This window comes from Prevotella sp. oral taxon 306 str. F0472, from assembly GCF_000257925.1.
GTDB lineage: Bacteria > Bacteroidota > Bacteroidia > Bacteroidales > Bacteroidaceae > Prevotella > Prevotella vespertina.
This window is the reverse complement of record NZ_AJIN01000035.1, coordinates 1-57,671: the sequence shown is the minus strand read 5'-3', so window position 1 is coordinate 57,671 and position 57,671 is coordinate 1. Positions and strand designations below refer to the sequence as shown.

The 57,671-nt window shown below is 39.7% G+C and carries 45 protein-coding genes and 1 pseudogene (1 of these 46 running past the window's edge); 10 read left to right on the top strand and 36 right to left on the bottom strand.

Translation table 11 applies throughout. From position 1 onward, the window contains the following. Positions 1–1,220, top strand: the 3' portion of a protein-coding gene (gene purL / locus HMPREF9969_RS05090; protein ID WP_036895103.1) for a phosphoribosylformylglycinamidine synthase. Its footprint begins 2,527 nt before the window's first position; the window shows 1,220 of its 3,747 coding nt (coding positions 2,528–3,747); the start codon falls outside the window, past its left edge; it ends in the stop codon at positions 1,218–1,220. A 527-nt stretch (positions 1,221–1,747) separates the two neighbouring features. Here purL and rseP read toward each other — a convergent pair. The 6 genes from rseP to tsaB all read right to left on the bottom strand — a co-directional run bounded on the left by rseP (position 1,748) and on the right by tsaB (position 7,775). Further along, positions 1,748–3,148, bottom strand: a complete 1,401-nt coding sequence (gene rseP, locus HMPREF9969_RS05085) for an RIP metalloprotease RseP (RefSeq protein WP_004382777.1) — start codon at positions 3,146–3,148, stop codon at positions 1,748–1,750. A gap of 13 nt (positions 3,149–3,161) precedes the next feature. Next, positions 3,162–4,319, bottom strand: a complete 1,158-nt coding sequence (locus HMPREF9969_RS05080) for a 1-deoxy-D-xylulose-5-phosphate reductoisomerase (RefSeq protein ID WP_009434777.1) — start codon at positions 4,317–4,319, stop codon at positions 3,162–3,164. Positions 4,320–4,342: 23 nt separating this feature from the next. Continuing rightward, the gene (gene rimM, locus HMPREF9969_RS05075; protein ID WP_009434771.1) at positions 4,343–4,864 is read right to left on the bottom strand and encodes a ribosome maturation factor RimM; all 522 of its coding nucleotides are present in this window, start codon (positions 4,862–4,864) and stop codon (positions 4,343–4,345) included. A 227-nt stretch (positions 4,865–5,091) separates the two neighbouring features. Then, a complete protein-coding gene (gene murA / locus HMPREF9969_RS05070; RefSeq protein WP_009434746.1) occupies positions 5,092–6,405 on the bottom strand; it encodes a UDP-N-acetylglucosamine 1-carboxyvinyltransferase in 1,314 nt (437 codons plus the stop codon). A gap of 3 nt (positions 6,406–6,408) precedes the next feature. Then, a complete protein-coding gene (locus HMPREF9969_RS05065) occupies positions 6,409–7,008 on the bottom strand; it encodes a DUF4290 domain-containing protein (protein ID WP_036895130.1) in 600 nt (199 codons plus the stop codon). A 74-nt stretch (positions 7,009–7,082) separates the two neighbouring features. Next, positions 7,083–7,775 carry a tRNA (adenosine(37)-N6)-threonylcarbamoyltransferase complex dimerization subunit type 1 TsaB gene (gene tsaB, locus HMPREF9969_RS05060; RefSeq protein WP_009434776.1) on the bottom strand — a complete coding sequence of 231 codons (693 nt, stop codon included), beginning with the start codon at positions 7,773–7,775 and terminating at the stop codon, positions 7,083–7,085. Positions 7,776–7,862: 87 nt separating this feature from the next. Here tsaB and HMPREF9969_RS05055 point away from each other — a divergent pair, with 87 nt between their 5' ends. From HMPREF9969_RS05055 to nadD, 3 genes are all read left to right on the top strand, one after another. Beyond that, positions 7,863–8,741 (top strand): YicC/YloC family endoribonuclease, encoded by an 879-nt coding sequence (locus HMPREF9969_RS05055; RefSeq protein WP_009434781.1) that lies wholly within the window; start codon positions 7,863–7,865, stop codon positions 8,739–8,741. A 70-nt stretch (positions 8,742–8,811) separates the two neighbouring features. Then, positions 8,812–9,429 (top strand): guanylate kinase, encoded by a 618-nt coding sequence (gene gmk / locus HMPREF9969_RS05050; protein WP_009434750.1) that lies wholly within the window; start codon positions 8,812–8,814, stop codon positions 9,427–9,429. Beyond that, positions 9,430–10,086, top strand: coding sequence for a nicotinate (nicotinamide) nucleotide adenylyltransferase (gene nadD / locus HMPREF9969_RS05045; RefSeq protein WP_009434755.1), 657 nt, complete (start codon positions 9,430–9,432; stop codon positions 10,084–10,086). Here nadD and HMPREF9969_RS05040 read toward each other — a convergent pair. Then, on the bottom strand, positions 10,077–11,072 hold the full coding sequence (locus tag HMPREF9969_RS05040; RefSeq protein ID WP_050899968.1) for a helix-turn-helix domain-containing protein: 996 nt from the start codon (positions 11,070–11,072) through the stop codon (positions 10,077–10,079). The genes nadD and HMPREF9969_RS05040 overlap by 10 nt on opposite strands. Before the next feature lie 365 nt (positions 11,073–11,437). Between HMPREF9969_RS05040 and HMPREF9969_RS05035 the strand changes: the two genes are divergently transcribed. Further along, on the top strand, positions 11,438–12,880 hold the full coding sequence (locus HMPREF9969_RS05035; RefSeq protein WP_009434772.1) for a lipopolysaccharide biosynthesis protein: 1,443 nt from the start codon (positions 11,438–11,440) through the stop codon (positions 12,878–12,880). Positions 12,881–12,891: 11 nt separating this feature from the next. Here the strand turns inward: HMPREF9969_RS05035 and HMPREF9969_RS05030 are convergent, their stop codons facing one another. The 9 genes from HMPREF9969_RS05030 to HMPREF9969_RS04990 form a co-directional block, all read right to left on the bottom strand. Further along, positions 12,892–13,854: a glycosyltransferase gene (locus HMPREF9969_RS05030; RefSeq protein WP_009434728.1), complete on the bottom strand. Its 963-nt coding sequence runs from the start codon at positions 13,852–13,854 to the stop codon at positions 12,892–12,894. A 7-nt stretch (positions 13,855–13,861) separates the two neighbouring features. Further along, on the bottom strand, positions 13,862–15,286 hold the full coding sequence (locus HMPREF9969_RS05025; protein WP_009434726.1) for a DUF6080 domain-containing protein: 1,425 nt from the start codon (positions 15,284–15,286) through the stop codon (positions 13,862–13,864). Position 15,287: 1 nt separating this feature from the next. Beyond that, a complete protein-coding gene (locus HMPREF9969_RS05020; RefSeq protein WP_009434724.1) occupies positions 15,288–16,637 on the bottom strand; it encodes a DUF6080 domain-containing protein in 1,350 nt (449 codons plus the stop codon). A 72-nt stretch (positions 16,638–16,709) separates the two neighbouring features. Next, positions 16,710–17,096, bottom strand: coding sequence for a GtrA family protein (locus tag HMPREF9969_RS05015; protein ID WP_009434752.1), 387 nt, complete (start codon positions 17,094–17,096; stop codon positions 16,710–16,712). 1 nt (position 17,097) lies between these two features. Further along, entirely contained in the window at positions 17,098–17,709 is a 612-nt protein-coding gene (locus HMPREF9969_RS05010; protein WP_009434760.1) for an HAD family hydrolase, read from the bottom strand. A gap of 12 nt (positions 17,710–17,721) precedes the next feature. After that, positions 17,722–18,600, bottom strand: a complete 879-nt coding sequence (locus tag HMPREF9969_RS05005) for a decaprenyl-phosphate phosphoribosyltransferase (protein ID WP_009434766.1) — start codon at positions 18,598–18,600, stop codon at positions 17,722–17,724. Further along, a complete protein-coding gene (locus tag HMPREF9969_RS05000; RefSeq protein ID WP_009434734.1) occupies positions 18,600–19,625 on the bottom strand; it encodes an acyltransferase family protein in 1,026 nt (341 codons plus the stop codon). Before HMPREF9969_RS05000 ends, HMPREF9969_RS05005 begins: the two co-directional genes overlap by 1 nt. A gap of 33 nt (positions 19,626–19,658) precedes the next feature. Continuing rightward, positions 19,659–20,774: an acyltransferase family protein gene (locus tag HMPREF9969_RS04995; RefSeq protein WP_036895100.1), complete on the bottom strand. Its 1,116-nt coding sequence runs from the start codon at positions 20,772–20,774 to the stop codon at positions 19,659–19,661. Next, positions 20,771–22,606: a phosphoethanolamine transferase gene (locus HMPREF9969_RS04990; protein WP_009434742.1), complete on the bottom strand. Its 1,836-nt coding sequence runs from the start codon at positions 22,604–22,606 to the stop codon at positions 20,771–20,773. Before HMPREF9969_RS04990 ends, HMPREF9969_RS04995 begins: the two co-directional genes overlap by 4 nt. A 501-nt stretch (positions 22,607–23,107) precedes the next feature. On the opposite strand from HMPREF9969_RS04990, the gene HMPREF9969_RS04985 reads away from it, so the two are divergent. Together HMPREF9969_RS04985 and HMPREF9969_RS04980 are read left to right on the top strand one after the other, a co-directional pair. Beyond that, positions 23,108–26,479 (top strand): leucine-rich repeat domain-containing protein, encoded by a 3,372-nt coding sequence (locus tag HMPREF9969_RS04985; protein ID WP_036895099.1) that lies wholly within the window; start codon positions 23,108–23,110, stop codon positions 26,477–26,479. A gap of 81 nt (positions 26,480–26,560) precedes the next feature. Next, the gene (locus HMPREF9969_RS04980; protein WP_009434764.1) at positions 26,561–26,761 is read left to right on the top strand and encodes a hypothetical protein; all 201 of its coding nucleotides are present in this window, start codon (positions 26,561–26,563) and stop codon (positions 26,759–26,761) included. Between the two features lie 1,066 nt (positions 26,762–27,827). Here HMPREF9969_RS04980 and ftsZ read toward each other — a convergent pair. The 13 genes from ftsZ to mraZ all read right to left on the bottom strand — a co-directional run bounded on the left by ftsZ (position 27,828) and on the right by mraZ (position 44,361). Next, the gene (gene ftsZ, locus HMPREF9969_RS04975) at positions 27,828–29,153 is read right to left on the bottom strand and encodes a cell division protein FtsZ (RefSeq protein WP_009434739.1); all 1,326 of its coding nucleotides are present in this window, start codon (positions 29,151–29,153) and stop codon (positions 27,828–27,830) included. 54 nt (positions 29,154–29,207) lie between these two features. After that, a complete protein-coding gene (ftsA, locus tag HMPREF9969_RS04970; protein WP_009434779.1) occupies positions 29,208–30,656 on the bottom strand; it encodes a cell division protein FtsA in 1,449 nt (482 codons plus the stop codon). An 83-nt stretch (positions 30,657–30,739) separates the two neighbouring features. Next, complete coding sequence (locus HMPREF9969_RS04965; RefSeq protein WP_009434765.1) at positions 30,740–31,678, bottom strand: cell division protein FtsQ/DivIB; 939 nt, start codon at positions 31,676–31,678, stop codon at positions 30,740–30,742. 49 nt (positions 31,679–31,727) lie between these two features. Next, positions 31,728–33,119, bottom strand: coding sequence for a UDP-N-acetylmuramate--L-alanine ligase (murC, locus tag HMPREF9969_RS04960; RefSeq protein ID WP_009434751.1), 1,392 nt, complete (start codon positions 33,117–33,119; stop codon positions 31,728–31,730). Between the two features lie 87 nt (positions 33,120–33,206). After that, positions 33,207–34,313 carry an undecaprenyldiphospho-muramoylpentapeptide beta-N-acetylglucosaminyltransferase gene (gene murG, locus HMPREF9969_RS04955; protein WP_009434732.1) on the bottom strand — a complete coding sequence of 369 codons (1,107 nt, stop codon included), beginning with the start codon at positions 34,311–34,313 and terminating at the stop codon, positions 33,207–33,209. A 67-nt stretch (positions 34,314–34,380) separates the two neighbouring features. Further along, positions 34,381–35,685, bottom strand: a complete 1,305-nt coding sequence (locus HMPREF9969_RS04950) for an FtsW/RodA/SpoVE family cell cycle protein (protein ID WP_009434745.1) — start codon at positions 35,683–35,685, stop codon at positions 34,381–34,383. 32 nt (positions 35,686–35,717) lie between these two features. Continuing rightward, positions 35,718–37,049 (bottom strand): UDP-N-acetylmuramoyl-L-alanine--D-glutamate ligase, encoded by a 1,332-nt coding sequence (murD, locus tag HMPREF9969_RS04945; RefSeq protein WP_009434747.1) that lies wholly within the window; start codon positions 37,047–37,049, stop codon positions 35,718–35,720. A gap of 190 nt (positions 37,050–37,239) precedes the next feature. Then, positions 37,240–38,511 carry a phospho-N-acetylmuramoyl-pentapeptide-transferase gene (locus tag HMPREF9969_RS04940; protein WP_009434729.1) on the bottom strand — a complete coding sequence of 424 codons (1,272 nt, stop codon included), beginning with the start codon at positions 38,509–38,511 and terminating at the stop codon, positions 37,240–37,242. A gap of 20 nt (positions 38,512–38,531) precedes the next feature. After that, a complete protein-coding gene (locus tag HMPREF9969_RS04935) occupies positions 38,532–39,989 on the bottom strand; it encodes a UDP-N-acetylmuramoyl-L-alanyl-D-glutamate--2,6-diaminopimelate ligase (protein WP_009434754.1) in 1,458 nt (485 codons plus the stop codon). Positions 39,990–40,031: 42 nt separating this feature from the next. Beyond that, complete coding sequence (locus HMPREF9969_RS04930; RefSeq protein ID WP_009434743.1) at positions 40,032–42,191, bottom strand: penicillin-binding protein; 2,160 nt, start codon at positions 42,189–42,191, stop codon at positions 40,032–40,034. Between the two features lie 5 nt (positions 42,192–42,196). Continuing rightward, on the bottom strand, positions 42,197–42,919 hold the full coding sequence (locus HMPREF9969_RS04925; RefSeq protein ID WP_009434782.1) for an FtsL-like putative cell division protein: 723 nt from the start codon (positions 42,917–42,919) through the stop codon (positions 42,197–42,199). After that, entirely contained in the window at positions 42,912–43,856 is a 945-nt protein-coding gene (gene rsmH, locus HMPREF9969_RS04920; protein ID WP_009434736.1) for a 16S rRNA (cytosine(1402)-N(4))-methyltransferase RsmH, read from the bottom strand. Before rsmH ends, HMPREF9969_RS04925 begins: the two co-directional genes overlap by 8 nt. A 22-nt stretch (positions 43,857–43,878) precedes the next feature. After that, on the bottom strand, positions 43,879–44,361 hold the full coding sequence (gene mraZ, locus HMPREF9969_RS04915; protein ID WP_009434759.1) for a division/cell wall cluster transcriptional repressor MraZ: 483 nt from the start codon (positions 44,359–44,361) through the stop codon (positions 43,879–43,881). Between the two features lie 255 nt (positions 44,362–44,616). Between mraZ and HMPREF9969_RS04910 the strand changes: the two genes are divergently transcribed. Together HMPREF9969_RS04910 and HMPREF9969_RS04905 are read left to right on the top strand one after the other, a co-directional pair. Next, positions 44,617–45,444 carry a glycerol acyltransferase gene (locus tag HMPREF9969_RS04910; protein ID WP_009434725.1) on the top strand — a complete coding sequence of 276 codons (828 nt, stop codon included), beginning with the start codon at positions 44,617–44,619 and terminating at the stop codon, positions 45,442–45,444. 81 nt (positions 45,445–45,525) lie between these two features. After that, positions 45,526–46,515, top strand: coding sequence for a GNAT family N-acetyltransferase (locus HMPREF9969_RS04905; protein WP_036895096.1), 990 nt, complete (start codon positions 45,526–45,528; stop codon positions 46,513–46,515). Positions 46,516–46,985: 470 nt separating this feature from the next. Here HMPREF9969_RS04905 and HMPREF9969_RS04900 read toward each other — a convergent pair whose 3' ends face one another. The 7 genes from HMPREF9969_RS04900 to dapF all read right to left on the bottom strand — a co-directional run bounded on the left by HMPREF9969_RS04900 (position 46,986) and on the right by dapF (position 57,129). After that, positions 46,986–49,175: a glutamine synthetase III gene (locus HMPREF9969_RS04900; RefSeq protein WP_009434770.1), complete on the bottom strand. Its 2,190-nt coding sequence runs from the start codon at positions 49,173–49,175 to the stop codon at positions 46,986–46,988. Between the two features lie 568 nt (positions 49,176–49,743). Continuing rightward, complete coding sequence (locus tag HMPREF9969_RS04895) at positions 49,744–50,733, bottom strand: helix-turn-helix domain-containing protein (RefSeq protein ID WP_232212650.1); 990 nt, start codon at positions 50,731–50,733, stop codon at positions 49,744–49,746. A gap of 193 nt (positions 50,734–50,926) precedes the next feature. Continuing rightward, entirely contained in the window at positions 50,927–53,080 is a 2,154-nt protein-coding gene (locus HMPREF9969_RS04890; protein ID WP_009434727.1) for a helix-turn-helix domain-containing protein, read from the bottom strand. 430 nt (positions 53,081–53,510) lie between these two features. Continuing rightward, positions 53,511–54,287, bottom strand: coding sequence for a TIGR02757 family protein (locus HMPREF9969_RS04885; protein ID WP_009434768.1), 777 nt, complete (start codon positions 54,285–54,287; stop codon positions 53,511–53,513). Between the two features lie 41 nt (positions 54,288–54,328). Continuing rightward, positions 54,329–54,787, bottom strand: coding sequence for a thioredoxin-dependent thiol peroxidase (gene bcp / locus HMPREF9969_RS04880; protein ID WP_009434778.1), 459 nt, complete (start codon positions 54,785–54,787; stop codon positions 54,329–54,331). Positions 54,788–54,994: 207 nt separating this feature from the next. Next, complete coding sequence (locus tag HMPREF9969_RS04875) at positions 54,995–56,227, bottom strand: LL-diaminopimelate aminotransferase (RefSeq protein WP_009434730.1); 1,233 nt, start codon at positions 56,225–56,227, stop codon at positions 54,995–54,997. A gap of 14 nt (positions 56,228–56,241) precedes the next feature. Further along, positions 56,242–57,129: a diaminopimelate epimerase gene (gene dapF / locus HMPREF9969_RS04870; protein WP_009434761.1), complete on the bottom strand. Its 888-nt coding sequence runs from the start codon at positions 57,127–57,129 to the stop codon at positions 56,242–56,244. A 219-nt stretch (positions 57,130–57,348) separates the two neighbouring features. Between dapF and HMPREF9969_RS12520 the strand changes: the two are divergent. After that, positions 57,349–57,671: pseudogene (locus HMPREF9969_RS12520) on the top strand (IS1380 family transposase); the annotation flags it as partial.

The window sequence follows — 57,671 nt, the reverse complement described above, 5'->3', positions numbered from 1 at the left end:
TTACAACCCTACTTGAGATGACCTTTGCCAATACAGAAGGTGGATTGCATATTGACCTTCAGAACATCCAAGGCAATGATGTTATCAAGAAGTTGTTCGCTGAGAATCCAGGTGTAGTAATACAGGTTGCGGATGAGCATAAGGACGATGTACAAGCATTCTTACAGGAGAATTGCATTGGATTCGCATGTATCGGTGCTCCACGAATCAATCAACGTGTACTTAACATAGCTGATGGCGAATGGAAGGTAGAACTCGATATTGATGCTCTACGTGACACATGGTATAAGACCTCTTACTTGCTCGATCGTAAGCAGAGCATGAATGGTATGGCGAAGAAGCGTTACACGAACTATAAGAAGCAGCCTATAGAAATGAAATTCAACGCTGACTTCACTGGTACGCTCAAGCAATATGGATTGGATGCTGACCGATGGAAGTCATCAGAACCTGCCACGAACCATGCAACGCCAAAGGCTGCTATTATCCGTGAAAAGGGTACTAATGGTGAAAGAGAAATGGCTTATGCACTTTACTTAGCTGGTTTCGAGGTGAAAGATGTCACTATGACCGACCTTATCAGCGGTCGTGAGACGTTGGAAGAGGTGAATATGATAGTCTTCTGCGGCGGTTTCTCCAACTCTGACGTGCTCGGTTCTGCTAAGGGATGGGCTGGTGCATTCCTCTATAACCCAAAGGCTAAGCAAGCACTCGACCGCTTCTATGCACGTGAGGATACCCTTTCACTCGGTATCTGCAATGGTTGTCAGTTGATGGTGGAACTGAATCTCATCAATCCAGAGCACAAGCACCGTGCACATCTATGCCATAATACAAGTAAGAAGTTCGAGAGCACCTTCCTCAATGTAGCCATCCCACAGAACAATAGTGTAATGTTTGGTTCATTAAGTGGTGATAAACTCGGTATATGGGTAGCACACGGAGAGGGACGCTTCTATCTCCCAGAGGCAGAAGACAAGTACAACATTGTTGCGAAATACAACTATGCAGAGTATCCAGGCAACCCTAACGGCTCTGATTATAACGTCGCAGGAATCTGCTCACAGGACGGTCGTCACCTCGCAATGATGCCTCACTTGGAGCGATCTATATTCCCTTGGCAACAGGCTTACTATCCTCGTGAGCGTCGCAAAGACGAGATAACTCCATGGATTGAGGCCTTCGTCAATGCACGTAAGTGGGTTGAGAGTAAGTTATAAGGTGCCTCACCCCCACCCTCTCTACAAATGGCGAGGGGAACAAATATAACTATTTGCGGACGAAAGGAGGCTCTCCTTAACACGAAGAGAGGCTCTCATTAATACAAGGAAACGCCCTTCTCATATCGAGAAGGGCGTTTCCTTGTTTGTATATATGCGCTTCACAATAACACGACATAGCACTTCTAAACACGAACACCTATTATATAACATCGCTCACACACGTATATCAAGTTAGTTTCACCATGGTGAAACATAAACGTCACCATGGTGACACAATATTATCACCATGGTGAGAAATTCGTTTCACCATGGTGAAACGAATACAAGATACGGATTTAAAAGACACAAGACGCATGATACAATCGAATAAGACATAGGAGTGACGATTCTAACACTAGGATAATACACATAAAAAGAGATGTATCAAGAGTTAAGCAACACCTAAGCTCTTGATACATCTCGCAGTCCTAACTAGCTTCCGTTAGGCATATACCCTCCGTTCAGAGGGACTTGTGGGGGCATTATTACATCACATGCAGCCAGCGAAGGATGTCATTAAGGTTGGCAAACACCATTAATATAATGAGAATCGTTATACCAGCATACTCTGCCCAAACCATAAACTTCTCTGATGGCTTGCGACGTGTAATCATCTCATAAAGCAAGAATACCACGTGACCACCATCTAACGCAGGGATAGGAAGGATGTTCATAAAGGCTAGAATAATGCTCAAGAAGGCTGTCATCGACCAGAACATATACCAGTCCCAATAAGGAGGGAAGAGGCTACCTATCGAGCCGAAGCCACCAATACTCTTTGCTCCATCTGCTGAAGCAAGGTAACGGAAGTTGCCGACATAGCCTCGTAGAACGTTCCAACCATGCTTTGCACCAGCGGGGAAGCTCTCAAGGAAACTATATTGAACCTGCACTGGCTTATAGAAAGAGGCTAAGCTCGACTGGTAAACGCCCAGTTTCAAGTCGGGAGTCATAACCATTCGCATGGTATCGAGCTTTGTTGCGCCCTTATGCTGCACCGTTAAGACAACGGAGCGAGCTGCAAGTGAATCCTTATGGGTGTTCTTCACCGCCATAACATCATCTAAGACGCCTGTCTGATAATTCATGTCTGACCACGTCTCAACAGCTTTTCCATTGATAGACTTGATAACATCGCCTGCCTTCATACCTGCTTTAGCGGCTGGGGAACCGCTCATAACACTATCAACTTGTGCTGGAATAAATGGCTCAACGAAGTAAGGACGGGTCTTAATCATGGATAACATATCCATATCTCCTGGTAACTTAATGCTCTGTTTCTTACCATTACGCAGCACATCAACACGCTTTGCCTGTGCAATCTGGCGGAAGAAATCGCCATTGACATTAGCGAACTCCCGGAAAGAACCTTGGTCAGTACCCAACATAACGTCATGGTCTTTGAATCCCAAAGCCTTTGCATCAGCATTGAAACGCATTCCCATGGTCATATCAGATACCTTGAAGTAGCTGTCTCCCCATGTGAACATAATCATCGAATAGATGAATAATGCGAGGACGAAGTTGACTAACACGCCACCAATCATTATTAAGAGTCGTTGCCATGCTGGTTTAGTACGGAACTCCCATGGCTGTGGTTCCTTCTTCATCTGTTCCCTATCGAGGCTCTCATCTATCATTCCCGATATCTTACAGTATCCTCCCAGGGGCAACCAGCCCATGCCATATTCGGTATCGTCCTTCTTCGGCTTCCAACTGAAGAGTTTACCTGACCACTTACCGATGTTCACATCGAAGAATACAAAGAACTTCTCCACACGAACTCCAAAGAGTTTCGCAAAGAACATATGTCCGCCTTCATGTAGCAAGACAAGTAAAGAGATTGCCAGAACGAACTGAAGCAATCTGATTAGAAATGTTTCCATTGTTATATAACCATTATTTATTGTTCATAATTGATTGTGCCACACGACGCGCCTCAGCGTCTGTTTGCACATAGATATCGTAATCAGGATTCTTATCAAAGGCTACACGCTGCATCGTCTGTTCGATGATGTCGCCCATAGCAAGGAATGAGCACGCACCTTGACGGAACCCAGCATTGACAATCTCATTGGCGGCATTAACGATACACGGCATATTGCCACCTTTATTAATAGCCTCATACGCCATCGCTAAACACTTAAACTTCTCCACATCGGGTTCGAAGAACTCTAAGGAATGAGAGAAGAGATTCAAACGGTCGCCATTGAGCGGCAATCGCTTAGGGAATGAGAAGGCATATTGTATAGGAAGGCGCATGTCGGGCACTCCTAATTGTGCCTTCACACCGCCATCCACGAATTGTACAGCACTATGGACTATCGATTGCGGATGTATCAATACCTGGATTTTATCTGCAGGAACGCCAAAGAGCCACTTAGCTTCTATCACTTCAAAACCCTTATTCATCAACGAGGCGGAGTCTATGGTAATCTTTGCTCCCATCTCCCACGTGGGATGTTTAAGTGCGTCAGCGGCTGTGACAGACTTCAACTGTTCGTGCGTGAAGGTGCGGAAAGGACCTCCTGAACAGGTGAGAAGTATCTTCTCTACCTCGTTATTATCTTCTCCTACCAGACTTTGGAAGATAGCACTATGTTCGCTGTCCACTGGTAAGATGGGTGTGTGATATTGCTGTGCGAGCTGCAAGATAAGCTCTCCCGCCACAACTAAGGTCTCCTTATTAGCCAGGCAAATCTTCTTCTTTGCCTTGATAGCATGTATAGTTGGAGCTAGTCCCGAGTAGCCTACCATCGCTGTAAGTACCATATCAATAGATGGCGACTCGACGATTTCTTCCAATGCTTTCGCACCAGCATATACCTTTATATCGGGTATATCGGATAGCGCAGAAGACAGTGATTCGTAATAGTTCTCATCGGCTATGACCACAGCAGATGGATGGAACCTGCGGGCTTGGTCAGCCAGTTCTTTCCAACGCTTGTTAGCTGTTAGCGCATAAGCCTCATAGAGGTCGGGATGCTGACTAATGACATCAAGTGCCTGTGTACCTATGCTACCAGTGGAACCTAATATACAGATTTGTTGTTTCATTTGTATTTCCTTTATACGATGAGTTATAGGTCGAGCAGTCCAGCAGGAATGCGCATGGTTATCGTCTGACCTATGGTATCAGCCTTAACGATTAAGTCGTTGCTTGCAGGTATTAGAACATCATTCCCCTCAGACGTTACCACTTCGAAGAGCGTATTTACTGTTGTCTCATCAACGGCAGTAATCTTTCCGATGGTTCTCTTTGTTTGCTCGTCTATTAATGAGTAGCCCACAATCTGCGCCCAAGACACATCTTCGGTTCGTTCTGCCGCCAACTTGCGCGGAAAGAACACATCACAACCCGTAAGCTCACGTGCTTGTGCCTCCGTATCAATATCACAGAATTTCATAAGTGCTATCTCATCCGAACGGAAACGATACTCTTCCATAAAGAAAGGAACAAGTATTCCATCAATATCCAATACTAAGTAATCGGCATCAACAGCATCAAAAACGTCATCGGAGAACTGCAGTTGCAACTCTCCGTGTACGCCATGAGGTTTCCCTATGCGCCCTATCTTATAGACTTCTTCCTTCTTTATCATCTCTTTATCATATACCAGCAATGCTGATAAAACTATAGCTTACTTCAATACCAAATGGTGTGTTCTATAAAAGGGTTGACCTTTTTATGAAAAAGGGTAGACCTTTTTGCCCGAAAAGGTAGACCTTTTTGTGGAAAACCGTCTACCCTTTTGCAGAAAATGGTAGACCTTATTTATCTAAAATCTACCACCTGCACTCTCAAAGAGCGATTCCAGATACGACAAAGCTAACAGATTTCTGCTCTGCGAATCTTTGCCCCCAACGCATTTAGTCGCTCTTCTATATTCTCATAACCACGATCGATTTGAGCAATATTATCGATTCGGCTTGTTCCTTGTGCTGATAGAGCAGCTATCAACAAAGCGATACCTGCACGAATATCAGGACTTGACATGCGCCCAGCACGTAATATCTTAGCATGGTCATGACCGACTACCACAGCACGATGAGGGTCGCAAAGAATAATCTGCGCACCCATATCAATGAGCTTATCCACGAAGAACAATCGACTTTCAAACATCTTCTGATGGAAGAGAACACTACCTTGTGCCTGCGTTGCGACAACAAGTAACACAGAGATAAGGTCTGGTGTCAAGCCTGGCCATGGTGCATCACTGATGGTCATAATCGTTCCGTCAATGAAAGAATCTATCACATAATGATCTTGACGTGGGATGATAAGATCGTCACCATCCACTATTATCTGTACACCCAATCGATGGAATGTATCGAGAATCAAACCGAGGTTCTGGATAGAAACATCCTTTATACGAACGCCATCACCAATCATTGCAGCCATACCGATAAATGAGCCGACCTCAATCATATCGGGTAGTATATGGTGTTCGGTTGCTGACAACTTCTGCACACCTTCGATGGTTAGCAAGTTACTTCCTATGCCCGTAATCATCGCACCCATAGCATTCAACATCTTACAAAGCTGTTGGATGTAAGGCTCACAAGCTGCATTATAAATCGTTGTAGTGCCTTCCGCCATGACTGCCGCCATAATGATATTAGCCGTACCAGTTATGGAAGCCTCATCCAAAAGCATGTACTGTCCAACTAACTTATCGGCCTGTATCTCATATACATCACGATCTTCCAATCGAACGAAACGCGCACCCAAATTCTTAAAGCCTAGGAAGTGAGTATCTAAACGGCGTCTTCCAATCTTGTCACCACCTGGTTTTGCAATCGTAGCTTTACCAAAGCGACCTAACAAAGGACCGATCATTAACACACTACCACGCAATGACGAACACTTCTTAACGAAGTCCACACTCTCCAAATAGTCTAAGTTTACCTCATCAGCCTGGAATGAATACTCATTCGGGGCACGCTTCTTTACCTTTACGCCAATATCCTGTAACAACTTAATCAAGTTATTGACATCTAGGATATCAGGTACATTGTAAATGATTACCTCTTCGGTTGTTAACAATGTTGCACATATCACTTCCAATGCCTCATTCTTAGCACCTTGTGGCGTAATCGTACCACTTAAGCGATGTCCACCTTCTATAATAAAAGACTCCATGTACTATCTTCTCTTCTTATTACGAGGCTGAGCAAGCTCCCTCTCATTTATTTTATCAAACTTAAAAGAGTCCAGATCAAGTTGTATCTGACCATTCGTAAAACGCGCAAGGTCTGAAGCCACCTTCTCATCATCGCTTGATCCATGTCCCCATTGTACCAGACTCCGTTTCATCTGGTTAGCAATTGAACGAACGAAAGCATCTCGCTCTGCACCAGGCTCCATTGTCTTCAACTTGTCAAAAGCCTCGAAAAGTAACTTACCATAATGCCGAATAGGTATCCTCGATGTTGAGTAAGACATTGGTTCAGGCTTCGTTGCTATCTTCAATGCCTGTGATACGTCACAAGGATAATCAATATCTAACTTAAAATTAGACATCAATGCCAAGTGATCCCACAGCTTATCCATGTGGTCAACATTCCCCCGACTCTGTGGATTCATCCTATCCATGATAGAAATGATGGTCTCCGCACAATGCTGCCGTTCCTCCTTTGTAGGCAAACTAACCGCATAATCAACCATATCTTGAATCTCTCGTCCGTATTGCGGAAGCATGAGTCTCTCTCGTTGGGTATTATAATCTAATCCTTCAATATTCATCTTTGAGGTTTGAACTTTTGAACTCTGAGGATGGAACATAAAGCCCTTCCTCATCAACAATCATAATCTATTAATTACAACAGAGGCTTTGCCTGTTTAGCAACAAAGTCTTTCAAATAGAATGGAACGAAGTAAGCTACATCCTCAAACTTACCTTCTGCCATTCGTTTCTCTGCTAACGGGAACATGTTCTTAGCCACTGGTTCGATATTCTTAATCAAATGGGCATTAGGATGATTGATAACTTCCATGCACTTCTCTGCACCATCCCCAAAGAAATAAACTGGTCCTTTATCAAGGAACTCTTTGTATGTATCACCATCAACCACATCAGCTTGAATCGCACGAACAGCCTTTAAGCTACGGTCATAAACGGCAGAATAAACCTCCATACGTCGTGCATCAATCATCGGAACAAGCAATGCTTCCTCTTCTATTGACTCATGATGTAAAAGAATAGGAACAGCTAGTAATTCCAAAGTTGGCACTGCCAACAATTTTATATTACGTCCATAACAAATGCCCTTTGCCATGGATACACCTATACGCAAGCCTGTATATGAACCTGGACCACAGCTAACAGCCACAGCATCGAGCGTTAACTCGTGGCTATCAACAAAGGCTAAGGCCTCATCAACGAATGTTCCTAACTTCTCGGCATGATTGGGACCACTATTATCTACCTTATCAAAGATACAAGTCCCATCCTGACTTACTGCAACAGAGCACACATTTGTGCTCGTATCAATGCTTAATATACAAGACATAAAATATAATTATGTTCTAAAAACATGCAAATATACTCTTTTTTCCCGCATTATTTGTACATTTGCAGAAATTTAACTTGAAAACTAATGATACTATCAATGACAGGTTACGGTAAGTCTGTTGTAACCTACAAGGAAAAGAAAATCAATGTAGAGGTTAAGTCTCTTAATAGCAAGTCACTTGATCTTTCTACACGCATTGCCCCACTCTACCGAGAGAAAGAGATGGAGATTCGTCGTTTACTTGCACAGAAGTTAGAACGAGGAAAGGTTGATTTCTCTCTCTGGGTAGAGAAGGAAACCATTGTTGATGCGACTCCAATCAATGCAGCTCTCGTCGAGAACTATTATAAACAAATAAAGACTATCGCAGAGAAGACTGGTATACCAGAACCTAACGATTGGTTCACCACCTTGCTCCGAATGCCTGATGTGACTGCAAAGATTGATGTTGAGGAACTTGACGAGGCTGAATGGGAGGCTGCAAAGGAAGCCATTAACGAGGCTATCAACAAGCTCATTGACTTCAGAACACAAGAGGGAGCTGCGTTACAAAAGAAGTTTACAGAGAAAATCGATAATATCTCTGCCCTCTTAAAGAGCATAGAACCCTTCGAGAAGAGCCGTGTTCCAAAGATTAAAGATAAGATTATTGATGGCTTAAAGCAGATCCCCGAGGTTGATTACGATAAGAATCGTCTAGAGCAGGAACTCATCTACTACATCGAAAAACTTGATATTAGTGAGGAGAAACAACGCTTAACTAACCACTTGAAGTACTTCCGTGAGACAATGGCAGAGAGTGGTCATGGTGTAGGAAAGAAGCTAGGCTTTATCGCACAAGAGATGGGACGCGAAATCAATACGACTGGTTCTAAGAGCAACCAAGCCGAGATGCAAAACATTGTCGTTAAGATGAAAGATGAGCTAGAGCAGATAAAAGAGCAGGTTCTTAACGCTCTTTAAATAGCCCAACTCACCTCAATAGTAATCCATAGAATCAATCCAAAACAAGACAAACACCCAACTCAACAATATGTCGAATCAATTTTCTACCCCCCAGCCAGAAGCCTCGAAGGATGCAAAAAGCGCTGGTAAACTATTGATATTTTCGGCTCCATCAGGTGCAGGAAAGAGCACCATCGTTCAGTGGTTAATGCAGGAACACCCAGAACTAAGGCTTGCTTTCTCTATTAGTTGTACCACTCGTGCGCCACGAGGAACCGAACAGGATGGTGTTGAATACATCTTCCTTTCCCCCGAACAATTTAAAGAGAGAATCAAAAATGATGACTTTCTTGAGTATGAGGAGGTGTATAAAGATCGTTTCTATGGTACTTTGAAAGAACAAGTAGAGCATCAATCTGCTGCTGGACAGAACGTTGTCTTTGATGTAGATGTTAAGGGGGGATGCAATATCAAGAAGTTCTATGGGGAGCGCGCATTGAGTTTCTTCATACAACCTCCATCTCTAGACGAACTCCGCCGACGCTTGGTTGGCAGACAAACGGATAGTGCTGAAGCCATAGAAAACCGCCTTGCAAAAGCTTCCTACGAGCTTACTTTTGCTAACAAGTTCGATAAGATCATCGTCAATGATGACCTCGACAAAGCTAAACAAGAGGTTTACGAGATGATTAAAGCTTTTATATAAATGGTTCAAAAAACCCAACAAACACCAGATTCACCTTCTTCTTTTAAGGAATTACACCCCTCCTCTATTCCTTCTAATGAAGAGGGAGGACTGAAGGTGGGTATCTTTGGAGGTTCTTTCGACCCTATTCACAATGGGCACATAGCTCTTGCTAAAGCCTTTCTAATAGAGAAAGAACTTGACGAAGTATGGTTCATGGTCTCTCCACAGAACCCTTTTAAAGTGAATCAAAGGCTCTTGGATGATCATCTCCGACTAGAGATGGTAAGGCTAGCTATACTCGATGAACCGCATTTCAAGGCTTCCGACTACGAGTTCCACCTATCGAAGCCTTCTTATACATGGAACACTTTACAACATTTAAAGCATGACTTTCCTCATCACACATTCACTCTTCTTGTTGGAGGAGATAATTGGAAAGCCTTTAACCATTGGTATCATGCGGAGGACATCATCACTCATTATCATATAGTGGTGTATCCTCGTCGTGACCACACGCCGTCTTCTTCCCTCTTACCAAAGAATGTTAGCATACTTCAAACGCCACTAATTGACATCAGCAGTACGGCTATCCGAGAAAGAGTGAAGCAAGGCGAACCCATCACAGGATGGGTTCCCTCCAGGATTGAAAACGCTATCTTACAATATTACAAGTAAGGACCTTCACCCTTACTCTTAGCTTTCTCCAAATTATATAAGGGTAAGTTCTCTTCGTGCTGATTATCTGGCATCATCCTATACTCCGATGCCGTTACTCCTGCACAACGCTTAAAGAACTTACAAAAAGCACTTAGTGTAACGAAATGAAACTCATCAGCTAACACTTTCAAAGACTTATTTGAATATCTAAGTTCCAGCTTTATCAAGAGGAGCAAAGCCTTATCAATGATTGCTTTTGCCGTATCTCCAGTCTCTTTCTTTACTATCATCCCCAAGTAATGGGTACTTACACACAGCTTTGAAGCATAAAAGTCAATCTCATGCTGAGCCTTTGCATATTGATCAACAAAGTACAAGAAGTGCTCAATCAACTCTTTGCTACGTGACCACGTATCGTCGTTTTGAGGCATTCTCGACTTATATAGCGACATTGCAAAAGCCATTGCCGACTCAAAGAGGGCTTTCATCGCCTCTTCATTTGCCATCGATTGAATGTTAGCTAGCGTATAAAGCTGACGAATATATTGGCTCCATATATCTAACTCAAAGTCCTGCATATGGAAAGAGAAGCAAAGATTAGGAGACAAGAAGCGTTTAGGAAGTCTTCCATGAAATATCATCTTCAGGTATTCTTGCGTCATCATAAATCCATCAAAGGTTATATCACGCCCTAAAGCATCCTCTTTAATAGCAACACCCCAGTTGATAAATAGAATGTCACCAGGCCCACAACGATACTTCTTAAAGTTGATGACAGGTTCACACCACCCACTTTTAATGATGATAACATGTAGAACATCCAACCTTACCAAGTCTGTCTTATCATGGACTGGACTAAAGGGAGGAATACAACCAAGGCCTATAGCAAACTCAGTCCCTACATATATATCACCTCCAATATTAGCTTTGTTGCTGGCTAAATAGGATACAATTTTCTCAAAACTAGTGGTTCTTACACTTGAAATTAGTTTGTTCTCTCTCATTCTGTTGTATAAATTGTCGCAAAAGTAAGTCTTTTCTACCAAATAAGCAACAATCATGTCCTTTTTAGAACATTTATTGTCCAAAATAAGAAACACCCTCTCTTTCGTATAAATATGTACTTTTCGTGTATGAAAGAGACGCCCTTCTCTATTTGAAGAGAGCCTCTCTTCCATGTGAAAAGGGCGTTTCGTTGCTATGAGAAGAGCCTCTCTTTGATTCTAGGAAACAAACTGAAGCGATTAAACAAGCAATCTCTTTGGTTTCTCATGAGAATACCTTATATTTGCAACTCAAATATTTTTTGTTATAACAAAGGCTATCGAACAAGAGAACTAGAAGTTTGCTGATAGCTTAAAAGACAATCATGGGAAAAGAGACACTAAGGGAGAAGACTGCAAAGGGACTCTTTTGGGGGGCATTGAACAATGGCACCATGCAGCTTCTCAATATAGTTATTGGAATCTTCTTAGCACGTTTGCTCTCACCAGCCGACTATGGTTTGGTGGGGATGTTAGCAGTATTTACAGCCATTGCTAGTGCTTTACAGGAGAGCGGATTCACCTCAGCTCTTGCCAACATGGAGCATCCAAAGGATAATGACTACAATGCTGTGTTTTGGTTCAGCACCTTCGTTGGATGGCTCTCTTACGCTGTCTTATTCGTTTCAGCACCTTTGATAGCCTCATTCTTCCATCATCCAGAACTCATAAACCTATCTCGCTTTATCTTTGCATCGCTGTTATTCTCATCCATAGGGACTGCTCCTGCGGCCTACCTATTCAAGAATATGATGGTGAAAGAGACCACTCTTTTGCGCATCACTTGCTTAGTAATATCGGGCGTGGTGGGTATTGTGCTTGCACTGAAAGGTTATGCTTATTGGAGTTTGGCGTGGCAACAGGTCCTTTACATTGCTCTCACCAGTCTATGGCGATTCTTTATTATTCCTTGGCGACCCACGTTTCACATCGACTTCACCCCTATCAAGCACATGTTCTCATTTAGTTATAAGATCTTAATAACCACTGTTGTGAACACAATAAGCCAAAACATTCTGACCTTTATATTCGGTCGGTTGTATAGTGCAAAGGCTGTTGGCAACTTCTCGCAAGCCTTCAAATGGGACACAATGGCTAGTACCTTCGTCTCTGGTACTATATCACAAGTAGCGCAACCAGTACTCGTTGAGGTGAATAATGATACCTGTCGACAGGTAAAAGTATTCCGTAAAATGCTCCGATTCACCGCTTTCTTAGTCTTTCCAGCAATGTTTGGTCTATCGATGGTTGCACATGAATTCATTATTCTTCTAATATCTGATAAGTGGATGGATAGCATTCCCTTACTACGAATCCTTTGTATTAGTGGAGCCTTCCTACCCTTTTATACAATGTATCAAAACCTTATTCTCAGTCGAGGAAGGTCCACTGTCTATATGTGGTGTACAATATTACTCATCGTAGCACAGGTTTTCTTCATTGTTCTTTGTTATCAACAAGGCATCGTCTTCATGGTGAGTGTCTATACCATCATCACGATTCTTTGGCTCCTTGTTTGGCAATATTTCGCAAATAAGGAGATAGGTATTAGATTGCAAGACATACTGAAGGACATTAGTCCTTACCTATTAGTTTCTGCTGCAGTGATGGTTATTACCTATCTTATTACATTATGGATACACAGCCTCATCATCCTCTTGTTGGCAAGAGTGGTTATAGCCGTTTCACTCTATTATATTGTTATGAAAGTAGGAGGCTCGCAAATACAACAGGAATGCATCAACTACTTTCGTCGTAAGAAAGGCTGATTAAAGAGTTCTTAGTGGTACATATATAATTGCATGATGGGATAGAGCATTGCCCGAAAGAGCTTCATCAAGCCACCACCAGGTGTATGAAATAGTTTCTTATAGTTCCTTGTTAGCAAATATTGTAGGCGCAAGAATGCAATGAAACCACCCCTCGTTTCCATCCTCATAGCCTCTCTTGCTTCGATGAAATCATGCTTTTCTGAGGGTAAATCAACCATCAATTCCAGTTTACCCCGATAGATAGGTAGGGCTTTATTACGCATCTCATGATAATGCAGAAGGCACCATTTCAACTCGTGTACAGCATTCTTCCAGGATGGTAAACTCCGACTATAATCATTGTAAGTAGTGGCTTCTACATGACGACGGAAGTTCACTAACACTTGGTTACAGAATACAACACTATCATAGGATGCCGCAATAATGCTCAATACAGCATCATAGAGAGTAACCTTAAAGACGGGATGTTCGATGGGTGGTAACAAATGAATCAACTCTTGCTTACAAAGTAGTGTGTGCCCAGGTAAGCCTAGGAACATCATACGAAAGATGTTCACATTGCGTTCTCTACCATCAAAATAAGCAAAAGAACCATCATTTGAGAAAGGACGAGAGTGCCCACTACAAAGCATCTTATCCCCGATACAACTCATTTGATTGGCTATCTTATCAACTTCCCACACATCATCTTGATCAGAGATAGCAATATAATCACCCTCTGCGCGGTGTATGGCTGATAGGAAGTTAGGGTTTACACCATGCTTCCCTTCGTTTCGATAGATTCGAATGAGGGGATTCTTTATGGCGTACTCCTCTAATATATCCCACGTACCATCTGCCGAATTATCATCCTGAATGACAATTTCATGAATTGGATACGACTGCTTGAGGATGGAATCAAGCTGCTCTCTCAAATACTTCTCACCATTATAAGTACAGAGAACGATTGATACAGTAGCCTTATTACTCATAACTTTTTCAGAGTGTAAAGATGGTTAGTACACTATTATAAACGATGAGATAGAAGGCTATTAATGCTGTAAACAACGTGATGGCAGTACGCTTTCTACCCGAAGTGGACTTTATCAAGAATCCAATACACAAAGGAATGACATACGCCCAATGCGCTGTCATGATGTAAACTTCGTTTATTCCAAAGCCTAAACCTATATGGAGTATCATATCAAGAGCGAAGAATGACAGCGTCATCCACATTAGTTTACTGCGCTTTCCAGCCCATATACCACACAAGAAAAGTAATACAATGAATGCTTCAATGACGTAATTAAAGAACCAATTATAGCTGACAAAGACTGGACGATCACGCATCACATCTCCTAAGGTGTAGCTCTGGTGTAATTGTAGAGACTCCCCAAAGAGATTCTCCACAATGGTTTTACTACGTGAGGTGGTTATGTCTGTCCAATTTAAGAAAGGCTGTTTACTAACAGGATCACCCGAGTGGGCATAACGTGGAGCACTATACTTTACCTTTAATTGTGCCTGTCGGTGCCGTTTCCATAACTGGTCGAACGCTGCCTTCTGTTGCTTATTATCTTTGATATGAGTCGTGTCACAAAAGGCTGTCCATAGTTTAGTTTTATCTTTCTTTACTGCTTGTCTCTCATTCATCTTGCGCTCTTTAACGCTATCAGCAACGAATGTTTTATACTCCCAAGCACCAAAGAACCATATAAGAACAGCTGGTAAGACAACAACAAAAATAAGGTTGTAAGGGCGAAAGAAACGCTTTCCTTTTGAGAAGAAGTCAGCAAGAAACACCTTTAACCCATTATTGAGAGAAACGCCAGCAGTAAGTAGGAAGAGAATAATTGCTTGTTTCTTCTTTAGCGGTTTGCCCTCTGCCATCTGTTTACCAGTAATGTATATCACTAGGAGAAGGAGGAAGAGTGATAGTATGAAATGGTCAGGTGAGACAGCAGCCAATAGAACATAAGCAAAAGAGAAGAGTAGAAAGGCAATAACAGCAGACTCTCTTTGTGATAGATGGAGCAGGTCTTTACCTATTCTCATCATCAATAGGAAGGCATAGAACGAACTAATAAGAAGAACAAATGCAACTAAGAATTGCACACAATTAACACCTAACAAACTTGTCAACCCATGGTTGATAAGGTACAAGGGATAATAGAAGAAAGCCAATAAAGGGTGCCTATGTACATCGTAAGCTGTCGACCAATCGGTGACAACACAATAAGTTAATGGGTCAAAGCCTGACACATGGAACCAGTCGAGGAAGTTCTTGCGATAATTCGAAGAAACAACCGAAAACACCGAATAATATGGTACGATGACTGTAGCCTGCATAATAATCTGCCATAGAAGAAACAGACAAGCAGGTAGACGTTCTGCCTTTCTTACTTTTGTAAACTGAGCCCACATATTATGATATTAGGTATTGGAATGTTTGTCCTGCATTATATATCCACAAATAAGCCGTCAGTAGAATGAGTGTTACACGCATGATTCTTTGCCAATTCATCGGTAATCTTTTCAACAAGAAACCATAAGCTATTGGGATGATAAATGCCCATCCTGCTGTCATAATATATACTTCCGTAATACCAAAACCAAGGATGAGATGCAAAGTGATATCGCATGCGAACCATGCAAGTAACATCTGGAAGAAGCGTTGCTTACAGCTAATAACAATGCCAATAACGAACAATAAGACAACAAAAGCCTCTACTATATAATTAAAGACCCAGTTATAAGACACAAAAATAGGTCTTTCCCATGACACATCCTTCAGCAAGTAACGTTGATGGAGTTGGATGGATTCACCAAAGAAGTTCTCTACAAGCGTTGGTACTCGTGGTGTGGATACATCCATCAACTTAGTTATAGCACCATCACCAACAGGTTGTCCGAGGTGTGTACGTTGCCATTCATTACGTTGTCGATTATGTTCTAAAACCTTTTGCGGGTCTTTCTTTAGATTCTCCTTTTCGATATGATGGATAACAGCCTGTTGTGGTACTTCTAATAGGTAGTACTGGGATTGCTGAATACCAAGCAACAATAAGAAGGGAAGAATGACTCCTATAATGATAAACTTAGTAGAGAATATCTTTTTCCCGTTGGTAAATAAACCTGCTAAAAGCGTCTTAGCACCATTGGAAGTAGCCATTCCTGCAGTGAAGAAAGTTAGTATGAGAGACTGCCAAGACGTTAATAACAGTCCTTTCTTCATCTTCACTCCTGTTATATAAAGCGTCATTGAAAGCAACATCAGCGATACTATGAAATGATCAGGTACCATTGAAGGAATGAGGATATGCCCAAAAGAGAAAAGCAAGAGCGTTAGCAGTGTTGCATCCTTCTGTTTCATCTCCATCACTTCACGGAATACACGATACATAAAGAGTACTGCATAGAAGGATGAAAAGATGATAATAGCAGCCATGAAATACACTGCAAAGTTATAACCAAAGGTTTGTATGAGCCAATGATTCAATAGATAGAGCGGATAAAGGAACGTTAAGTAAAGCGGATGACGGCTAGTTTCAAAGTGAATACGCATCCCAGAGATGGTTATCCACGACCAGTTATCATATCCAGACATACGGAAATGCTTAGTAAAAATGCTCCAGAAACCTCCATGTGCACCCATTGTATAGGTGTGATAATGGCTTGCTATCAATAAGCCATTAAACAGAATGAACACAAGAAGCATGGAAAGAGCAAGCCAACGTTCCTCCTTTCTTACCTTAAATATATTGAATATACGCATTAAATAATTGTTAATTAACAGCTGCAAAGGTACTAATTAAAGCAGAGCCAACCAAATGTAGTAATGTGTAAGTTACTTTCTATGCAAGAAGAAGCGCACCAATACGAAGTTAATTGGGACACATATAGCAAACATTGGAATCATGGCTATCTTCTTATCGAGCCCTAACATCAGAAAAGCATGCAGTGTAAGGGTTTGCAGGAAATAGTTTACTATATGTGAGAAAACAAAGCCTAAACCTCGCTTGGCAGTCGACTTAACACGGAAAGTATAGTGAGTTGAGGCGATATAATTAAAGGTGAAGCTCACAAAGTAACCAATAGTATTTGACAAGAGAGGCTGTAACCACAATAACATAAGTAAATAGATACCATACTGGATGGCTGTTGCTAAACCACCAACAATGATGAATCTAACGATTTCACCGAGTTTCTTCTTATCTAAAACATCCTTTCTCATCCTATTCCTCATTCTCTCTAAAAGGCTTATAAAAACCTTGATCGGCATAAGCTAATAGTTCTTTATCTCCACGACTATCGCCAAAAGCGATTAAAGTATAGGCATTGCGCTGTGGAAAAAGTGCTTGTAAGCGTCGCACTTTCTCTACTCCATAACAATTATTAGTGGTGAATTTGCCTGTTAAATGGTTATTGCTTATTTCAATCTTAGTACCCACAACGATAATATTATCACCCATTTCATCGAAGAAAGGGCGCACCCAATTATCTATACTTGCACTGATTATCACGACTTGAGCACCTTCCTCTATTGCATTCTTTATTACCTTCATTCCTTTTGGACGCAGGAGTTGCTTATTATGAAAGGCAAACTCTGTACAAAGATGGTTGAAATCGTCTACTAGCATACCCTTAAAGAACCATGAGAACACCCGTTGTTTTGCCTTCCAATTAGGGTAGAGTTTTAACTTCATGAGCACCAACAAGGGGGAAAACAATAAGAATCCCAACAAGAAGATAGTATTACCTCGAGCAAAACGAATAAACTCTATGAGTGTATCCTTCGTCGTTAATGTACCATCGAAGTCGAATGCATAAACCTTCTTCACCATCATCAAACTCCTTACTTATAGTACATAAATAATGAAAAGGAATGCTAATCCAAAAGCCAAAACGACAAATTGCATGAAACGATCATGCAACATCACCTTCGTCGGATCGCCACTTCTCTTATCAACAACAGCGATTTGGATATAACGCAATAGACCAACAAGAACAAAAACACTGGTTAGATAAAGGTAATCAGTGTGGAAGTTCTGTATTGTTTCGGGGCTAACAGTGTACATGATATAGCACACGAGGGTCACACTAGACGTTATTGTTATTGCTTGATTGATGAAAGTTAGGTTATAACGAATGGTATTTTGGCGTGGTGCATGCCCTGTTTCATTCATTCTAACGACATCATCTCGCCGTTTAGCAAAGGACAAGAATAACATGAGAAGAAAGGTCATTAAGACAATCCACTTACTTAGATGGATACTTGTTGCATATCCGCCAGCTAGGATTCGAAGCACAAATCCAAAGGAAACAACACACACATCAATAATTGCATACTGCTTTAACTTTAGGCAATAGGCTATGTTTAATAACCAATAAAATAGGATTACACTTGCAGTCTCTAGTTGGCTTTGACGTAACAAAAAGGTCGAAAGCATCGACAAAACGAACATCAAGAACATAAGTGTATAACCTTGTGTGATGCTGATTGCACCTGAAGCCATAGGGCGATGGCATTTTACAGGGTGTTGCCTATCGTCTTCAACATCGACAATATCATTCAGACAATAGATAGAAGAGGCTGCAAAACTGAAACAAAGGGCTGTGACAAGCCCTGCATAGACGGACTCTATATGCAATAACGCACCTCCGAAAAAGACAGGAAGGAGTACTACAAGGTTCTTAACCCATTGATGTGGGCGTATTAAACGAATGAGATTCTTCATTATTTCAGCTTATTCTCTAAGGGAGTTATAATTCTTTCTAACATTTGATGGACAATCCATGCAGCGCATAAGGTTATGCTGGTAGTTAATAAGAAGGTGGGCCAATAAGTCCAATGGAGCTGTTCCACATACGCTAATACAAAGTGGTCATGAATAAGATAAGCTTCTAGACTTAACGTTCCAACAAACTTGAAAGCCTTATTGATGGCTACTGGTGTACGACGAAACACTCGATTCAACAATAAGATGGTTGTAATTGTAAGCGGAATATATAACATTCTCTCTTGAAAAAGGGGGAATTGACCGTGCTTCTCTTGCTCTAAAAAGATGCTAGAAGCCAACGCCATGATGAATATTAACCATATCATCCATATTGAAGTACCATCCATTGTATCTTTCCGTTGCACAGATGCAGCCATATTAATGCCTATGAAGAAGATAGGAACTCTACTCCAAAAGATTTCCAAATGCCCGACAGCATTATTAATAGGTGTAACGTATTGTACTAATATACACCACATCAACATCACAACAGGCAACCATCGATAAATAGGGTGCGTGAGGATGAGCTTCATATAGAATGGACTCAAGAGATAAAGGAGCATGATTGCAGGGATATACCAGAACGTTAACTCATCATGTAACCAAAAGTCCCAATTGATCGAGATATCTCCTATCAAATCAATGATGCTTGTGCTATGTCCACTATGTTGTACAAAGGATAAGTCGAGGTAATCGGGAATATAATACAAAGAGGCTAAAAGCAACCAAGTTGGATAAATGCGTAAGAATCTACGAGTGAAGAAGTGGGACAAAGATGGGCGTTTGGTCCATGAGAACCAAAGTCCCATACCACTAAGAAAAAGGAAGATATCAACACCGATATTGCCCATTCTTCTCAATCCGAAGAACATGTCTTCACGAGGTAACCCTACATGGAATAGGATTACAAAGAGCATGGCTGCACCCATTAACTCACCTCGATAGCGGCTGATATTAGCCAATTCTATGTCCTTTATCTTCATATCTTTTCTTCGATGAATCCGTAACTTTTATACTTATCTGTTCTTTAGTCGAGGACTGGGAATACGTTTCATCAATTCTTTAAAGAGCCAAGCCAGGCAGATGGAACTGATAATATAGAGTAGAAGTCCCGTCCAGTAATCCCCTTCGCGAGACAGTGGTATGAAGATCTTACGCGTGATGGGATGACAAACAAATAGTGCTGCAGAAATGCTACCCACCCACGTAAGCATTGCCATAAAGCCTGTCTTATATTCTTTTTGTGCAACTTGCAATCTACTAGCTAGCTTTACAAAACTAACAGAAACAATACAAACTGCCAACGGGACGAAGTACCATGTGACGTAATTAAAGCTCATCAAGACGATAGCAAATAGTGAGAGAAGAAACAAAACAAGGTGAGTTGCTGTATTCAAAGGACGCATATAACGGGCATAAAGCACACCAAAACCAAATGGAAGCATACCTCCTATGAAATTATAACGCCATCTATTCAAGGCTTCTCCCTCAGGGTCACAAGCTAACTGGATGGCTGCACAGATAGCAATTAACAACACATTCCATACCCAATGGCGCCGATAAAGGCAAAGCCGATAGACAATATAGAACTGAATCATCAGTCCGAAGAACCAGTAAGGACCGGGCCATATAATGTCATCAGGGTGTGGTAAGAGGTTGTTAAAAAGTCCCATTTGACCGATAATATCTATCACTGCATAATGATGTGGGCTAGGTGTAATAGCATCCAACATGGTAAATGCAACAAAACCAACTATCATCATGCTGAATAACTTTAGCCAATGATACTTAATGAAGCACCAAACTGGTAACTTTTCCTGCACAAGTTGGCTATTTCCACGTGCTACTTCCTCCTGTTGCTCATACTTCATTGTCAATCCATAAGCCGAAAGGAAAAGGAAAACAGGTACTCCATAATGACCGAAAAAAGACAGAATATGAAAGAAGAAGAGTGTATCCAACGGACTATGTATCACATGATAGAACCAGTTAACATTCTCTTGAAAATACTGATACTCGTTCTCCTTCACCACAGGAGCTAGCCAGTGGAAATAGTTATGGAGGAATATTCCTATGATGGCAAGGCCTCTCAAGGCATTACACTCTGCTCTTGTCAAGAGTTCTCTTTTCATTTCTTTGCTTCAACAAGTTTATCGTAATCGGTCGTATTCTTTAATAATCGAGGTCGTCTCTCATCATACTTCGAACTCAAAATATTATATTCAGCATGATAATCCTTCGTATGTATGCCCGCTAAATACAATAACATGTGAGGCAAGGCATCTGTCATAAAACGACGATTCTTCGCTGCTTTAATCTCACGGAACACTTCTGGATGATTTGCAACATACTTCTTTGAACAATAAACCCAGAATGGTATCTCGAATTCAAACCTAGCCAAATCATAGTCAATAGCGGCTGAATGCTTCCTACAAATAAAACCTCTATTCCCTTCGTAACACTCTTCTCCATGGTCAGGCATATAAATGACGATGGCATCTTGGTTCTTGAAACGTTTGACGATTTGGTTTACTATTGAGTCATTGTATAGTATTGCATTGTCATAATGCGCCAAGACGCTACGTTCACTCACATTCAGATCACTCCGTTTGTTGGTATAATCATCTGCATGAAAGTGTCTTCTATCGCTTGGATAGCGTTGTTTGTAAGCCACATGTTGCCCAATTAGATGAAAGATGATAAGGTTATGATTGGTACTCTGCTGCTTCTCTTTTTTATCGAAGTCATCGAGCAAACCACTATCATATTGATATAATTGATCATTACGAGTATCAAACATAGCTTGAGAAAGCTCTGGATGATTTAAGAAGAAACCGCCACTAAAATCATAAACAGCCTCCTTTGCCTTTGGTAAGAACTGATTGGTAATGAATGTCACATGGTAACCAGCCTTACGAAAAAGCTCTGGGAAGAGAGGATAATCGCACCACTCGCCTTTCTCTCCGACCACATGTAGAGAAAAGACATTCTTAAAAACAAAGCTAGTAAGGTTCCATGGCGATACAACATCACTGAATGGAACGAGTAAACCAGACTTCTGTAACTTTATCTGTCGAGGCGTTGTTGGCATGAAGTAACCATACTGTTGCGAATGATGTTTACCATAACTTTCACCGATGATAAGGACAATATTAGGCGATTTAAACGTACAACTATCCACTTTCACCTTGTCTTTTGCCTCAATCAATCGGTCTATCTGCTGTGAAGCTAACTCATTTGCAAAGATGCTAAAGGCAAGTCTATACACGGGAAGATAGAACTGTGCGCAGTCACTCGTGGTCAGTTCATGTTCGACAGAACCTATCGTATCCATCGAAAACATCTGTACCATTTCCTTCTTATTATGCGCAGAAGTACAAGCAGACCACACCAATAAGCCCAAACTTAACGCTCCTAACACAGGCTGAAGACGATTAAAACCTTTGCAAAGAACCGCATAACTCTTCTGCAACTTATCAGGTAACTGCATCCTTACTTTGCCCCAGAAAGCACAAAGAATATGGATGAGCATTATCAACAGAACCAGCCCCACACCAGAAAAGAGTAGATCAGCACTGAAGTAACTACTAAAGAACTCACTTGCTTCTCTCCCATCTGTTTCCCCAACAAGCAGCAACATTGAAGGGTTTAATGTCGATTGGAACTTCTCCCAACAGAATACATCTGCCATCGTCGTTGCATAGGCAATAACATATAAGAAAGCACGAATCCATCGACGTACACGCATCGGGATGAATGTAAGCAATAGACATACAACATACAAATCAAGGAAGAGTTCCAACCAAAGATTACCATAGACACAAGCATCCGGATTGTCTCTTGGCAACTCTTCATACGTGACTAACACACCGATGAGATACATGAAGAAAAAGAATCGGCCATTCTCCTTAATAGGCTGATACACCTTATTTAATAAGCAAGCTACACTTCTCAAAATTTTCATATACACACTTTCATTTCCTTGCAAAGTTAACTTAAATTTATGATATGTCAACTTTTAACAACAGAATTAACATTATACTCTTTATATAAAGGTGCTTTTTCCAATCTCAATATACCCAATAAATAAAGTGACAAGGGCGCCTCATGTATACTTCAAAGGTAACAAGTAGACATCATAAAGATACTTTTCATCACGACACATAACTGACCATTTCAATTACACAAAACACCTTCTTATTCTTTTAACAATAACCTTTTAAATTAACAGAATCAACACCTTGTGATTATAAAACTTACAAATTAGAAACAAAAAGCATTATCTGGAAAAGAATACTGACCATATTGACAACTAAAAGGAAACAAAAATTCTCTATATTTGCACCAATAGACTAAAGGCGTAAATACAATCACTTAACGAGCACAAGACCTACGTCACAAAAATTATCAGATAATTAACAAGTTAGAGAGAACTAATCCCAAATAATAACTAAATATGAACCAAATGAGAAGAACGAATTTTCTATTACTACTTTTGCTTGGCTTATTCCAAGTAACAAACATTCATGCCGTGGTAAAGGGAGACCGAATTACCACCTATGGTAAAACTTATGTCGTGACTGCAAAACGTGATGCTGGCAACGGACACCCTGCAGCTTACGAAGTTGCTTTTATATCCTCTGGTCTTATGACTGTGAATATTCCAAGAGAGATACAGGACACTGCTAAGGAACACAAATGGAAAGTTACAGCCATTATGGACAATAGTCGTGTACCGAATGCAACATCTGTTACGATCCCAAACACTGTGCGAACGATAAATGCCAATTGTTTGATAGGTAAGAAACTCACAACGATTCACATTCCTGAATCTGTAACAAACATCCAAAACGGAGCCTTTGCTTTTACCTCCGCGCTAACATCCATCACTGTAGAAACAGCCAACCCCTATTATTATTCACAAGATGGCGTACTCTACTCAAAGGAAGATTCGGGCAATAAATGCCTTGTTGCTTACCCTGTAGCAAGGCAAGGAACAGACTACCATATCCCCGATGGAATCGTTGGTATTCGCCCCAATGCATTACAATGGAGCCAGTTTTTAGAAACAGTATATCTACCTAGTACACTTACAGAATTACCTGCGGAAGATGGATACAATGGTTTTACGAGTGCTTTGAAACTAAAGGCTATACAGGTTGATGACGCTAACCCAAAGTTTTCAAGTGTAGATGGAGTCATCTTATCTAAGGCAAAGACAGAGCTTGTTGTCTATCCTAATGCAAAAGACGACGACCCTTATACCATCCCTTCTACTGTCATAAAAATCCTTGAAGGGGCTTTCGGTAGAGTATGCAATATCAAGAATATCGTAATGAATCCACCGCTAAAAGAGATTGGTAAAGAAGCTTTCAAAGATTGCGTACAACTCTGTTCTGTCTCCATTCCTGCTTCTATCACTAAGATTGAGAATGGTGCCTTTTCAGGTGCATACAAGGTAAATAGCTTCCATGTTGATAGTGAAAATCAAGTCTACAAAACCGATGAAAAGGGAGTTATCTACACATTGAATGGAGAAGAACTCGCCCACTTCCCCGCAGGACTAAAGGGTACTTACGAGACATTACCAACTACTAAGAAGATTCTTGAAGATGCCTTTAAAGGAGCACCGAAGATCGAAAAGGTTATATTCAATAGTGGCTTGGAAGAGATAGAGAAAGACGCTTTCCAATATACCACCTCATTAAAGGATATCACCTTTGCGGCACCAGCCACAATTACCAAGATTGGTACCTTTGCCTTCACAGGTGCAGCCTTGGAGACATTAACCTTACCCTCTTCCTTAAAGTCACTTGAGTGGTCGGCTTTTGCTAATTGTAGCAAGTTACAAAGTGTAAAGATTGATAATGGAACGAAGTTAGAAACACTTGGTCGCGAGGCTTTCGCCAACTGCAATAGTCTTGAATCATTCACTTTTGAAGGCAATAGTTATGCAGAAACTATTGGTAGTAACGCTTTTAAAGGCGATAGCAAACTAAGCAGTTTCACCTTTCCTGCTAAAGTGAAAACCATCGAGGAAGCAGCTTTCAATGGATGTGAGAATCTAACATCTATCACCTTCCCTACTAATGCAGAGATAACAACCATTGGTAAAGGTGCTTTCCAAAATGCGCTTGCGTTAACAGGTATAGAATTACCCACTTCGGTAACAACCATCGAAGAATCTGCCTTCAATAGTTGCCAAAATCTAAAAGAGATAAAGATTCCCGCACAAACAAATAACATCAGTCCACAAGCCTTTCAATTCTGTGGTAAACTAAAATCATTCACTGTTGACGAAGCTAACCAAACCTACTCTAGTGTAGACGGATTCCTCTTGAGCAAGGATAAGCACACTCTCATCTCCTTCCCTCCAGGAAAGGCTGACACTTACTATACCCTCTTGCCTCCTACTATTGAGAGGATTGGAGACTACGCATTCTACTATAATAAGGATCTTGAAAACATCACGCTCCCTGAGAATGTCACAAGTATTGGACAATATGCATTCGACAAGTGTGCTAAGTTGAACACGATTGCTTTCCTCAACAAAACACCTATTCAAGAAGTAAACATTGGACAAAAGGCTTTCAATGAAGAGAACATCGACAAGTCAAAGATTGATATTAGTGTGCGTCAAGATGCCTACAATTCCTACAACACAAATACATTTTGGAATGCTTTCCACCAAGTAATTAGTTCTTTCAAGACTGATAAAGGGTATGGAGCAACCGAATACTTCATTCTCTCAAAGAAGGCTGTAATGGTAGTCGATGTGCAGAGTGACGTTTTCACCTATGTTGTTCCTCAAAAGGTCCAAGCTCCTAACATTCCTAATCATGACTATGAGGTGCGTCTATGGAACGACCGAGCAATGGCAAACAACAACACCAATATACAAGAAGTTGTATTTAATAGCCAACTTGATTACATGGGGATTGATGCTTTCAAAAACTCTAATGGAACAACAACTGTCACTACTCTCTTCTTCACAGGTAACCCTCCTAAAGATATGAGCTCTAAGAAGTGGGACTTAGGAACTACTTACTCGGAATTCGATAACCATATTACAAAGATCTATGTAAAGAAGACTAAAGTAGAAGACTATCGATCTGCTATAGGATGGACAGGCTATGCTAATCGTGTTGACTATCGGATTAAAGACTTAAAGATAACTCACAAGTATGGTACTTTCTCACGTGAGTTTGATACCGATTTGAACGATTATTTCCGCACGAAAGGAGCCTGTAAACTAGCTGCATTTGTCGCCTCTGAAACTGGTATTGTAGCTGGTCATGCAGACTATAACAGCAATAAGGCGGATAAGATAGTAGTCATGCGCAGTATTGATGGATATGGTGGTGCACCTAATGACTATGGTTATCTTCCTGCAGAGACTGGAACTCTTTTAAAGATATTAGATATAGAGACTTTGCCCTACGATTACTATTACACCATCGGAGAAAAGGATCAGAACACTTATAACATAACGTCAAATATTATGCAGACCGTTACAGAAAAAGGGCGTACTATCACAGCTGGCACAACCCCTCTCTATGTTCTCAATGCCAATGAAGGGGTCTTTTATAGAGTTCCAATAGCTGTCGATATGCCTGTTCATAGGGCTTATGCATTAATTCCCTACACAGCAGGTCATGCCAAAGTGAGCTTTATGTTTGAAGGAGATGAGCAACTCAATAGTAATCCTACATCTATCAACAACGTACAGACAAAAGACTTTAATAATACACCTTATTACAACCTCAATGGTCAACGGGTAGAGAAACTACAACGTGGTGTCTACATCCATCAAGGAAAAAAGGTGGTTGTTAAATGATTAAAGTAATGGACTTCATGTCTATTCTACTTATTGAGAATACAAAAATTAACTGATAACAAACAATCAATAACAGCCATCATGAAAAAGAATACATATATAACTCCGCAAATAGAACACATCATATTACCAACTGAAGCTATGATGCTGACAGCATCGCCAGGTGTTTCTAGCCAACCATATAACCCAAGTATTCCCGTAGGAGCTAAACCCATTCCCTTCGATGAGGATGAGATTGCCCCCGAACCAACGCATTACTCTCTATGGGATGAGGCTGAGTAATAAACTTTACTATGCCTCCTTATCTTCTTAAAGAGTGTTCTTGTATTAGGAAAATAGATTAAAAATTAACAGGGAACAAACTAATATTTTAAGATTAATAATCTATTTCTCTAATACAAGAGCACTCTTTTCTATGTTAACAACGGGCATCCACAAACATGGCTAAGCGTATTTTGTAATTGTGTAAGTTCCATTGTTTCTTTATTTTAAAGTTTCCAAATACAAAGATAAGAAAAATATGGGCTTACACACTTTTTTAAGACAATACCGCCATTATGTTTATCTTGTTATTATGATATTTAGGAAAATCACAAAATCACAATCACAAAATCACAAAATCAATTATGGTAGTATCATGCTTTTTCTTTATGTAGATAATATATCATTATATATTATTATTTATTAATAAGGTATTATATTATATTAGGAATCCCTTTTACACATTGAAAATCCTTTTTGTGATTTTGTGATTGTGATTTTATGATTGATGTGATTAATTGAACTTTATCCCATTAGGAAAAGGTCAAAAAAATCATTCTGTCTTATCGTTCCTCATTCTTCATTTGTTTATCTCTCTGTAACACAAGTTATTACAGAGCCATTTGCAATACTTGTTATCCCAGCACCTCAAAAAACTAATGTTTTCTTTAAAATTCTACTTACCTTTGCAGCACAGAAAAGAAAAAGAAGCACCATCCTCTACCTCCAACCGCTACCTCTTAACCTCTACCTAATGCATGAAACAGCTACAATGGAAGAAAGTCGTAAGTTCAAATGTTAATGATTAAAGTTCAAAAAGGTTAGTATTAATAGGCTCAGAGGTTAGTGTTAACAGGCTTAAAGGTTAGTATTAATGACCAATAGGTAAAATAATGAAATTCAAAGACCAATGCAAAAAACCTATGTCTAGCTTTTTACAGATATCCGAGAGGTTTCAGCCTACCAAATGTCCATTACGCCAAAGATAATATTTTGGGTAGAAAGCGATATGAAAAAAAGGTACACCTCATAGCTTGCTTGCTATTTCGATATACCTTCTCTCGCCTTTAATATTTTATCAACGTGATTAAACGAAGCTAATTACGCCTTCAACCGTACCTTTAGAATCAGTCTCTTCCTGTCCTGTCTCTGGAGAACTGATGTGTTTGATGTCTTTTATCATTTGCTTTGTGCGCTTGTAAGTAGGTGTATTCTCTACGGCAAGAATTACATCCTCATTGTCAAGCTCATCTGCTGTAAAGCGATAGATATGAGGGCGATGTTTGTATTGAGTGTTGTTGTTGTCCCTATAGAAACGTTCACGGCGGTCACGACGTTCTGCATCTTTCTCCTCATTATCGGCTCTTCTTGCTGCTTCTTCTGCGGATAGTTTCTGTATGTGTCGTCCCATACCATCAACATCCTCTATGCCGAAACCAGTTGCAAGGATGGTTACTTTTACCTTCTGATCAAGTTCTGGGTCAATTGCCAATCCCCATTTCAGTTCGAAGTCTTCGCTGAAATGATTCATAAATTCAGTTACGTCCCCCATTTCTTCCATAGTCAAGCCAGGGTTGTCCTTGTCATTGCTATTGAAGTTGATGGATAGAAGGATTTTCTTGGACTTGTAGACATCGTTGTCGTTGAGTAATGGTGAGTTAAGTGCATCCTCTATTGCTTGCTTTACACGGCCTTCTCCTTCACCATAACCTGTTGACATGATTGCTACACCACCATCCTTTAGAACCGTTTTCACGTCATTGAAGTCGAGGTTCATAATACCATGTACAGTGATGATTTCTGCAATACTTTTTGCTGCAACGCTAAGCGTATCATCAGCTTTACGGAATCCGTTTAGGAGGCTAAGTTCTGGATAGATTTCACGTAATCTTTCGTTGTTAATAACGAGAAGAGCGTCAACATGTTTAGCCATCTCTTCTACTCCGTCTAGCGCCTGATCAATCTTCTTTGCACCTTCGAAGCGGAAAGGAATGGTGACAATACCAACAGTGAGGATACCAAGTTCTTTACTGACTTGTGCAATGACAGGTGCTGCACCTGTACCTGTTCCGCCTCCCATACCAGCCGTGATGAATGTCATTTTGGTTCCATCATTGAGCATCTTCTTGATGTCATCGATGGTTTCCTCGGCTGCTTGTCTTGCGCGCTCAGGGCGGTTTCCTGCTCCCAATCCCTCCTTTCCTAGTTGTAAATGAACGGGAACAGGAGAATCGTTGAGAGCTTGTGCATCTGTGTTGCAGAGGACGAAGGTTACGTCATGTATACCTTCTTTATACATATGGTTGACGGCATTACCACCGCCACCACCAACACCAATGACTTTGATTATGCTGTCAGTAACGTCGCCATCGCCGAAGTCTAATACGTCTATTTTATTATTATTATCTGTCATAACAGTATGTGTCTATATGATGAATATACTTATTATTTGTATCCCATGAAAGTGTTACTCTTCGTCTTCTAGCATCTTGCCTCCAAATTCCTTTGCTTTACGAACGAACTTGTTCCAGAAACTATTGCGACGTTTCTCTTCTTCTCTTTCACGTTCTCTTGCTTCTTCCTCTTCGCGTAGCTTGCGTTCTTCTTCTTCTCTCTTACGGCGTTCCTCTTCAGCTTTACGTTTCTCTTCTGGAGTGGGGACAAAACCTTGTCCTTGTGGACGTGTATTAGTGTTTGTAGCTGTTGTCTCTATTGGATGGGCAACAGCTACATCTTTTGCTTCAAAGAGAGTGTTAGCAGCAGGGTTATATGCTGCACCAGCACAATTCATGTCTCCCTTTGCTAGTAAGCCTAATATGGTGTTTGTTTCACCATTTTTTGCAGTTATTTCTGCATGACTTGAGGTAATGGTTTGTGTGACGAACTTAGCCTTACGAATCTTTTCTATACGTGTAACATTGCGTACTAAACATTCGATATTTTTAAGATTCATACCTCCACCTGTAAGTATGATTCCACCGAGGAGCTTGTCTGTATATTCTGATGGAACCTGACACCATACATTCTCGATAATTTCCTCTGCACGTGCTTCAACGATTTCGATGAACTTCCGACTGTCTACTGTTCGTTCGGCATCTATAGAGTATTTAAGGTTGTTGTCAATTTCGTTATTGTCAGTGAATGCAGAGCCATACTTCAGTTTCATAGCCTCAGCTTCTTTTTCTTCCATCTGCAAGGACGCTATATCTTTGTTGATATTATTGCCTCCTAATGGGATTACAGCGAGGTGGCGAAGAATATTCTTATAATAGACAGAGACGGTCGTGGTGTCAGCACCAAGGTCGACAAGTACACAACCTCCACGTTTTTCGGCTTCGCTGAGTACGCCATCAGCCAAGGCTAATGGTGCTAGGTACATTTCTGCTATTGCGATTCCTGCCTTTTCAAAACAGCTATTTAAGTTGTTGTAAAATGACTTGCGCCATAGAATGTTTAAGAAGTTTCCTTCCAAGCGTGTGGCCTTAATACCGACAGGGTCTAGGGAGTATTGGTTATCGACCTTATACTCCTGAGTAGCAGCATCTAAGATTTCTTGCTCAGGGTAAGTCATATTTCTGTTAGCATCCATCAGCTCATTTATCATATCTGATGTTATGATGGTATCTGAAGGAAGATCCTTAACAATAACGTTACGAACGCTACGTATAGATTGTCCTCCTACACCTACATAAACCTGAGAAATCTCATATTTCAGTTGTTTCTTGAGCTTATTAATAATGCTGGTGAGGCACTGTCCGGTCTTGTCGATGTTATAGACTACACCTTTGCGAATACACTGTGATGCATCTTCCTTAGCAACGGCTAGCACGGAGATACTACCGTCAAGATTTTTCTTGCCGGCGATTCCCATAATCTTTGATGAGCCTAATTCAATGGCTACTATGAACTCTGCCATATTCGTTAAGTATTATATTTCTTAGTTTTAATGTTCTTTTCTGTCTGATACATGTACATTCTTCTACGTGATTGCATGTTGACTTATTCCGTTGGACCATCTGCTACTTGTTCTTGTCGGTCAACCTCTTTACGTGCTTTCTCACGTTCCTCCTCCTCTGTACGTTGTCTGTCTTTTTTCTTTTCTTCTTTAGCTTCTTTGGTGATAGCTTCTGCTTCTTTTCTTTCAGCTTCCGCATCTCTTCGTTTGCAAACAATCTGATTATCAAATTCAATATCAATATATGAATACTTGTTCCATCCGACTTGTGATAAACCATATCGATAGAACTTCTCCAATCGTGATAATTTGTTGTTTACGAAAGAGCTAATCTCTCGGTTACGTGTCCACCTGTTGCGATTAAGAGGTAAATACCCCATGAAGATTATATGGTCTCCCACGCGTGGAACTAGTTCTATACCATAATCTGGGAGTACATTTATTTGCTCTATTTGATTAATCCAAAAAGGCGATGCACTGATAGCCTTAGCAAGTGGTGCAATATAGAGCTTTGCAAAGATATTATTTATATTACCTGTCGCAATAATTAAATCGCTTGTATATTTAGAATTGGGGAGTATTCCTCCATTGTCGTCAAGATAGTAGTCACCACCATGTTGGCTCTTTATACGGATAATAGGCATACGTTGAGTAATCTGTATGTTGATATGTCCGTTCTCCGTCTTGTAACATTGAGCAGTCTTCACAAAAGGTCCATCTTTGAGAGTTTCTTCGATGTCTCGTGGATTGATATTCTCCATCTTTTTATTAAGAGGATAGAGATTGTTCTTTTGTAAGATATGCTTTATCTCCTCTGCTGTAAGGAATCCAGCATTCTTGGAATCAGATATTTCTATGTTCACCTTCGTGCATACTTTACCTTGCTCATCTGGATTGTTCCAAGCGGTAACAGCCATGATGAGATAGAAAGCTAGTATGATGTCCAGCGCAGTGATAATAATCTTTTTCCACTGAATGTACATGTCTTATCTTTTCTTTAGGATGCTTTTTCCTTTTATATATTTAAAACTTTCAACTTAGTTTTTGCTCTTTAGCTTTGATAATCTCGGCAATTTCTGGTACATAATTATCGAGGTTACCAGCTCCGAGGACTACTAATACATCGAAGTCATGTGCTTTGACGAAATTCAGAACATCGTCTTTTTGTATCATCTTCTTCTCTATATTGGGGCGTAGGTTATCGTAAATGAGCTTACTTGTAACACCTTCTATTGGTTGTTCACGTGCTGGATAAATCTCAGTAAGGATAACCTCATCAAAGTGACTTAATGCATCTGCGAAGTCTTTATAGAAATCACGAGTACGCGTATAGAGGTGCGGTTGGAAGATAGCTGTTATCTTTCTATCTGAATAAAGTTCCTTCAAACTTTTAGCACTCTGTAATATCTCTTTTGGATGATGACCATAATCAGATAGGAAGACATGACGATCGTTCTTTATCTTGAAGTCGAAGCGGCGATCAACGCCACCATAGGTTCTCATACCTTCACGTAGCTCTTCAGCGGTACAACCATTGAGTTGTGCCATAGCCATTGCAGCGACACCATTTTCAATATTGATTGGGATGGGTTGACCGAGTTCTACATTCTTCACTATTTCTACAGGAGAAATAAAGTCAAAGGTTATAGTTCCATTCTTTATTTGGATATTCTCAGCATGGAAGTCACCTTCCTCACGACTATAATTATATACTTTGACCCCTTCTTGTACATGTTGCTTCATCTCAAGATCTTTATGAATAATGAGTGCACCACCTGGTTGTATGAGTTCTGTGTAATGGCGGAAACTTTCAAGGTAAGCCTCTTTCGTGCCATATATGTCTAGATGGTCTGGATCGGTAGATGTAATAACGCTCATCCAAGGACGTAGCCAATGGAAAGAACGATCGAACTCATCAGCCTCGATCACAACATAATCGCTGTGGGTAGAGAGGATATAGTTTGTGCCATAATTCTTAGAAATTCCACCTAAGAAAGCATTGCAATCTAAGTGACTTTGGTGCATGATATGGGCACACATGGTTGATGTAGTCGTCTTACCATGGGTACCTGCAAAACAGAGTCCTTTGTGTGTTCTAGTAAGTGTTCCTAGTACTTGTGCACGCTTCTCTATTACAAAGTTATTATCATGGAAGTATTTCAATTCTGCATGTGTTGATGGGATCGCAGGTGTATAGACAACCAATGTTGTTAATGGTTGCCGACATGCTTCAGGAATGAGATTTACATTTTCTTCATAGTGAATCATCATTCCTTCCTTTTCTAACTGATGGGTAAGTTCTGATGGTGTCTTATCATACCCAGCAACAACTAATCCCTTATGAAGGAAATAACGAGCAATAGCACTCATTCCAATACCACCTGCACCAACGAAATATACTGACTTTATATCTTTTAGTTCCATGTATCTATATCTTTTCTAACTTTATTCTCTTTGGCGGATTTTTGTATTCCATTTACTTTTACAACAAATCTCCTCGTATAAGTAAGATTATGAATTGATGAGTTTAATTACCTCGTCTGCAATAACATCTGCCGAGTTTTGTAGTCCCATCTTTTTTACATTCTCACTAAGGCTGGCTAATTCTTGATTATCAGATATTGTCTCCAATGCTAGTTTCAATAATGTGTCGGGAGCCTCAGAGTCCTTTACGTAAATTGCAGCATGCTTATTTACTAGTGCCATTGCATTCTTAGTTTGATGGTCTTCTGCAACATTAGGACTTGGAACAAGGATTACAGGTTTACCTATGAGTTGGAACTCGCTAATAGAACTTGCACCTGCACGGCTGATGATTAAGTCTGCTGCTTTATAAGCTGCCCCCATATCACTAATAAAGTCCATTATCTTCAAGTTAGGAAGTTCCTTACCCTTCATAAATTCCATTATCTGCTGATGGTAGAATTTTCCTGTTTGCCAAATAAATTGCACATCTGTATTGGCTACTAGGTCTAGATGCTCCATGATAGAACGATTAATGGTGCGTGCTCCAAGGCTACCTCCTACTAATAAAATAGTCTTTTTATCACTCTTCAACCCTAGACTCTCTCGTGCTTCTTCGATAGAGAGTGGTGTATTTAAGACGTTTTGTCGTACAGGGTTTCCTGTCATAATAATCTTATCAGCAGGGAAGAATCGTTGCATACCTTCATATGCAACACATATCTTTTTCACACGTTTAGCCAATAGTTTATTCGTCACACCAGCATATGAGTTTTGTTCTTGGATGAGACATGGAATTCCCATCTTAGCACATGAATAAAGTGTAGCACCGCTGGCATAACCACCTACACCAACAGCAACTTGCGGCTTAAAGTCTTTGATAATCTGGCGTGCCATACGTAAGCTTTTCCATAACTTATACAATACTTCGAAGTTTTTAAGTATATGTGCACGATCAAAACCTTTGATAGGTAAGCCTTTTATCTCATATCCTGCAGCGGGTACGCGTTGCATCTCCATACGCCCTAAAGCTCCCACGAAGAGAATCTTAGCATCTGGATGTTTTGCTTTAATCGCATTCGCAATAGATACAGCAGGGAATATATGTCCTCCTGTACCACCGCCACTGATGATTATTCTTAATTCCTTGTCCATTTCAAACTTGTTTACTAACCCACAAAGGTAATCAATTTTTTCGTCTTCTTCGAACTTTAAGTCTTTTTTAAGAATCTGTTGCTTGTGTAATAACTTCCTGTGCCTCCTCCGTAGAAGGATTGCCGGCTTTTTTCTTTTTAGCCGATCGGCTGATACTCAAGATGACACCTATATAGACACAATTAATGATTGTTGATGTTCCTCCCTTACTTATAAGTGGTAATGGTTGACCTGTCACTGGGGCTAGTCCAACAGCCACTAGCATATTGAATAGGGCTTGTGTTACCAGTAAAAATGCAATACCCATTGCAAGAAAAGCAGGGAAGGAATTTTCACATCGATTAGCTATGATACCTGTTCGGAAGAGCAGGATGATGTAAAGGAATGCTACAATAGCCGCTCCTTCTATGCCCATTTCTTCAATGATGATGGCATAGATAAAGTCTGAGAAAGCCTGTGAAAGGAAGTCACGTTCTGTTGAGTTCCCTGGTCCTTTACCCACGACATTCGATGTGGCGATGGCAATATTAGCGTGTGCCACTTGTGCATCTTTATCTAAATCATAGTCCTTTGGTGCCACATATTCATTATTAAAGAACTTCTTAATACGTGCTTTCCATGTGTCAGCACGATGTAAGATCTTTCCCAAAGAACTTGGAGAATCTTCCTGTTGTTGCTCTTGTATGGTTTGTTCGGTGAGGTTTTGCTTTGTTGATAAGTCATTTTCTACCTTTTTATCATCACCAACAACCATGACCATTATAAGTGTGAATACGATAACCAGTGCAACTGCTCCAATTAACCTTCCAATCTGATTGAATGGTACTCGCCCAACTATCATCATAAGAACAATGGTTAAGGAGATGAGCATAGCTGTAGAAAGGTTCTCAAGTAGAATTAAGAAAATGAATCCACCAGATAATAGCAAGATATCTCGGAACGCCTTTCTATCGGCTCCATGGTCGGTCTGCATGGCACTAAGTATCTGTGCAACTGCTAGCACAAGTGCGCCCTTTGCAATCTCAGAAGGTTGAAATTGTATACCTGCAAAACTTATCCATCTATTTGCTCCGTTGGTAGTTTGTCCTGCAACAAGAACCCACAATAGTGTTATTAATGCTACACCAAGAAGAATGGGGGTAATCAGTTTGAAGTACTTGCATTTGATATTTAATACTACCACCATTAAGCCTATTCCAACAGCGAGAATACTGCAATGGTAGATAATAGGACTCCAATAATTTCCTCCTTTGTATGATAGTGAACTTGAAGCCGAATAGACCTCAATGATACTAATAATACATAGGAAGAAGAATACCATCCATATGACCTTATCACCTTTAAAAAGGTTACTGAGAGATTTATTGTTCATTTCCTTTCTTTCCGTTATCGAGCATCAGTATCTTATAAAGCTCTAACTAATGCTTTAAACTGGTCTCCTCTATCCTCCATATTTTTAAAGAGGTCAAAGCTAGCACAGCATGGGCTTAACAAGACAGTGTCACCTGGTTTTGCCATATCTGCACATGCTGCAACACAATCTTTCATAGAGTGTGTGTCGCGAACAGGGATTCCTAAGCTATCAAAATTGTCGTGGAGTTTTTTGTTATCAGCACCTAGATAAACAAGTCCAGAACATTTCTTTTTCACTAAATCTTTGATGGCATTATAATCATTCCCTTTATCTTTGCCTCCAAGAATGAGGATTGTTGGGGTTCGCATACTCTCTAATGCATACCAACAAGCGTCTACATTTGTAGCCTTTGAGTCGTTGATATATTGAACTCCAGCCACCTTGCAAACCTTCTCTAAACGATGTTCCACACCTGGGAAGTCGCTTAGGCTCTTGCGGATACACTCCTTTTTTATACCGCTGATGTTTGATGCTATACCAGCAGCAAGAGAGTTATATATATTGTGACGACCTGTTAATGACAAGTCTTCCTGTTCCATGTTGAAAGGTTCAGGTTGTTCTATCTTGTATTGTCCTTCTTCAATATAACCAATGCTACCATTCTCCTTTAGCTCTGAAAAAGGATAGCATACGGCATGTACATCGAACTTCTTTAGCTCGTTCTTAATCACGGGATCATCATTCCAATAGATGAAACTATCGTCCTTAGTTTGGTTCTGAATGATACGCATCTTGGCATCAGCGTAATTCTCAAACTTGTACTCGTAGCGATCCAAATGGTCTGGAGTGATATTTAAGAGGATAGCGATATTTGCGCGGAAATCGTACATATTGTCAAGTTGAAAACTACTTAACTCTATGATGTAATATGCATGTGGATCCTCTGCTACCTGCAATGCCAGGCTATTACCTATGTTCCCAGCTAATCCAACATCGTATCCAGCATTCTTAAAGATGTGATAGATGAGGCTTGTTGTAGTTGTTTTCCCATTACTGCCAGTGATACATATCATCTTCGAGTTGGTATATCTACCAGCAAACTCAATCTCACTGATGATGTGTATATTCTGTGCCATGAGTTTCTGAATCATTGGAGCCTCTTTAGGAATACCTGGACTCTTGATGATTTCGTCTGCATTAAGGATCTTCTCCTCTGTGTGGTGTCCCTCTTCCCACTCTATATGATGCTCATCCAGGAGCTTCTTATACTTGTCTTTAATAGATGACATGTCTGAGACGAAGACATCAAAGCCCTCTTTCTTTGCTAGTACAGCTGCACCAGCACCGCTCTCTCCTGCACCAAGTATTACGATTCTTTTCATATCTATTTCCTTTCTTTTCTTTCCTAATATCTACTTGGATGATGTCTTAGTATTTACATCGTCCTATTAAGATAAGCCTTTCTTCAATACAAGGAAGCGTCCTTCTTCGTAGGAATAAACGCCTAGTTAGATGGCTAATAGGCGTTTCCTTCTTTTGTGTAAAGAGCTTGATAGTATCGAGAAAGCGTATTTATCTGATTTTAAGAGTGATAATTGTTAATGCCGCAAGTATAATCGTTACGATGATGAAACGCAAAGTTATCTTGCTTTCGTGTACTGCTCCATGTGGTACTTTTATCAGATACTTGCAGTCGGGGTCTAATTGTGAATCCTGAGTACGGAAGTTATCATGAATAGGAGTACGCTTGAATATACGCTGCTTAACGCCTTTACGCTTACCTAATTTGTAATACCAAACTTGTACGATGACACTCAAACTCTCAACGAAGAATATTCCACAGAGGATTGGAAGCATCAATTCCTTATGTATGATGATAGCTCCTACAGCAATGATACCACCGATGGTTAAGCTACCAGTATCTCCCATGAAAACTTGGGCAGGGTAAGCATTATACCAAAGGAAACCTATCAGTGCTCCAATAAATGCCATGAAGAACACTACTAGCTCCTCCGTTCCTGGAATATACATAATATTCAAGTAGGCTGCATATTGTATGTGGCTACTGACATAGGCTAAAATTCCGAGAACAACACCGATTATAGCGGAGTTTCCAGCACACATACCATCCATTCCGTCATTAAGGTTTGCTCCATTAGAGACGGCTGTTACAACGAGAATGGTCATGATTACGAATAGAATCCAACCACCAGCTGTTTTATAGTCTCCTAAGAATTCAACTAGTTTGGAGTAGTCTAAATTATGTGACTTTACGAATGGTATTGTCGTCTTTAACGTTTTCTCTGCCTTAGCTTCATGTTTAACAACTATTTCCTGACCATTCTGATTAGCCACTTCTAGATTCATGTTCGCTTTAACATCAGGTGAAGCCCAAAGAACAACACCTACAATGAGTCCGATACTGACCTGTCCTATAATCTTATACTTACCTTTTAAACCCTCTTTATTGTGCTTGAAGATCTTGATGAAGTCGTCCATTCCACCGAGAAAACCCAACCATATAGTTGTAATAATCATCAATATCAGGTAGATGTTACGCAATCGACCAAGCAAGATTACAGGTACTAGCAGAGCAATAATAATGATTATACCTCCCATGGAAGGTACTCCAATCTTCTTAACACCGAATGGGTCTATGCTAGCATCACGTTGAGTCTCTGTTATTTGTTTACTTTTAAGATACTTGATAAATCGTTCTCCGAACCATGCTGATATAAGCAATGCTAATATCATAGCCAATATGCCACGGAAACTAATGTACCCCCACAGATGGGAGCCACTTATACCGAACTGATCTAACCAGCGGAAGATATAATATAGCATATTACTTGTCTTTATTATTCTTATTTAATACCAAAAATCTCACGAATGACTTCGTGGTCATCAAAGTGATGTTTAACACCATTGATTTCTTGGTATGTTTCGTGTCCTTTACCTGCTACTAAGATAACGTCTCCCTTCTTTGCCATCATTGAAGCAGTACGTATTGCCTCTTTACGATCAACAATGTTGAGTACTTTCTTACGTTGTGTAGCATCAAGTCCTGCCATCATGTCATTGATGATAGCCTGTGGATCTTCATCACGTGGATTATCACTAGTAAGGATAACAGTGTCGCTTTGCTTAACAGCCTCTTGTGCCATCAATGGACGTTTACCCTTGTCACGATGACCGCCAGCACCACATACGGTTATGATATGTCCACCCTTATTATCCAAAACATCATGGATAGCAGCCAAAACATTCTCTAGTGCATCAGGGGTGTGTGCATAGTCAACAATGGCTGTGAAGCCTTCTGGGGATTGAATAGGCTCAAGACGACCATTCACACTCTTCAATGTGCTAAGTGCGAGGAGTATCTCATCTGTTTTCTTGCCCAGCATCTTTGCTGCACCATATACAGCCAATAAGTTGCTAACATTGAATTTACCAATAAATTGAACGCCTACCTCTTTTCCATCAATCTCTAGGTACATACCTTCGAAATGACACTCAAGAATTTTTGCACGGAAGTCTGCCATGCGTTTGGTTGAGTATGTCTTGATGGTAGCTTTCGTGTTCTGCACCATGATCATCCCATTCTTGTCGTCAGCATTTGTTATGGCAAAGGCATGCTTTGAAAGACCATCAAAGAACATCTTCTTCGCATTTCGATAGTTTTCGAAGGTTTTGTGATAATCTAGGTGATCACGTGTAAGATTTGTAAATATAGCTCCAGTGAAGTCTAATCCACCGATACGGTGCTGATGAATCGCATGGCTAGAACATTCCATGAATGCATATTCACATCCAGCTGCAACCATATCTGCTAAGAGTCGATTGAGTTCTATTGGATCTGGAGTTGTGTGATCGGCTGGTATTGCCTTATCATCGATATAGTTGCATACGGTAGATAATAACCCAACTTTATAACCGAATTCACGGAACATATTATATAATAAGGTGGCAATCGTAGTCTTGCCATTTGTTCCTGTGACACCAACTAACTTTAGTTTATGTGATGGGTCTCCATAGAACAATGTTGCAACTTCGCCAGCAGTTTTCTCAGTTGATTCAACCTGTACGTAGGTAACATTCTCATTCAGAGTGTCTGGCATGTCTTCCAATAATACAGCCACCGCACCTAGTTCTATAGCCTTTCCTATAAACTGATGACCATCTACTTGTGTTCCTTTCATAGCAATGAATAGATGACCATTAGCAATCTTTCGGCTATCAATGTTTACACCAGTAATTTCAACCTCGGTACTCCCTTTGATGGTAGTAGGGGTGATGTTCTTGAGTAATTCGCTTAATTTCATATCTTTGTTCTATTATATCTTTGTTTATTGTTCACTAGTATGTTAACCCAATCTAAGTGAACATTGCATACCATTTTTTATTTTGTCGCCAGGTGCCAAGCTCTGTTCTATAACACGACCTCTACCTGTAATGCGTACTTTAATACCTCTCTTTTCCATTAGATAGACTGCATCGCGGGCTCCCATGCCACGTACATTCGGTACTAGATTCCCCTGATTTATGTCTTCCTTATGGAAGGTAAGAGTCTTACCATTCTCTGTGGTTGTTCCCCAAACTGGGTTTCCGAAGGGATATGCACCATTCCATCCGTTTGTTACATTAAAGCCAAGTGCATTTAAAACATAGTCTGTTGCTAATAGATTTCCTATCTTTGCTGATGGGATAAGTATCGATGATTTGTCACGTGCATCGGTAACATTCAATTTCAGACTCTGTGCCATTATACCTTCTGCTATATGGTGGAAAACGACGCCACTCATACCACCACCTGAAGCTGGTAATCCGCTCTTTTGAATACAAACGATACAACTATAACGAGGTTTGTCTGCAGGGAAGAAGCCTGCAAAACTAAGTAGATAGTTTACTGCACCAGCCTTATAACCAACTGCACCTTTGGACATCTGGGCTGTTCCAGTCTTACCAGCAACGAGGAATTTGTCTGATCCTGCTCTCTTGCCAAGACCTTCTGATACTACTTCTGTTAGGATTCTTGTAATATCCTTGATGGTACTTTCTTTGGCAATATGTTCTTTTACTACTTGTGGCGGATTGTCATAAATTACTTGACCATTCTTTACGATTTGCTTTACAAAGCGTGGTCTCATCATTTTACCACCATTAGCAATGGCATTGTAGAATGCTAGGGTTGAGATTGGAGGAATCTGTGTTTCATATCCAATACTCATCCAAGGCAGTGCTGTTGCACTCCAGTTGTCATATTGCCCATGGTGATTCTTATGAGGCATACGTATCTTAGCAGGTGATGACCCCACAATTGGTATGTGAAAATTAGTAGCGAGTCCGAGGTCGTAAATACCCTGAACAAACTTCTCGGGATTCTTGTGGTAATGTAAGTCAATGATACGACTAACACCTATATTTGAGCTATATTTCAATGTCCATGGCAGTGTTAACGTACCATAGCCACCACGTGTCCAGTTATGATCTTTCATATCTCTACCATACATTGGCCATACTCCTGAACCTGTTTGAACTGTATAGGTAGTGTCGACCAAACCATCGTCTAGGATTGCCATAATAGAGGCTGTCTTGAAAACAGAACCCGGCTCAAGCAAGTCGCTAACAGCATGATTCTTTACTTCACGATACTGTCCATCGCTGCATTTATCCATATTGACGATGGCTTTTACATCTCCTGTAGCAACTTCCATAACAATAGCCACGCCCACATTACCATTCACATTAGGATCTTTGAGTTCGTCTATTAAGGCTCTTTCTGCTAAGTCTTGCATACCAACATCAATGGTGGTTATGATGTCTGCACCATCGACAGGAGGTGTATCTGTGATGTTTAAGTATTTATTACGAACTTTGCGACGATGAATGATACCATCTGTTCCACGCAATATAGAGTCATATGATAACTCAAGTCCGCATCGTGCCGTATCTTTTGCACCGAACATATCACCAACTGTACGCTGTGCCAATGAACCAAAGGGACGCCGACGAGCATTGAATTCTTCCCAATGAAATCCACTCTTAAACTTAGATAGATGTAATATAGGTAAGGTCTGTATTTCTTTGAATGTATTGTAGTCTATGCGCTCATCCCATATTGGCCAGTGCTTACTCATCTTATGATATCCTTCTAAGAGTTGCTTTTTGAAGTCTGCAGCAGAGCGCTCTGGAAAGATGTTGTTAAGACCTTTGCTGATGTAATTTATACTATCGATAAATGCCGTATCATTGCCTGCTTCTTTAAGAGCATTGAAGTCTAAATACACTTTGAACTCTGGTAGAGAACTAGCCATGAGTTGCCCATCACAACTAAGAATGTTACCTCTTGTAGGTTTTACCCTTACACTATCTTTCTTTTGCGTAGAAGCAACTTCCATCCAATAAGACCTACTAGCAGTCATCGTGTAGATGGTTTTCCCAAGTACAGCAAGTGCAATCAGCGACATCACAATAGCGATGGCGCTGTAACGTGGGATGATTTTTTTATTATTGAACTTGCTCATTTTATTTACTTCTCTGGGACATTTATTATATAAGGTGGGCGATCTGACATTTTCAGAACGCTGTCTTTTCTATTCTTTAGCAACTCTAGAATATGACTTTCTCGAGACTTTTCTGTGAGTTGACTACTACTTGATAATGCTCTATATTTTGCATCTTCTAGCTCTGTGTTAAGCTTATCAATCTCTATCAGATACTTCTGAACGCTGTATCTATTAGATATGTATATAATGGTGAAGCCAACAATGACGAGGATTAACCAAATGTTATTGCGTAACAGACGGGCTGAGAGAATATCGCCACCAAGTATCTTTCTCAAGGTAAAGTTGGATGATTGAGGCTGTTCATCCTCGCGCGCTTGTTCTGCGATTGCTGCTTTGAGGATCTTAACCTCAGCTTCTTCCTCTTTTTTTCGTTCCTCTTCTTGATGTCTTTTCTCTTCTTCCTTTATCTGTCGTTTTGCTTCTTTCTTTCGCTCTTCTTCATCTTGAGCAGGGATGTCCTTAACTCTCTTCTCTATTAATATATCACCTTTAAGGTGGGAAATGTTTGTCCCTTTATTACTATCTGTAATCTCTAAAGCTATTGAAGATGACTCTTCTCTCTCATAGATATCACCTTTGGCAAGTGGATTAATGACCGATTCAGATTTGTCATTATCCGTATTGTCTCTACCACGAAAGCTTTCAGCGGTTACATCTAGATTCTTTATGTCGTTCTTGTCAATCATTTGCTTTCTTTTCTGCTATTCTTAGTTTGGCACTTCTACTACGTGGATTCTGCTCTTGTTCTGCGTTACTTGCTGTGATAACCTTGTTGTTTATTAGTTTGAAAGGAGTCTCTCTCTTCCCATAGAAATCTTGCTTTACCTTTCCTTCAATATTCCCCGACTTCATGATATTCTTAACCATTCGGTCTTCTAAAGAATGATAGGTGATTACTGAAAGACGTCCCCCAGGTGAAAGCAAGTCAGTTGCAGCGTGTAGCATTTCACGTAAAGCATCCATTTCATGATTGACCTCGATGCGTAGTGCTTGAAACATCTTCGCCATGTCTTTCTTCTCTCTTGAATGAGAGAAAAATGGTTCGACGATGGTTAGCAATTCATTTGTACTTTTGAATACCAGCTGTGCTCTTGCCTTGACGATAGCTGATGCGATACGACGGGACTGTTTTATTTCACCATAGAGATATAATATGTTAGCCAGTTTCTCTTCATCTTCTTCGTTAAGAATATCGGCCGCCGTGCGTCCAGAACGCTTATTCATTCTCATATCAAGGGGTGCATCGAAACGGAAAGAAAAGCCACGAGTCTCATCGTCAAAATGATGACTACTGACGCCTAAGTCGGCTAATAAACCATCTATATGGTCTATGTTGTAATAGCGCATCCAGTTCTTTAGATATCTAAAGTTCGAACGAACGAAAGTGAAACGATCTGTTTGATTGTTGCTTAACCCCATCTTGTTAATATTCAGCTCAGCATCTGCATCTTGATCGAAACTATAGAGACTACATCCCTCTTTAAGGCGAGAGAGTATTTCACGACTATGACCTCCACCCCCAAAAGTCACATCCACATATACCCCATTAGGATGAATGTTCAGCCCCTCAATACTTTCGTTGAGGAGTACAGGTACATGATATGTTTCTGCAGTTTTAATCATCTTTTCCGTTTGTTGTGGGTGTCTATTTGTCTGTATTTAATAAACTACTAGAGTCGAAGTCTTCTGTTTCCATGGTTTCTTCCATGGCTTTGCTAAATTCTTCTGCCGACATAAAAGGTTGTTTGGAATCGCTTGTTGACCAGATCTCTATACAATCATCCATCCCTGTAAAACGTATTTGTTGGTTGATGTTAGCCATTTTTAGATATCGCTTAGGGATGAGGAATCGTCCACTATTGTCCAGCGTGATAATTTCGACATCAGTAACAAACTGACGATAAATCATCTGGTCTCGTTTATTCCAACGGCTTAATCGCTTGCGCAAAGTATCCATACGTTGATTCCAAACTGATTGGGGGTATAGTACAAGGCACGCTTCAAAGATGTCTTTGCGCAGTATCAACGAGTCTTCGCCAGATGCGTTTAGCACCTTGCGGAATGTAGCAGGCAGAAAAGCTCGACCTTTCGTATCTGTTTTTGCTTCAATATTTCCTAAGAACCTCATGCGTACTTCTTATAAAACTCGTATTTGGCTTCAAAGTTACATATTTTTCCCCACATATCCCCACCATACTCCACTATATTTTATAAAGGCTCTTTTTTTTGTGAAAATTAACGCTTTATTTGGGGTAAATACAGTGTTCTAAAACCAGTTAGACGCATACTTTTTTTGTCTAAATTGCATATTTTTCGACAAAAAAGATAGCTAATTCAAATGGTTTCGTTATTTTTGCATGTTATTACGAGGATTTCCGATAACATGAGTAGTTCGATAGAGAAGACAATAGACATCGATAAGATACTTGTTGATAAAATGGGTGCAAAGGCAAAGTTTGTACCTTCTTTTGTTGTAAAGTGGTTGAAGCATATTCTTCATGAAGATGAAGTCAATCAGTTTCTGTGGGATAATAGAGGATTGACAGGAACAGCATGGCTCAAAGCATGTGTATCATATCTTGACATGACCTTACAAATTGAAGGTCTAGAAAATCTACCAGATAAGAACGATGGAAAACTTTATACATTTGTTTCTAACCATCCTCTTGGTGGACAAGATGGTGTAGCTCTAGGTGCTATTATCGGGCAACATTATGATGGAAAGTTCCGTTATTTAGTGAATGATTTGCTTTTAAATCTTCCAGGTTTAAAGCCTGTTTGTATTGGGATTAATAAAACGGGTAAACAGAGTAGAGATTTCCCTCGTATGGTAGAAGCTGGTTTTCAAAGCGATAATCACATGTTGATGTTTCCTGCAGGATTGAATAGTAGGAAGATAAATGGACGTATTCATGATCTTGAATGGAAGAAGACATTTATTACAAAGAGTGTCGAATATCATCGTGATGTAGTACCTATCTTTTTTGGAGGTAGAAATTCTGAACGCTTCTACCGCATAGCTCATTTTAGTGATAAATATGTCAAAAAGGTGAATATTGCAATGCTTTTCCTTGTCGATGAAATGTATAAAAATGTTGGGAAAACATTTCGTGTAGCTATTGGGAAACCTATTCCATGGCAAACATTTGATAAGTCAAAAACACCGATGGAATGGGCTAAGTTTGTAGAAGATAAGGTGTATGAATTATAGTTCTATTCGATGAGGCTAGTGATAGTTAAGGGATAAAACTGAATGAGAGAATTAAAGAGAAAGCAAAAGAATAGTACATATATGGAAGAAGAAATCATCCAACCCATCAGTAAGGAAGTGCTCAAAAGCGAGCTGACAGTAGATAGGTTACTTCGCATGACCAATAAGAGTCATAATGAAATCTACGTCATAACAGCTAAAAATGCACCTAATGTAATGAAGGAAATCGGTCGTCTTCGTGAGATAGCATTCCGTAATGCTGGTGGTGGTACGGGTAAGTCAATGGATATTGATGAGTTCGATACAATGGATAGTTGTTGTCGCCAGCTTATTGTCTGGAATCCCGATGCTGAGGAGATTATAGGAGGCTATCGTTATATCTTCGGAAGCGACTGGGAAATAGCTAATGATGGACAACCAGTATTGGCAACAAGTCATATGTTCCATTTCTCTGATAAATTTATGAAGGATTATGCACCATATACTGTTGAATTAGGACGTTCTTTTGTTTCCTTAGAATATCAAAATGTTCGTCGCAATGCAAAGAGTATCTTTGCTTTAGATAACCTTTGGGATGGTCTTGGAGCATTGACAGTCTTGAATCCAGATTGTAAGTATTTCTTTGGGAAGATGACAATGTATCCTTCTTATATACGCCGTGGTCGGGATATGATTCTATACTTTTTAAAGAAGTATTTTGATGATAAGGAAGACTTAATTATACCGATTAAACCATTAAAAATAGATACTCCAATTGATGAATTAGACGCTCTTTTTAATGGTAAAAACTTCAAGGCTGATTATAAGATACTGAATAGTGGGGTTCGTAAATTAGGTTACAATATTCCACCACTTGTCAATGCATATATGAATCTATCGCCAACAATGAAGCTATTTGGCACAGCTATCAACTATGGATTTGGTGAGGTTGAAGAGACGGGAATCTTAATTTCTGTTGATGAGATATTTGAAGAGAAGCGTATTCGCCACATCGAGAGTTTTGCGGATGAGCATCCTGAGTCGTTAGAGTTTACTAGTGGCGCAAATCATGTTATTTATAAGGAAAAATAGGGTGGGGTTATATTCTTTGTGAATAGTTCCTTTTACTTATATGAAAAGGGTAGAGAATCCTTGAAAAGGAGGTTCTCTATTTTTTATATTATACTTTGAAATCATTTAATAAAGTTAATGAGTGAGAGAGTTGAACTTAGTTTCTACCCTTTTCGATGGTTCTCTCTTATCAAATTATTGGTGACTAATATTCTGCGAAAGCATCTTTTTAAATTAAAAATAGATTAATAAGTTATAGAAAATAAATTATTTAATTTATAATAATAGATTATTTTCTAGTGTGGTAAGCAATCTAATCTTGTTTACTTGGCGTTTTCTATTAATAAAGTTAACGCTCTTTATGCTTTAAGTAGATGAATGAAAAGAGTGCATAAAAGAGCCCCTTATGTGACTCATTCAATGCACTCATATTCCTCAAAAGTGTTTTTTAGTATCTAAGAGATACTTGTTATCGATGGAATCGTGATATTTTATCGGATAAATAAAAGCTCTCGATACTTAGGTAGTGTCCATAACTCATCACTAACAACCAACTCAAGCTTATCAATTTGATACCTAATCTTTTCCATCTTAGGTGCTATCGTGTTATGGTAAGTAATGGCTCTCTCACGTTGATTCTCAATCTTATTAGCTACCTTGCGAGCATTTACAAGCTCTTCAATTCCACTTTCGATGAGCGTAGTACGTTCTGCTATCTCACGGATGATCTTGATATTTCGCTCACTAAGTTGCTTACCTTCTACGTCTCCAAAGACGTCCATCATATTCTGTACATTCTTAGCCAATTGACTCTGATAGTGCGTTGCAACAGGTATAATATGGTTCATTGCGAGATCTCCCATGACGCGTGCTTCTATCTGAATCTTCTTAGTGTATGTCTCCCATTTAACCTCATTTCGAGCTTCTAATTCATTGTGACTCAAAACATGTGTGGCTTCAAACATCTTGATGGAGTTGCTATCTAGGTATCGATCGAAGCATACAGGACAACTTGCCTCACAATCTAGTCCACGTTTAGCAGCTTCTACTTTCCATTCGTCAGAGTAGCCGTTTCCATCGAAGCGAATAGGCTTGCAGGCTTTGATATCTTCACGAATAACATCAATAATAGCAGAGTTCTTCTCCTCTCCCTGTGCTATCAGTGCATTTACACGATTAGCAAAGTTGTCAAGAGCTTCTGCTACAGCAGCATTTAGAACAATCATTGCTGATGCACAATTAGCCTCTGAACCCACAGCACGGAATTCAAATCTATTACCAGTAAATGCGAATGGTGAGGTACGATTTCTATCAGTATTATCAATGAAAAGCTCTGGTATCTCTGGTATGTCAAGTTGCATACCTGTTTTGCCAGTGAGTGCAAACAAATCGTCTTTATCTGCTTTCTCAATGTGATCAAGTAGGTCGCTAATCTGCTTACCAAGGAAGGATGATATTATAGCAGGAGGTGCTTCATTAGCTCCAAGGCGATGATCATTGGTGGCACTCATGACAGATGCCTTCAATAAACCATTGTGTTTATACACTGCCATTAGTGTTTCTACAATAAAGACAACAAAGCGGAGATTGTCAATAGAAGTTTTTCCTGTGGCATGCAAGAGTACGCCAGTGTCTGTACTTAAACTCCAGTTATTATGTTTCCCAGAGCCGTTAATACCACCAAATGGCTTCTCATGTAATAGAACTCGGAAACTATGTTTGTGAGCAACCTTCTTCATTAATGACATCAGAAGCATATTGTGGTCTACTGCTAGGTTACATTCTTCGAAGATAGGAGCCAACTCAAATTGTCCTGGAGCGACCTCGTTATGGCGTGTTTTACATGGTATTCCCAACTCAAGAGCCTGTATCTCTAAATCTTTCATGAATGCCTGAACACGTTCGGGGATAGTTCCAAAGTAGTGATCATCCATCTGCTGGTTCTTTGCAGAATCATGCCCCATGAGTGTTCTACCTGTTAGCATTAAGTCAGGACGTGCGAAGTAAAGGTCTTCATCAACAAGGAAATATTCCTGTTCCCACCCTAGATTACTTGTAACTTGCTTTACTTCGGGGTAAAAGTATTGGCAAACTTTAGTTGCTGCAGCATTTACAGCACGTAAAGCCTTTAGTAGTGGGGCTTTATAGTCGAGTGCTTCTCCTGTATAAGATATGAATATTGTTGGGATGCAGAGTGTGTCGTCAATAATAAATACGGGACTTGTCGGATCCCAGGCAGAGTATCCTCGAGCTTCAAAGGTATTTCTTATACCTCCATTAGGGAATGAACTCGCATCTGGTTCTTGCTGAACAAGGAGCTTACCTGAAAACTCTTCAATCATTCCGCCTTTCCCATCATGTTCAATGAAGGCATCATGTTTCTCGGCTGTACCTTCTGTCAATGGTTGAAACCAGTGGGTGTAGTGGGTAACCCCATTCTCTTCTGCCCATTTTTTCATGCCTTGTGCCACTGCATCTGCAATGGATCTATCTAATCGGCTACCATTATCCATGACATCAACGAGCTTCTTGTAGATATCAGCAGGTAGATACTTGTACATTTTAGCACGATTAAACACGAATTTCCCATAGAACTCTGAGGGGCGTTCTGCTGGTGCATTGACTTCTACTGGTCGCTTCTTGAACGCTTCTTCAATAGCTTCAAATCTTAAATTTGCCATATCTTTTACCTTAAAGTGAAACTTCGTGTTGCAAAAATAAACATTTTCCTTATATCTTGCAAAGTATTTAAGAATATATAAGGTGCAAAGTTCTTGATGTAATAATTTAATAGGTTGTAACAGAGAAGAATATGATCTCTCTTACTTTGATTCTTTTAGTAGGGCTGTTGTTATGTGCTTGTTTAATATAGAAGAGTTCATCTTCAATAGTAAAAAAGTGCATATCTGCTCACGCAGACATGCACTTAGCCACTTAACTAAATAACTCAAAAAATTATTTGACTCAAAATATTCTTTAGGTAGTCTTCGTCACGAGGACAATGCCTAAGTACTTAAATTTGACTATTAACTTACTAATAACTATTTAAACGTAATTTGATTGCTACTCAATAATAGCTTTGAATTAACGATTGCAAAGATAAGATATTTCTCAAACAAGTCTGTCTATATAAATAGTTTTTGTTTGTTATAAGTGTAATTTATTATTGTCAATAGTTTAAAAATGCGATTCAAACAACGATTTTATCCCTTTTCATCGAGTTTTTATATTGTTCCTTGTCTTTGAATCTTATGTGTTTGTTGATGTCGTTGGTGGCTCAATGACCTTCCTTCTATAAATGGTTGGCGCAACCCCAAAGCGTTTTTTAAAGGCTTTACTCATGGCCGCAAGGTCACTATACCCACATTCATAGGCAATCTCGGATATATTCTTTCTTTCGTCTTCCAGTAGTTCTTTACAGTATTTCATTCTACACTCACTCTGCCAAGATAAGAATGTTTTACCTGCAAATTCATAAATATAATAAGACAATGAAGAAGTACTAATACCGATTGATTCTGCTGTCTTTTCCATTGTTAAGTCAGCTTCCGATAAAGGAAAGGGTCTCTGTTCTAACCAGGAGTCTATCTTTTCTTTGATACTATTATCTGCATCTGAAATATTGTGTTCTATTGCCATTAAGCTCTTATGAAAGCTGAGATAGAAGATTGTTGTGCAAATGACAAATCCAATAATGAGCACCCTTAAGATAATGTGATAGCTCATTGATGGTACAATCTGACCGATAGTCATGGCAAGAAGTAATAACGCCCATGCTCCATAAATAATACTTCTGAATTTTACACCTCGTTGCTCGCCTCTTTCTTCAACTATTTGCCTCTTATATCGAAACTGTTGATGTATAATTTCGACAAGCATGATGAGTTTACAAAGAAATAACCCTATAGAAAGGATTATCCTTGTATAAATCTGCAAGGGAAATGGTTGATTTAATACATCTATAAGTTGTGTGTAATTATGTATTTCTAACCCTTGCCCCATAACTTTAAATAGGATATGCGGAACGATTAAGGTCGCTGGGACGATATTATAAAATAGCCAAGCATAACGATTCTTATAGATTTGTCCATTGCTAAATGTTGTACAGGTAGCAAGGTAACTCTCCCAAAGTAGGTATAGAATTAACATCGATGGAACGCAAAGAATCTCAGTTTCATCGTTATGTTGATGTATGAAGTAGCTACACAGATAACCTACTAAGAAGAGGTAATTAATCATAATTACTCTGCGTTTAATGGTCAATGGACCGCTCCTAGCTTTGCGGTATTTACGTGCTACTAAAGCGAAGCATATCAGAGTGATTACTAGTGTAACCAGCGTTATTGTATAACTTATAATCATGGTGTTGTGTGTTGTTGTGGGCGGCAAAGATAAGGATTTAAACTGATACTACCTTATATTTTTATCTTTATTAAGTCATTGTTGTTTTCATTATCAATAGAATATCTGTATAAGTGATGTCGGCTGGGCACAAGATCTTAATGGCTTTTAAAGACGCTTCTTTACCAGCGAGCTGTAATTTTTGTAGTATTGTCTTTGCTTTTTCCTCATCGATTACTTCGTTTAGTTTTATCTCTCCTTTTTGGATATAAGGGATGAGATGTCCTTGTATAGTAGCAGGTGTTAAGCTACGCTCCTTAGCAATTTCTTCTATGCTCTTGCCAGTCTTAAAGAGATTAAATGTGACTTCACCCGTACTAATTTTAGGTACTTTAGGAGTTGTTTCTTCGATTTTATTTTTTCTATTTCTACCTGTTTTCTCCTCTAAACTATTAAGTATTGCCTCTTGTTTAGCGGTTAAATAACCATTAATGGAGAACCCTTTTTCCATGATTCTCTCCAATAGCTCATGCTTAACAACATAAGTCTGACGTAAATCGGCATAGTTGTTATCAAAGCGTTTATAGGCTATCTTATTATTAGATTGTACACCTTTTGTCATATCAAGTAGATGACTAAAAATCTCAGTAAGTTGACTATGAAAATAAAGAGCTCCTTTTTTCATACGTTGTAAGAAGTCATCTTCGTGTAATTGATCTGTTGTCATATTACAGATAATACCTTTCCATTTTGAAGAAATATTCATTATCCGTTCGTCAAGATCAATTATTGCCATCTTATGAAGCGTTATGATCTTAGGATACTTATAAAAGTATTCTGTTAGAACACGATAGAGTGCATCTTCACAGGCTTTTAAGTCGGTGAAACTGAACAATTCTAAGAGTAGTTGTCGGTAATACTCAGCTTTCAAAGTAGGTAGTGCTGCTATGCTTTTTGCTGCTTCTTCCGTTTGATGAGAGATATAATTCATTACCTGATTATCATTAATAATGGCAGAACTACTTATTGGTGAGGCAAGGATAAGCCCTTCCAAAGTCTTACAACGGCTTAAAGCTACATACACCTGACCAGCGGCAAAGGACGACTGCGCATCAATGATAGCATGTTCGAACGTCAATCCCTGACTTTTGTGTATAGTGATAGCCCATGCTAAACGTAAGGGATATTGCTTGAAAGTGCCTTGTACTTCTGCTTCTATTTGCTTTGTTTTTTCGTTTAAGCTGTATTTAGTATTCTCCCATGTCTCTTGCTGAACTTCTATCTCCTTGTCATCACCAGGACAAAGTACAAGTATTTTCTCATTGTCAATGTGTGTTACGTGTCCAATCCGACCATTGTAATAACGCCCGTTATTATCATTTCGAATGAACATTACCTGTGCTCCACGTTTTAGCGTAAGTTTGAAGTCGGCTGGATAGTTGTATTCTGGAAAATTACCATCGGCTTCTGCTGTGAAGGTGCAAGCCTTTGAAGGTAGGTTGTGTAGTTGTACTTCATTATAACTCTCTGCCATTTTATTGTGAGTCGTTAGTCGAATATAATCACTTCCCACCTCTGGTTCAAAATTAGGGTTGAATCTTTCGTTTAGTTTCTTTAGATCTGTCTCACTTACCTGTCCTTCTCTTATATTATTAAGTAAGGTGATAAATTCCTCATCTTGCTGTCTATATACATGTGTTAATTCGATGGTTACATGGCTAATACTGCGTAAAGCTTTTGAACCAAAGAAGTAAGATGTGTCATAATAACGCTGAAGTATTACTTCGTCTTCAGGTGTTACGACAGGTGTTAGCTGTTGTAAGTCCCCAATCATTAGTAATTGTACACCTCCAAAAGGCTTTTCGTGTTCCCTAAATCGGCGTAGAACAGAATCAATAGCATCAAGAACATCAGAGCGCACCATACTTATTTCATCAATGATAAGTAAGTCCAGGGTTCTTATTATCTTACGTTTCTCTTTGCTATAATCAAATCGATTCTTGAAGTTTGCTTCTGGTACAAATGGAGATAATGGTAATTGAAAGAAGGAATGGATGGTCATTCCCCCCGCATTAATTGCTGCTACACCTGTTGGAGCAACGATGATACTACGTTTAGAACTCTTTTCTTTGAGTGTTCGGAGAAATGTTGTTTTACCAGTACCAGCCTTTCCCGTAAGAAATATACTGATACCAGTGTGCTCTACAAAGTCCCAGGCATGCCTTAATTCAGAGTTCTTTTCCATTGTCTAATCCTCTATTTATAATGAGGAACAAAGGTAATTGAAATAATTTGAAGTAGCAAATAAACCTCAAGTTGATAAATGTCAATCGTCTTGACGCATAATAATAAAACTATGCCAATAAGCCTTTAAGTATAACAAATGCTTGTATATCGGTTGAAAACTAGCTATCTTTGCACTCGTAAAAGATAAAGGATAACATATTAAAGAACCAGAGACAAAGGGTCTCTATTAAACGTAAATGATTATGGTTTCATTAGTATTAGCAGCTGTAGTAATTGCAGCAACAGTAGCAAAGGCAGTAAGTGTTAATAACCACATGGCTGCCTAATTTAAAGACAAGATTTAGAAATTTGAGAGTAGAAACAGGATTCCAAGTTCACTAAGAGTGAGTTTGGAATTTTTATTTTATAGGTTTTTTGTTGTATAAATATCATTGATTTACCCCATAGCCAAACAATGCGAAATCGGCTTTTAATGGATCTTCGGGGAAGAAGGTAAGGAGTTTCTCTGTTAAGCGACGTGCTGCGACCATTGTTGTAGACTTACTTGTGAGAAGCCCCAATAGCATAGCTTGCTGTATTACGTGTGTGTCAAGTGGGATTAACAATGTACATTGGTCAATAAGTTCTGCCCATATTCCAAGATCAACAGGGGAGTTCTTTCGAACCATCCATCGTAAGAACATACAAACACGTTTGCAACAAGAACTTGTGTCCTTTGGTACAATACCTTTGACTTCATGGTTTTTAAAGAATAAACATAGAGCCTCTATTGCTATGAAAGCGTTAATTTTATTACCTAAATTGTTTCCTTTAGCATACGAGAAGAGATAGTTTTCCATGTCATCATATTCTTCATACATTAATTGTAATGCTTGGAACAGCTTGAACATCATGTGATTCGTATATAATCGATAGAAACAATTTTCATCATCAGGGATGTCTTGTTTAAACTTACCTGACTTTATCCATTGGTAGGGAGATCCTTTAGAACAGTCAAGTAAATACTGGATACGAGGCATGAATACTTGTCTAGAACCATAGCTAAGACAAGATGCTAGGAAGGCAATGGTTTCTTGGTTGCGCTTTCCTATTACTTGATGCATGAACCATGAAGGGTCGCCTTTTATAAAGTCTTGTGTTTCGTATTGAACAGCGAGGGCGTGAAGTTTATTCTTCAAGCCCTCAGTAGTTTTTGTTTTTACCATGTATTTATTCTTATGGAAAAACTTATTATGTTTATTCTCCGTTACTTCTTTTTAGTAAGAATTTGTGCTGCATGATCTTTTGTCTTAATCTCTTTCGGACCAATGACACGTTCTATAATACCTTCCTCGTTAATAATAAAGGTAGTACGGAAGGTCCCCATGTAAGTTCGACCATACATCTTCTTTTCTCCATAAACCCCAAAAGTCTCTACAAGTTTTAGGTCTGTATCAGCAATGAGGGGGAATGGTAGCTCATTCTTCTCTATGAACTTCTTATGCGATTTCTCGTCTTGTATACTTGCTCCAACAACAGCATAGCCTTGTGCTTTTAGTTCCGTATAGTTGTCACGAAGGTTACATGCTTCGGTTGTACAGCCTGATGTCGAATCTTTTGGATAGAAGTAAAGTACGAGCTTCTGCCCTTTATAATCACTTAATTTAATCTCTTTACCATCTTGGTCAGTGCCCAAAATCTCTGGTGCCTTATCTCCTACATTCATAATTTTATAGTTTTTAATGTTTTACTTTATTGGTTTACAAAGATACAGAAAGATGTGGAATTATTACAAGCAAAGGCTCTTAAACATTTAAAAAATATGGGACCTCATCTCACGATGAAGTCCCACTGGTAACTAAAAATATCCTATAAAAATAGGATTCAGTAGTTTTCTCTTCCGTATAACACCTATTTGCTATACTTTATATCTTTATGCCTTCAACCATTTCTTAATACGTGTCATGGCCTCAAGGCAATCTTCACGATTACCAAAACTAGTAAGTCGGATGAATCCCTCACCAGCTTGTCCGAATCCAACTCCTGGTGTACAAACTACTTGAGCACCATAGAGCATATCCTCAAAGAACTTCCATGAAGGAGTATTATTCGGCGTTTTCACCCATAAGTAAGGTGCATTCTCACCACCATAAACTGTCAAACCAAGTTCTGTCAAGCCCTCACGCATAATACGTGCATTCTCCATGTAGTAAGCAATTGTTTGCTTGATCTGCTTCTTTCCTTCTGTTGTATAGATTGCTTCTGCGGCTCTCTGTGAGATATAACTCGTACCATTGAACTTCGTGCATTGACGTCTATCCCAGAATGGAGCAACTTCCACACGATGACCATCAGCTGTCTTGGCGGTCAATTCCTTTGGTATAACAGTGTAACCACAACGTACTCCTGTAAAACCTGCAGTCTTGCTATAACTATGAAATTCAATGGCAACCTTCTTTGCACCTTCTATCTCATAGATAGAGTGGGGGATATTGGGATCTTGGATATATGCTTCGTATGCCGCATCATAGAGTATGATAGAGTCGTTCTTGATAGCATAATCAACCCATTTTGCTAACTCTTCCTTTGATATGACCATACCCGTTGGATTGTTCGGGTAGCATAGATAAATCATATCTACACGATGGTCTGGTATTTGTGGAACGAATTGATTAGCTTCATCACAAGGCATATAAGTGACATTACTCCAGTGTCCATCCTCATATATCCCTGCACGTCCAATCATTACATTAGAGTCGATGTAAACAGGATAAATGGGATCGGTAACAGCCATGGAGTTATCCCAACGAATTAATTCACTAATGTTACCCGTATCACTCTTAGCACCATCATTGACAAAGACTTCGGTTGGTTCTATTTGAATCCCACGTGCAAGATAATCGTTCTTAGCGATAGCTTCACGTAGCCATAGATAACCTTCTTCTGGTCCATAACCATGGAAAGTCTCTTTTGTCGACATATCATCAACAGCCTTATGCATGGCTTCGATAACTGCTGGTGCTAGTGGTTGTGTCACATCACCAATGCCTAAGCTGATGACATTTGCTTGAGGATGTGACTCTTTGAAAGCACTTACCTTTTTAGCAATGTCTGCAAAGAGATAATTCTTCTGAAGCTTTAGGAAATTCTCATTTATATGTGCCATTGTGTTGAATATATCTATAAATCAATTTCTCCTTCATATGCGAATGCTGCGGGACCACTCATATAGATGTGATTGTCTTCACGCCATTCTACGCTTAATGTTCCGCCATCCATCTCTATCTCAACAGGCTTCAACCTATCTGCAAGTCCATTTAGTATAGCAGCAGTTGCCGTTGCGCATGAGCCTGTTCCACATGCCATTGTTATTCCACTACCACGTTCCCATACTCTTGTACGCAAGTGATTATCAGCTATCAAGCAAGCGAATTCTATGTTGCAACGTTCGGGGAAAGCTGTATTATGCTCTAGACTATGACCAAACTCTGTGAGTTCTGCATCGCTGATAAGCATATTCGTATCCTTTATCTGTTCCTTATCAAGGAAGATAACGAAGTGTGGATTACCCATACTTACGAAGGTTGGATGAACACTTGCATCCTTGATCAAGGGGAGGTGAAATTCTGATAAGTCAGGTGCAACACCTGTGTATTGTGCAGGAACGTCAAGTTTGGGTTCGAGCATATCTACTGTTACAGAATCAACTTGTTGTTTGTTCGTATTTAAATGGAGCTGCAAAACCTTGATACCAGAGGCTGTTTCTAGATTAATCTCTGTCTTTTTGCAGAGTCCTTTCTCAAACAGATACTTACCAATACAACGACTTGCATTCCCACACATCATCGCTTCTGAACCATCTGCGTTGAAGATGCGCATACGATAATCTGCACCTACTTGTGTTGGTTTACCTATCAATACCAACCCATCACTACCGATACCTGTGTGGTAGCGACTCCATTTTATGGCTGCTACTGTAGGGTCAGGTATATTATTCTCTAGTGTGTTAACGTAGATATAGTCGTTACCTGCACCATGCATCTTAGTAAACTTTACTTTCTTTGTCATCCGTGTAAATGTTTTTACCTAAGCGGTAGTTGCTACACCTTTTAATCGCCTGCAAATATACTACTTTTTATGGAATTAATAGACCTTAATTCCGCAACACTATTATAAATTAAACTTTTTAAGTACCTGAGCAACAAAAAGTTGCTCAGGATTTTGCCATGTCAGAATTTTCACTTATCTTAGTGTTGCAAAAAAAAACAAGAGAATCCAACGATAGACATGGCGAAGATACAAATTAAATCTGAGAGACTCACTCCTTTTGGGGGATTATTTTCAATCATGGAGCAATTTGACTCCACATTATCATCTGTCATCGACTCAACCCTCGGTCTAAGGTGTAGATCGTTCGGTTATCAGTACAGCGAAATCATCCGTTCTCTCATGAGTATCTACTTCTGTGGCGGTTCATGTATTGAGGATGTCACTACTCATTTGATGAACCACCTCTCACTTCATCCGACACTTCGCACTTGTAGCTCTGATACTATCCTCAGGGCGATAAAGGAGTTGACGCAAGAAAACATTTCATACACATCAGATAT

Coding starts and splice junctions, on each gene's coding strand:
- rseP (WP_004382777.1), bottom strand. CDS start 3,148: ATGGAAACATTTCTAATCAGATTGCTTCAGTTCGTTCTGGCAATCTCT.
- HMPREF9969_RS05080 (WP_009434777.1), bottom strand. CDS start 4,319: ATGAAACAACAAATCTGTATATTAGGTTCCACTGGTAGCATAGGTACA.
- rimM (WP_009434771.1), bottom strand. CDS start 4,864: ATGATAAAGAAGGAAGAAGTCTATAAGATAGGGCGCATAGGGAAACCT.
- murA (WP_009434746.1), bottom strand. CDS start 6,405: ATGGAGTCTTTTATTATAGAAGGTGGACATCGCTTAAGTGGTACGATT.
- HMPREF9969_RS05065 (WP_036895130.1), bottom strand. CDS start 7,008: ATGAATATTGAAGGATTAGATTATAATACCCAACGAGAGAGACTCATG.
- tsaB (WP_009434776.1), bottom strand. CDS start 7,775: ATGTCTTGTATATTAAGCATTGATACGAGCACAAATGTGTGCTCTGTT.
- HMPREF9969_RS05055 (WP_009434781.1), top strand. CDS start 7,863: ATGATACTATCAATGACAGGTTACGGTAAGTCTGTTGTAACCTACAAG.
- gmk (WP_009434750.1), top strand. CDS start 8,812: ATGTCGAATCAATTTTCTACCCCCCAGCCAGAAGCCTCGAAGGATGCA.
- nadD (WP_009434755.1), top strand. CDS start 9,430: ATGGTTCAAAAAACCCAACAAACACCAGATTCACCTTCTTCTTTTAAG.
- HMPREF9969_RS05040 (WP_050899968.1), bottom strand. CDS start 11,072: ATGAGAGAGAACAAACTAATTTCAAGTGTAAGAACCACTAGTTTTGAG.
- HMPREF9969_RS05035 (WP_009434772.1), top strand. CDS start 11,438: ATGGGAAAAGAGACACTAAGGGAGAAGACTGCAAAGGGACTCTTTTGG.
- HMPREF9969_RS05030 (WP_009434728.1), bottom strand. CDS start 13,854: ATGAGTAATAAGGCTACTGTATCAATCGTTCTCTGTACTTATAATGGT.
- HMPREF9969_RS05025 (WP_009434726.1), bottom strand. CDS start 15,286: ATGTGGGCTCAGTTTACAAAAGTAAGAAAGGCAGAACGTCTACCTGCT.
- HMPREF9969_RS05020 (WP_009434724.1), bottom strand. CDS start 16,637: ATGCGTATATTCAATATATTTAAGGTAAGAAAGGAGGAACGTTGGCTT.
- HMPREF9969_RS05015 (WP_009434752.1), bottom strand. CDS start 17,096: ATGAGAAAGGATGTTTTAGATAAGAAGAAACTCGGTGAAATCGTTAGA.
- HMPREF9969_RS05010 (WP_009434760.1), bottom strand. CDS start 17,709: ATGATGGTGAAGAAGGTTTATGCATTCGACTTCGATGGTACATTAACG.
- HMPREF9969_RS05005 (WP_009434766.1), bottom strand. CDS start 18,600: ATGAAGAATCTCATTCGTTTAATACGCCCACATCAATGGGTTAAGAAC.
- HMPREF9969_RS05000 (WP_009434734.1), bottom strand. CDS start 19,625: ATGAAGATAAAGGACATAGAATTGGCTAATATCAGCCGCTATCGAGGT.
- HMPREF9969_RS04995 (WP_036895100.1), bottom strand. CDS start 20,774: ATGAAAAGAGAACTCTTGACAAGAGCAGAGTGTAATGCCTTGAGAGGC.
- HMPREF9969_RS04990 (WP_009434742.1), bottom strand. CDS start 22,606: ATGAAAATTTTGAGAAGTGTAGCTTGCTTATTAAATAAGGTGTATCAG.
- HMPREF9969_RS04985 (WP_036895099.1), top strand. CDS start 23,108: ATGAGAAGAACGAATTTTCTATTACTACTTTTGCTTGGCTTATTCCAA.
- HMPREF9969_RS04980 (WP_009434764.1), top strand. CDS start 26,561: ATGAAAAAGAATACATATATAACTCCGCAAATAGAACACATCATATTA.
- ftsZ (WP_009434739.1), bottom strand. CDS start 29,153: ATGACAGATAATAATAATAAAATAGACGTATTAGACTTCGGCGATGGC.
- ftsA (WP_009434779.1), bottom strand. CDS start 30,656: ATGGCAGAGTTCATAGTAGCCATTGAATTAGGCTCATCAAAGATTATG.
- HMPREF9969_RS04965 (WP_009434765.1), bottom strand. CDS start 31,678: ATGTACATTCAGTGGAAAAAGATTATTATCACTGCGCTGGACATCATA.
- murC (WP_009434751.1), bottom strand. CDS start 33,119: ATGGAACTAAAAGATATAAAGTCAGTATATTTCGTTGGTGCAGGTGGT.
- murG (WP_009434732.1), bottom strand. CDS start 34,313: ATGGACAAGGAATTAAGAATAATCATCAGTGGCGGTGGTACAGGAGGA.
- HMPREF9969_RS04950 (WP_009434745.1), bottom strand. CDS start 35,685: ATGAACAATAAATCTCTCAGTAACCTTTTTAAAGGTGATAAGGTCATA.
- murD (WP_009434747.1), bottom strand. CDS start 37,049: ATGAAAAGAATCGTAATACTTGGTGCAGGAGAGAGCGGTGCTGGTGCA.
- HMPREF9969_RS04940 (WP_009434729.1), bottom strand. CDS start 38,511: ATGCTATATTATATCTTCCGCTGGTTAGATCAGTTCGGTATAAGTGGC.
- HMPREF9969_RS04935 (WP_009434754.1), bottom strand. CDS start 39,989: ATGAAATTAAGCGAATTACTCAAGAACATCACCCCTACTACCATCAAA.
- HMPREF9969_RS04930 (WP_009434743.1), bottom strand. CDS start 42,191: ATGAGCAAGTTCAATAATAAAAAAATCATCCCACGTTACAGCGCCATC.
- HMPREF9969_RS04925 (WP_009434782.1), bottom strand. CDS start 42,919: ATGATTGACAAGAACGACATAAAGAATCTAGATGTAACCGCTGAAAGC.
- rsmH (WP_009434736.1), bottom strand. CDS start 43,856: ATGATTAAAACTGCAGAAACATATCATGTACCTGTACTCCTCAACGAA.
- mraZ (WP_009434759.1), bottom strand. CDS start 44,361: ATGAGGTTCTTAGGAAATATTGAAGCAAAAACAGATACGAAAGGTCGA.
- HMPREF9969_RS04910 (WP_009434725.1), top strand. CDS start 44,617: ATGAGTAGTTCGATAGAGAAGACAATAGACATCGATAAGATACTTGTT.
- HMPREF9969_RS04905 (WP_036895096.1), top strand. CDS start 45,526: ATGGAAGAAGAAATCATCCAACCCATCAGTAAGGAAGTGCTCAAAAGC.
- HMPREF9969_RS04900 (WP_009434770.1), bottom strand. CDS start 49,175: ATGGCAAATTTAAGATTTGAAGCTATTGAAGAAGCGTTCAAGAAGCGA.
- HMPREF9969_RS04895 (WP_232212650.1), bottom strand. CDS start 50,733: ATGATTAATTACCTCTTCTTAGTAGGTTATCTGTGTAGCTACTTCATA.
- HMPREF9969_RS04890 (WP_009434727.1), bottom strand. CDS start 53,080: ATGGAAAAGAACTCTGAATTAAGGCATGCCTGGGACTTTGTAGAGCAC.
- HMPREF9969_RS04885 (WP_009434768.1), bottom strand. CDS start 54,287: ATGGTAAAAACAAAAACTACTGAGGGCTTGAAGAATAAACTTCACGCC.
- bcp (WP_009434778.1), bottom strand. CDS start 54,787: ATGAATGTAGGAGATAAGGCACCAGAGATTTTGGGCACTGACCAAGAT.
- HMPREF9969_RS04875 (WP_009434730.1), bottom strand. CDS start 56,227: ATGGCACATATAAATGAGAATTTCCTAAAGCTTCAGAAGAATTATCTC.
- dapF (WP_009434761.1), bottom strand. CDS start 57,129: ATGACAAAGAAAGTAAAGTTTACTAAGATGCATGGTGCAGGTAACGAC.